The sequence below is a fragment of the Arthrobacter sp. PsM3 genome, assembly GCF_030433895.1.
In the GTDB taxonomy this organism is placed as follows: Bacteria; Actinomycetota; Actinomycetes; order Actinomycetales; family Micrococcaceae; genus Arthrobacter.
On record NZ_JARUXE010000033.1, the window covers coordinates 1 to 52,191 of the forward strand.

Consider the following 52,191-nt stretch of genomic DNA (forward strand, 5'->3'; position numbering starts at 1 on the left):
AGGTCAAGGCCGGCCGCAACCCGCTCTTCAACTCCCACATGTGGGACGGTTCCGCAGAGACCCTGACGGAGAACCTGCGGATCGCCCGGGAACTGCTGGAGCGCACCGCTGCCGCCCGGATGATCCTCGAGGTCGAGATCGGCACCGTCGGCGGCGAGGAGGACGGCGTCGAAAACGCCATCAACGAAAAGCTCTACACGACCGTCGAGGACGCCCTGGCCACCATCGAGGCGCTCGGCTCCGGCGAGAACGGCCGCTACATCACGGCGCTGACCTTCGGCAACGTGCACGGCGTCTACAAGCCCGGCGGCGTCAAGCTCCGCCCGGAGATCCTCAAGGACATCCAGGAGCAGGTCGGCGCCAAGATCGGCAAGGCCAACCCGTTCGACTTGGTCTTCCACGGCGGCTCCGGCTCCTCCGAGAAGGAGATTGCCGATGCGGTTTCCTACGGCGTGATCAAGATGAACATCGATACCGACACCCAGTACGCCTACACCCGCCCGGTGGTGGACCACATGTTCCGCAACTACGACGGCGTGCTGAAGGTCGACGGCGAAGTCGGCAACAAGAAGCTCTACGATCCCCGCGTCTGGGGCGCCTCCGCCGAGGCCGGCCTCGCAGCCCGCGTCGTCGAGGCTGCCCAGCAGCTCGGCTCCACCGGCAAGACGTTCTAGGGATGTCGGAGGAGTTCCGCAAGAACCTGATGGGCCCTGAGCCCACCCTCCTGCCTGCCGAGACCGAGGTCTACGCGGCGCTGGATGCGGGCCAGGAAGCCCTGGACCTGGTGGAAAAGCACCCGACCTCCTCGCTGCTCTGGGCCGTGCTGGCCGAGGAAGCCTGGAAAGAGGGCCGGACCATCGACTCCTACGCCTACTCCCGCGTCGGCTACCACCGCGGCCTGGACTCGCTGCGCCGCAACGGCTGGCGCGGCGTCGGGCCCATCCCGTGGGAGCACGAACCCAACCGCGGCTTCCTGCGCGCTCTGTATTCACTGGGCCGCGCCTCCGCGGCAATCGGCGAGGCCGAGGAGCCGGAGCGGATCGAGAAGTTCCTCAAGGACTCCGATCCCGCCGCCAAGGCAGCCATCCAAGCCGAGAACCGCTAACCAACCACAACGCGGGGTCACCTACGGCCCATTCCACACCCTGGGATGGACCGTAAGTGACCCCGCGTTGTTAGTTAAAGCACGACGGCGGGCGGCCACCAGAAGGTGGGCGCCCGCCGTCGTCGATGCGGGTGGCTGGGGACTAGCTGGTCTTGGCCAGACCGGTGCGGGCCATGGCGTCCGCGTAGACGGTGCCCATTTCTTCGAGGTACTGCTCCTGGCGGGCAGGAGTGCCGGCGAAGGCGCGGCCGCTGAGCGAGCGGACCTTGTAGGTCTTGAGGCCGCGGCGCCAGATCATCGGCACCTCGGTCTTGAGGAGCAGGTTCGCGAGGCGGTTGGCCTCGGTGCCGTGGGCCACGATCACTGAAGCGCGGGGTACGACGGCGAGGAACTTCAGCAGCGGCTTCAGACCGGCGGAAATCTGGTCCGGCGTGAACTTGCCGTTCGGCTCGCCCGGGACGTACCAGGGGTGCACGTTCCACGGCATCACGAACTCCGGGCGCAGACCCAGCTTCCACTGGACGCCGAGCAGGCGGGTGGCGGCTTCTTCGTCGCCGGCGGTGATGAAACCCGACTCGTCCTCGGTTCCGATGTTGGAGAAGAGGCTGATGATGCGGCACTCGTCAACGTCGTGCATCGGGTCCACATAGGGGACATTCATGCCAGCTTTGGTTGCCTGCAGCGTGTCGCACAGCTCGTTGACTGCCGCGACGCTAGGTTCGTAGCGGCGGCTCAGAAGCTGTTCGCGGGAATTTTCAGTGGCCAAGGCTGTCATATATTGCTGAGTCTCCTGCGGGTTTGGTGAAGCTGCCAGACCGTACGTGGGCACGCCGAGCACCGGGGCACGTTAAGTACGGTGTGGTTTGAAAATGTGGTGTGGACCGATTCCTGGTCGATCCTTACTAGTCTATCAAGCCCTGCGAAATGCCGTTCCCGCGGAGCGGCCGCTACCAGAGCCGCGCGGTGGCGCGGCGGGCGCCCTCTCCCAAGGATTCCAGCTTGGCAAAGGCAATTTGGGGGTGCACCCGGCCGCCCAGACCGCAATCTGTGGAGGCAATCACATTTTCCCGGCCCACGACTTCGGCGAAGCGTACGATCCGGTCAGCCACCAGGTCCGGGTGCTCGACGACGTTGGTGGCGTGGGAAACGACGCCGGGGATGATGACTTTTCCGTCCGGGAGCTTGGTGTCCTCCCAGACGCGCCATTCATGCTCGTGGCGGACGTTGGCGGCCTCGAAGGAGTAGCCGCCCGCATTGATCTGCAGGACGGAACTGACAATGTCCGCGAACGGGATGTCCGTGGTGTGCGGGCCGTGCCAGGAGCCCCAGCAAACGTGCAGCCGGATCTGGTCCTGCGGCAGGTCGCGGAGCGCCCAGTTGGTGGCCTCAACCCTGAGCTGGATGAATTTGAGATAGTCGGCCAGGCTCGGTTCCGGGTTGATCTGGTCCCAGCTTTCGGCCAGCGACGGGTCGTCCAGCTGGACCGTGAGCCCGGCGTCGATGATGGCCTTGTACTCCTCCCGCATGGCGTCGGCGCAGGCGTAGAGGAGTTCCTCATCCGTCTTGTAGTACTCGTTGGCGACGCGGGCGCAGGAGCCGGGGGACAGCGAGGCGACGAAGCCCTCGGACAGGCCGGCGGCGGCCAGTCCGGTCTTGAGGTTCGCGATGTCCGAGCCCACGAGGTCCTGCCCGGTGTAGCGCAGCGGGCCGGCGATCTTCGGCTGCGTGACACTCTTGCGGTGCGCCAGGATTCCGGAGGAGGGATCGTTGTAGGCCTCGTTGAACTTCTGCCGGTCGCGGCGGTCCGGGAAGGAGGTCAGCACGATGTTGCCGGGTGTGGAGCGGTGCACTGCAGCGTCAGCCCAGCGGTCCACATCCGTCGGCTCAAGGCCGCCGAGCCGGCTGAAGGAGTAGTTCCACCATGCGCCATAGTCCACCGAGCTGGACATCGTGTGCCCATATTCGCCGTCGTTGGGGATGTCGATGCCGAGATCTTTCTGGCGCCGGACAATTTCCACCACTGACGTTTCCAGCAGGTCCAGGAACTCGGGGGTGATGCCGTCCGTTTCCTTGGCCTCGTTCGCCGCGATGAGCTCGGGGGTGCGGGGCAACGAGCCTGCATGGGTGGCGCGGATATGGTCGGTGTTCTGCTGCACGGGGGCGCTTCCTTTCCATCGGTCCTGGCGGTAGCACCCTTGGCCGTCGCAATGCTGTGTCCGGGCAGGGTTGCTGCGGCGTCAATGGTCCAGGTCCCTCGGCCGCTCGGGATGGTCACCTTCCACCTAATTCGACCTGGCCCCCCCGCGCAAGCCCATCCGGCTAAGTTCCGCTTGCTGGACACCGTGTCGCGGCGCAGCCGCACTGGCGGGTCGCGGCGCAGCCGGCGGGAAGTCCATTGGATGGTCAAATGAGTCGTCGCCACCGCGATCGGCTAAACTTGGGTGGTAAGAGCCCCGGACTCTGGCGTTGATGGTAAGAGCACAGCGGTAGATCCGGGGCGTTCTCATGAACGGCGCTGAGCTCCGGTGACCACCCTGGTGAATCACACGGACTTTGGCCCGAACGAATGGGGGAGGATCCCATGCCAGCAATCGTGATCGTCGGAGCCCAATGGGGCGACGAAGGCAAAGGTAAGGCCACTGACCTGCTTGGTGGCCGAGTCGACTACGTCGTCAAGCCCAACGGCGGCAACAATGCCGGGCACACCGTCGTCGTAGGCGGTGAGAAGTATGAGCTAAAGCTCCTTCCGGCCGGCATCCTGAGCCCCAACGCGGTTCCGATTATCGGCAACGGCTGCGTGGTGAACCTTGAGGCGCTGTTCCAGGAGATCGACGGCCTGGAAGCCCGAGGCGCCGACACCTCCAAGCTGCGCGTCTCCGCCAACGCACACCTCGTGGCGCCCTACCACCAGGTCCTGGACAAGGTCACCGAGCGGTTCCTCGGCTCCCGCGCCATCGGCACCACCGGCCGCGGAATCGGCCCGGCCTACATGGACAAGGTGGCCCGCCTCGGCATCCGGGTCCAGGACGTCTTCGACGCCTCCATCCTGCGTCAGAAGGTCGAAGGCTCGCTGCGCCAGAAGAACGAACTGCTGGTGAAGGTCTACAACCGCCGCGACATCGAGGTGGACGAGATCGTGGAATACTTCCTGTCCTTCGCCGAGCGCCTCCGCCCGCTGGTCATCGACAGCACTTTTGTCCTGAACACCGCCCTGGACGAGGGCAAGGTCGTCCTAATGGAGGGTGGCCAGGCCACGTTCCTCGATGTTGACCACGGCACGTACCCCTTCGTGACCTCCTCGAATCCGACCGCCGGCGGCGCCTCCGTGGGCTCGGGCATCGGGCCCACCCGGATCTCGCGCTCCATCGGCATCATCAAGGCGTACACCACCCGCGTGGGCGCAGGACCGTTCCCCACGGAACTGTTCGATGAGATGGGCATGTACCTGCAGAAGACCGGCGGGGAGTTCGGCGTCAACACCGGCCGGCCGCGCCGCTGCGGCTGGTACGACGCCGTGCTGGCGCGCCACGCCTCCCGCGTCAACGGCTTCACCGACTACTTCGTCACCAAGCTGGACGTGCTCACGGGCATCGAGCAGATCCCGGTCTGTGTGGCCTACGACGTCGACGGCGTCCGGCACGATGAAATGCCGATGACGCAGACCGAGTTCCACCACGCCAAGCCGATCTTCGAGTACTTCGAAGGCTGGACCGAGGACATCACCGGCGCCCGCACCCTGGAAGACCTCCCGGAGAACGCCAAGAACTACGTGCTGGCCCTCGAGAAGCTCTCCGGGACGCGGTTCTCCGCGATCGGCGTCGGCCCGGACCGCGACCAGACGATCGTGATCAACGATCTGATCAATGACTGATACTGACTGACGCGTTCATCGCGGCGCCCGACGGCGGCGGGTCACCTGGAAGGGTGGCCCGCCGCCGTTGCTCGTCCTGAGGGAAACAAACTCCCGATCGGTGCGTAACCTTTCGGGGCACCCCAGCGATTACTCCTTTGTAAGCGCCGCCGGAGCTTGGACCCCCCACCAGGCTTCCGGCCGCCTTCCACTGTAAGTGCAGTCCGGCGCATGCCCCCAAGCTGCGCCGGCCGGCCTTCCACTGAACGCGCGGGCTGCTGCTGCCTCCATCGGGCCGCAGCCGGCTTTCACGCAAAAACAAAGGATGTACGTTTCTTATGAAGATTGTTAGCAAGACCACCAAGATTGCTGTCGGCGCCGCGATTCTCGCTGTCGGAGGGTTCTCCGGCGTCGGCCTGGCCAACGCGGCCCAGGTTTCGAACACCCAGCAGGCTGAAGTGAGCCCCGCGACGCCCGCCGTCCCGGCAACCCCTGCGGTCCCGGCGACTCCCGTCCTTCCCTCCCAGCCGGCCGTCCCCGCCGCACCGGCATCCCCGTCCGTTGACGACTCCGCCGAGGGCGACGTCAGCGTTGAGGGCACCGAAGGATCCGCCGAGGGCTCCCTCGAAGCTGGCAAGGATGGCGCCTCCGTCGACGGTGCCGCCAACGCCAAGGGCGCTGCCGAGGCCAAGGCGCACGCCGGCGTGACCGTCGCCGTCCCCGCTGTTCCCGCCGTCCCCGCTGTCCCGGCCCTGCCGTCGGGCGAGAAGCCTGTGCTCAACAAGTAGGCAGTGAACGCCTCCTCGGAGGCACCCGGGGTGCGGGCGCTACACTTGCCCAGGCCGCACCCCAGCAGTAACCGGAAGGACAGCCTCTTGGCAGAACAGCTAACCCATGACGAATTGTCAGCAGCTTTCGCTGGCGAGCCGTCAGGATTTAGCGCTGTCTACACGGTCATTTCACCCGCGGTGCTCGGCTACTTCCGGGCCCGCGGGGTGGAGGACGCCGAGGCGCTCACCCAGGACGTCTTCGTCGATGTCCTGCCGAAACTGGCGAAGGTCACCGGCGGCTACAGCGGTTTGCGGACCTTCATTTTCTCCGTCGCCCACGCGCGGCTGGTCGACCATCACCGCCGCGCCGAACGCACGCCCTACCTGGCCGAATACGACCCCCGGGATGACATCCGGCACGCCCCTTCCGCCGAGGACGAGGTCCTCGGTTCGCTGGGCGGCATGACAGATTCCCTTTTCCGGCTCAATGAGGAGCAACGGGAAGTACTGGTCCTGCGGATCGTCGCGGACCTATCCATCGAACAGGTGGCCCGCATCATGGACAAGTCGCCGGGCGCCATCAAGCAGCTTCAACGACGCGGGCTCAGTGCCCTGCGCGAACTCGTCACCGAAAAGGATCACGCAGCATCATGACCGGAACCCGCGAACCCCAGCAGGATGGCGGCATCCAGGCTATGCTCCGTGATTCCGGCCTCGAAGCAGCCGCCGAGCTCCGCCGTTCGCTCGAAGAGCTCCGCGCCCTGGTGCCTGACGAGGCTCCCGCGCCCCGCGCCGATCTCGCGGCGCTGCTGGCCTCCGGAAGCTGCGGTAGCGCCGTCGAATCCGCGCCGGATTTCGTCGACGAACCCCTTCCGGCCGGCGTCACGAGCCTGGCCGAGCGCCGCGGCCGGAAGCGCAGGCTCGCAATCGTCGGTGGCGCCGTGCTGGGTGCAATGACTCTTGGTGCGGGCGCCGTGGCCGCCTCCAGCGGGAACTTCCGCGAGAGTTTCAGCCAATCTGTGGGCACCATCTTCCAGCCCGGCGGCAAGATGCCCGATACGGCTCAGAGGCCCGCCCGCCCGTCACCGGCGGACGTCCCGGCAGCCCCCGCGCCGACGTCGAACGCAACGGGCGCCGCCACGCCGCCGCAGGCTGAAGCTCCGGGGGCTCCCGGAGCCGCTGCTGCGGTTCCTGCGAAGCCCGGCGCTCCTGCCACTCCGCCTGCTGTTGGCCATACCGGATTCCTTCCGACGCCGCCCCACCGCCCGGTCACACCGGGGACCCCCGCACTCCCCGTCCCGGGCGGGGACAAGGGCCTTCCCGCGGGGCCGGCTCTTCCCGGCGTGCTCCCGGCGCTCCCCGGCCAGCCCTAATCCGGCCAGCCCTAATCCGGCAAGCCCGCGGGCCGCCGCGGGCCGTCCGGGTCGTAGGCGGTCGACGCCGGGGCCGTGCGGGCGGGCGTAGTCCGTTCGGCCTGCGCCCGCCCACCCCATTGGAGTCGAAGTCGCGGGAAACGCCCGAATTCGACGCCCGGACCCCGCGGGAGACGCGGGCGCCCGGACCTCGAGCCCGCACGTTACCGGCGATCTCTGCGTTCGGACCCGGCAGAGGCGCTAGGCCAGGACCTGCCGCTTGGAGGAGATAACCCCCGTGTCGAAGCCGGCCAGGTGCAGGCCGCCGTGGAATCGGGCATGCTCAATCTTCACGCAGCGATCCATCACGACGTCGAGTCCGGCAGCTTCCGCTTCTTTCGCGACATCCTCGTGCCAGGAGCCCAACTGCAGCCACAGCGTCTTGGCGCCGGCCGCGATGGCTTCTTCCAGGACGCCCGGCAGGTCGTCGTGCTTGCGGAACACGTCCACGATGTCCGGGCTTTCCGGCAGCTCCGCCAGTGAGGCGTAGGTCGGCTGGCCCAGGATCTCCTTCACCGCGGGGTTCACGAAATACACCTCGTAGCGGGTGGAGGACTGCAGGTACGTCGCCACAAAGTAGCTCGCCCGGGACGGCTTGTCAGAGGCGCCAACAATCGCGATCGACTTCGCCTGCCGCAGCAGGTTCAGCCGCTCCGGCGCGGATGGTCCGGCCCAGGTGCGATCTTCAACAGTCATCAGTTTGCTCCGATCGTGCAGGTGTCGGCCTCTGATGTGTCCGCGGAAGCGGCGCATCGCGCCGCCGAGGAACGAGGCGGCGTGTCTAGGCCGCGGGCGGACGCATCCGAGGCACCGTCCTCCGACGCCATGTCCAGCGCCTGGTCCAGGTCCCAGAGGATATCCTCGATGTCTTCCAGCCCGATCGAGATCCGGATCAGGTCCTCGGGGATACCGGCGGACTCGAGCTGTTCGGGGCTGAGCTGCTGGTGGGTCGTGGAGCCGGGGTGGATCACGAGGGTCCGTGAGTCGCCGACATTAGCCAGGTGCGAGGCCAGCTGCAGGGACTCGATGAACTTCTGCCCGGCGGCGCGGCCTCCCTTCACACCGAAGGAGAACACCGAGCCCGGCCCCAGCGGCAGGTACTTCTTTGCCCGTTCGAAGTGCGGGTGAGAGGGCAGCCCGGAGAAGTTCACGTACGCCACGCGCTCGTCCGCCTCGAGCCATTCCGCCACGGCCTGGGCGTTCTTGAGGTGTTCGTCCAGGCGCTGCGGCAGGGTCTCGACGCCCTGCAGCAGCTGGAAAGCGGACATCGGCGAGAGTGCAGGGCCGATGTCGCGCAGCTGCTCGCAGCGGAGCTTGGTCAGGAAACCGTATTCACCGAAGTTCCCCCACCAGGAGACGTTGCCGTAGGAGGCCACGGGGTCGGTCATGGTGGGGAACTTGCCGTTGCCCCAATTGAAGCGGCCGCTTTCGACAATGACGCCGCCGAGGGTGGTGCCGTGCCCGCCGAGGAACTTTGTGGCGGAGTGGATCACGATGTCGGCCCCGTGCTCGATCGGCCGCACGAGGTACGGGGTGCTCAAGGTGGCGTCGACGACGAGGGGGATGCCGGCGTCGTGCGCTACCTTGGCCAGGCCCTCGAGGTCCTGGACTTCCGAGGACGGGTTGGCCACCACCTCGACGAAAATCGCTTTGGTGTTCTCCCGGACCGCCGCGGCGTAGTCAGCCGGGTCGGTGCCGGGAACGAAGGTGGTGTCCACCCCGAAGCGGCGCAGCGTGACGTCCAGCTGCGTGACGGTCCCGCCGTAAAGCTGGGAGGCCGCGACGATGTGGTCGCCTGACTGGGTGAGCGCAGCGAAGGTGATGAACTCCGCGGCCATGCCCGAGGAGGTGGCCACCGCGCCGATGCCGCCCTCGAGGGAGGCAATACGTTCCTCGAACGCGGCGACCGTGGGGTTGCCGATCCGGGAGTAGATGTTGCCGTACTTCTGCAGTGCGAAGAGGTTGGCGGCGTCCTGGGTGTCCTTGAACACGAAGGACGTGGTCTGGTAGATCGGCACGGCGCGGGCGCCGTGCTCGGCGTCGGGGGTGCCGCCGGCGTGCAGGGCGCGGGTGCGGAATCCGAACTTGCGGTCAGCCATTACGCGTTCACCAGCCCGGTGGTTGAGCTGGCCGAAGCCGCCGGGGTGCCGGACAGGTCCAGTTCCGTGCCGCTCCTGCGCGCGAGGTCCGCTTCGAGTTCGCGGACGATCGGCAGGATGTCCGCACCGAACGCCGCGACTTCCTCCTGGAAGTGCAGGTAGCCGGTAAGGAACAGGTTCACCCCGATCTTCTTGTATGCCACGATCCTCTCGGCGATCTGCTCCGGCGTGCCGATCAGCTGGGTCTTGAAGCCGTCGTTGTACTGGACCAGGTCCTCGAAGCTGGAGTCGGCCCACATGCCCTTGCCGTCCTTCGTGGACGGCCCGGCTTCCTGGACGGCTGCGCGGAAACCATCGACGGCGGGCTTGTGCGCCTTCGCCACGATCTCGCGGAGGGTGTCGCGGGCTTCCTTCTCGGAATCGCGGGCGATCACGAAGCCATTCAGGCCAAACCTCGGAGAGGATAAAGCGGAGGGGAGCGAAGCCTCGGTGCCGCGGCCGGTTGCGTCGGCAGCGGCGACGACGCCGGCGATGTTCTCCTTGAAGCCTTCGAGGTCCTTGCCGTTGGAGAAGTACCAGTCCGCGACCCGGCCAGCGGTGGCCTGCGCCGCCGTGGAGTTGCCGCCGAAGAAGATCTCCGGGTGTGCCCGGCCCGGGACGTCCACCGGGGCAGGGTTCAGGGTGAAGTTGTTGATGTTGTAGTACTTGCCGGACTGGCTGTAGTCCTGCCCGGTCCACAGCCCGCGGAGGACCTTGATGAATTCCTCGGTGCGGACGTAGCGCTCGTCGTGTTCGAGCCATTCGAGGCCGAAGTTGGTGAACTCGTCCTTGAGCCAGCCGGAGACGATGTTGACGGCGGCGCGGCCGTTGGAAATGTGGTCGGCGGTGATGATGAACTTCGCCAGCACGCCGGGGTGCCACATGCCCGGGTGCACGGCGGAGATCACTTTGAGCCGCTCAGTGGCGGCCAGCAGCGCCAGGCTGAAGGAGGTGGCCTCGTGCTGTTTGTCCGCGCCGTAGGATGCGGCGTAGCGGGTCTGGGTCAGGGCGTATTCGAATCCGGAGTTCTCCGCGATCCGGGCCAGTTTCTTGTTGTAGTCAAAGTCCCAGCCGGTGCGCTGTTCGATGGTGGAGACCACCAGGCCGCCGGAGACGTTGGGAACCCAGTAGGCGAACTTGAGCGGTTCGGAAAGACGGGCGACGTTGCTGATGTCAGTCATGGGAGTTCCTTACTTCTGGGTATTTCGGTTGTCACTGCGTTCCCGCAGGACGGACTGGATGCCGGCGATGGACGGCTCGTTCTGGAGCGAGCTCGTGTCGCCGAGGGTGGTTCCTTCGAACAGCTGGGTCAGCAGCCGGCGCATGATCTTGCCGCTGCGGGTCTTCGGCACATCAGGAACGACGACGACGTCGCGCGGCTTGGCGATCGGCCCGATCTCGCGCGCGACGTGTGCCTTCAATTCGGACGCGATGTCCTCAGCGGCCGCCGACGCCTTCAGCACGACGAACGCGACAACGGCGTGGCCGGTCTTGGGGTCTGCGACCGGGCAGACGCCGGCTTCCACGACGTCCGGGTGCGAGACGAGGGCCGACTCGATCTCGATCGTGGAGAGCAGGTGTCCGGAGACATTCAGGGTGTCATCCACGCGCCCGAGAATCCAGACGTCGCCGTCGGCGTCGTACTTGGCGCCGTCACCGGCGAGGAACCAGCCCTGGCGGGCGTACTTGCGCCAGTACGAATCGAAGTAGCGCTGCGGGTTGCCCCACACGGTCCGGGCGATGGCCGGGCCGGGGGCGTCGACCACGATGAAGCCCTGGACACCGGGCGGCACGGTATTGCCGGCGTCGTCCACGATCCGGGTGCTGACCCCGGGCAGCGGCCGGGCCGCGCAGCCGGGCTTGAACTCCGTGTCGGTGGGGGCGGGGGAGAGGATGGTGGCGCCGGTTTCGGACTGCCACCAGGTGTCCACCACGGGGGCCGTGCCGGCGCCGACGTTCTCGCGGAGCCAGCGCCAGGCCTCGGGGTTGACGGCCTCGCCGACGGTGCCCAGCAGCCGGATGGAGGAGAGGTCGTAGCTTGCCGGGACGCCGTCCGGGAACCAGCCCATCAGCGAGCGGACCAGGGTGGGTGCCGTGTAGTACTGGGTGACGCCGTAGCGTTCGATGATTTCGAAGTGGCGCCCCGGGTGCGGGGTGTTGGGGGTGCCCTCGAAGATCACCTGGGTGGCTCCGTTGGAGAGCGGGCCGTACAGCTCGTAGGTGTGGGCGGTGACCCAGGCGAGGTCGGCCGTGCACCAGTGCACATCCTGATCCCGGAGGGCCGGTTCCGGGTTGCTGAAGAGGTGCTCGAAGCTCCAGGACGCCTGCGTGAGGTAGCCGCCTGAGGTGTGGACCAGGCCCTTGGGCTTCCCGGTGGTGCCGGAGGTGTACATGATAAACAACGGGGTTTCGGCGTCGAAGGCTTCCGGCGTGTGCTGCGCGGAGGCCTGCCCGACAGTGTCATGCCACCAGACGTCGCGGCCCTCGGTCATCGGGACGGTGTCCAGCAGTTCCGGTGCGGTGGTGCGGTTGACCACCAGGACATGCTCAATCGCGTTGTCCCCGGCGACGGCGGCGTCCGCGTTGTCCTTGACCGGCACGGCGACGCCGCGGCGGAACTGGCCGTCGGTGGTGACGAGCAGTTTGGCGCGGGTGTCCTCCACCCGGAACTTGAGTGCCTCGGCGGAGAAACCGCCGAACACGAGCGAGTGGATCGCGCCGATCCGGGCCACGGCCAGGGTGATGATCACGGTTTCCGGGATGACCGGGAGGTAGATGACCACCCGGTCGCCCTGAGTGATGCCGAGGCCCAGCAGTGCGTTGGCGGCCTGGGAGACCTCGCGCTGCAGGTCCTCGTAGGTGAGGGTGCGGCGGTCGCCCGGTTCGCCCTCGAAGTGCAGGGCCACCCTGTCCCCGCGGCCCGCCGCCACATGGCGGTCCACGCAGTTGTAGGCGACGTTGAGCCTGCCGCCCTCGAACCAGGTGATGTCCGGGCCGAGCCCGGCGTCGGCGTCGGCCGGGACGCGGCGGTGGGTGGTGTGCCACGGTTTGTCCTGCCCGGGCACGTCCTCCCAGTCGAGCCGGAGCGCCGCTTCCTCCCAGAAGGAGAGGCGCTCCTCTTCGGTGGCCGGGGGATTGGCCGGGGCTGTCTGTGTTGTTATGCCCATCGTTTCACCGCCCATTTCTCTGCGAGGCCCAGCAGGGCGTCTGTGATTTTTCCGATGACCGCGAGCAGCACGATCGCCAGCAGGAGCCGGTCCGTGCGGCCGTTGTTCTGCGAGTCCGTGAGCAGGAAGCCGAGCCCCATCGAGGAAGCGATGAGTTCCGCGGCCACGAGGAAGAGCCAGGCCTGGGCCAGCGCCAGACGGAGCCCGGAGAAGACCGCCGGCACCACCGCCGGGAGCTGCACTGTGGTCAGCAGTTTCACGCCCTTGAGCCCAAACGCGCGCGCCGCCTCCACCAGGTTCCGGTCCACATGGCGCAGCGCCAGGGAGACGGTGGTGAACACGGGGAAGAAGGCGCCGATCAGGATCAGGGTGATCTTGGAATCCTCGCCGATCTTCATCCAGAGAATGAGCAGCGGCACCCAGGCCAGCGACGGGACGGCGCGGAGGGCGCCGATGGTCGGCGCGAGCAGGGCGTCCGCGAATTTGGACAGGCCCACCAGGGACCCGAACACCAGGCCCAGGGCGGCGCCGGCGGCGAAGCCGATCAGCACACGCTGGGTGGAGATCGCGACGTGCTGGCCAAGCTGGCCGCGCTGGAGCAGGTCGACGGCTGCGTCCAGCACCATGGCCGGCGGCGGAAGCTGGACAACGCTGAACACCCCGGCTGCCGTGGACAGCTGCCAGGCGGCAAGAACCGCAGCGGGAATGATCAATCCAAGGAGCAGACGCGCCCAGCCGTTGGCCAGGATCCCGGCGGGGGACCATCCGTTCGCCGGGGGGCCGCCCGCACCCGTGAGGGTCGGGCCCGGCTGGGCGGCGTCTGCTGGAGTTGCGGGGACGGCTGCAGCGCGCCCGTCCGCAACATTAGTGCCGGTGACGGCGGGATTGCTGAGCTGTGTCATCAGGAATCCTTGATGGCGGACGCGTCCGCCTTCTTCACCAGCGAGTCATCAAGAATGGAGGCGACGGCGTCGTCGATCTGCTTCTGGCTGGCAACGTCGCCGGTCTCCACGAACGTGGGGCCGATCTTCGCCAGAACCTTGCGCTGGGCCTCGCCCGGCGCCGGATCCACGTTCAGGTTGCTGCGCTCCAGCACTACGGTCTTCGCGACGGCGAGGTCCAGGCCGGCGGCGTCGGCGAGAATCTGTGCCGTCTCGTCCGGGTTCGCCGCGGCCCAGGCGCGGGCCTTCTCATAGGCGTTGACGACTGCCTGCGCCTGCTTCGGCTTGTTCTTCAGGAAGGATTCCGTGGCGTTCAGGAAGCCGTAGGTGTTGAAGGAAAGGTTCCGGTAGAAGAGCTTGGCGCCCTTCTGTTCTGCGCCCGCCATGATCGGGTCCAGCCCGGACCACGCATCCACCGAACCGTTTTCCAGTGCGGCCCGGCCGTCCGCGTGCTGCAGGTTCTGCACCGTGACGTCCTTGGCGGAGATCCCGGCTTCGGAGAGGGACTGCAACAGGAAGAAGTAGGGGTCGGTGCCTTTGGTTGCGGCCACGGACCTTCCCTTGAGGTCGGCCACGGTGGTGATGCCCGAGGAGGCTTTGGCGACGAGGGCGGCCCACTCCGGCTGTGAGTAGATGTCGATCGTTTTGATCGGCGAGCCGTTGGCGCGGGCGAGCAGCGCGGCTGATCCGGCCGTGGAGCCGACGTCGACCGCGCCGGAGCGCAGCGCCTCGTTGGCCTTGTTGGAGCCGGCGGACTGCACCCAGTTCACGGTGACGCCCTGGTCCTTGAGCGAGGCCTCGAGCCAGCCCTTCTTCTTGATGACCAGGCTCAGCGGGTTGTAGGTGGCGAAGTCGATGTTCAGCGTGCCGCTCTCGACGACGGTGTTCGCTGCGGGGGACCCGCCGGAACCTTCTCCTGCGACGCAGCCCGTGAGGACCAGGGCGGCGGAGACGGCGGCGGCGCCGATAACGGACCGGCGGGTGGCTTTGCGGGCGAATGACATGAGGATCCTCTGGGACTTCGGGAGAAAGGCGAACGGGCGTGGAAAGGGTGAATCAGGCCGGCGCGCGCAACAGCGGCTACGCGTTCACGGCCGGGAAAATCCGGGGGAAACCGGGTGGCGGCTAGTGGCCGTCGACGCCGAGGGTCTCCAGGAGCGAGGCCCGCATTCGGGCGAGTTCCACGGACCCGCGGTCCCGGGGGCGGCCGCCGGGCACGTCGACGGTGCGGACGATCGTCGCGCCGGGCGCTGGTTCGTCACCGGCGTTGGGTTCCTTGCCGAGAATGATGATGCGGTCGGCAAGCTGAAGGGCCTCGTCGACGTCGTGCGTCACCAGCAGCACCGTGGTGGGCTCGGCGCGGTGGATGTCCAGCAGCAGGTCCTGCATCTTGATGCGGGTCAGCGCGTCGAGCGCGCCGAACGGCTCATCCAGGAGCAGGACGCCGGGGTTGCGGGCGAGGGCCCGGGCCAGCGAGGCCCGCTGGGCCATGCCTCCGGAAATTTCTCGGGGGCGGTGCTTGGCGAAGTTCGTGAGGCCCACAAGGTCAAGCAGCCGGGCCACCTTCGCTTTGCCGTCCCTGGCGCTGATGCCGGTGGGCAGGCCGATCGCAATGTTGGCCTGCAGGGTGTGCCACGGCAGGAGGCGCGGTTCCTGGAAGGCGAAGGCACAGCGGGAGTCAATCCCCTGGACCGGCATACCGTCGATGTCGACGCTGCCCCCGGTGGGGGAGTCGAGTCCGGCGGTGGCGCGGAGCAGCGTGGACTTGCCGCAGCCGGAGGTGCCGAGGATGGCCAGGACCTCCCCTGCGCGGATCTCGAAGTCAACGTCGCGCAGGACGGTGTGGGCCGCTGGGCCGGTGCCGAAGGTGCGACGTAGGGAGCGGAAGGCAACCGGCAGCGCCGGAGTGCGGGTGGTGGCTCCGGCGTTGGCGTCCAGGGACGTCTTAGGCGCGGAGGAGGACAGGACAGCAGTCATAGGGCACTCCATCGGTCCTGGCAGTAGCACCCTACGGAATGAGCCTTTGAACCGGGTGGTCAGTCCGGTGGTTCCCTTGGCTCAATACCTTGCTATCGCCGGCATCCAGGGGCGGACGACGGCGACCAGGGTTGCTGCGGCTTCATCGATCCAGGTCTCTCGGCCGCTCGGGATGGTCGCTTCCCACTAAATCCGAATCGGTGCTTTTTCCCAAATTCAGGGGATTTGCTGCGTAATATTCGGCCCGGAGCCGTCGGCGGACCGGGCGCCGGTCAATTGTTCGAAATCGGGAGCCGGGTAGCCGCGGTCCGCGGGCGGCCGCAGCCGGTCCGCGGGCCGCAGCGGGTGCGCGTGGCCGTCGTCTCCAAACCGGCCCGGACGGTTAGGCTGTGCACATGGCCCACGTCAACGATCCGGCAGTCCTCGAACGGCTCATGCGCACCAAGGGGCGGTGGGCCATTGTCGGCTTGTCTACGAACCAATGGCGTGCCGCCTACGACACGTCACTGTTCATCCGGGACCGTCTCGGGATGGAGATCATCCCGGTGAATCTGCCCGGCGACCCCGTTCACGGTGAGACTGGCTACGCCACGTTGGACGCCATCCCGGCCGGGAAGCAGCCGATCGACGTCGTCGACTGCTTTGTGAACTCCCAGAAGGTGGGGGCCGTGGTGGACCAGGCAATCGCGGTTGGCGCGAAGGCCGTCTGGATGCAGTTGGGCGTGATCGATGAGGCCGCGGCTGCCCGGGCGAAAGCGGCCGGCCTCGACGTCATCATGAACGCCTGCCCGGCGCAGGACGCCAGGCGCTTCGGCCTCTGACCGCGGGTGGGGGGTCAGCGGCAGGAGGCGGACATCTTGCCCTGCTAGTCTTTTGCCGACAAACCTCCTTCGAGCCCAGGATCACCCATGTGTGAAGAGCACCATCCCGCGTTGCCTGCCGCTCCGGGGCGCCGGGCGGCATTGGGACTCCTCGGTGTCTCCCTTGCGGCAGCCTTGGGCGCCTGTTCAGCCCCGGAATCCACAACGGCGTCTGCAGTGGCCCCGCTTGCCTCGCTTTCCGGGGGGCCGCTGCCCGCGGTGCTGAGCGCCGGGCGGTCAAACGTCCCGGGTCCGGCGGTTCCCGCGGCACTGCGGCGTCCGGGCAGCAAAAGCATCCGGCATGGCTTCATTCCCGATTTCAAGCTGCCACCGGTCCAGAACGGACTCGCTCCCGTCCTCACCAGGATTAACACGAAACATCCTGTCGTGTTCCTGACCATTGACGACGGCGTCACGAGGACCCCGGAGATGGTGGGGCTCATGGCCGACTATGACTATCCCGCGTCCATCTTCCTCACTCGGAACTTCGTACAGGCGGATCCGGGCTTCTTCAAGCAGTTCGCCGCCCAGGGGAGCCTGGTGGAGAACCACACGGTCAGCCACAACGTCAACATGGTCAGTCAAATGGGATACCAGCAGCAGCTCGCGGAAATCAACGGCATGCAGGATTATGCCCGGCAGCAGTTCGGACGCAGCCCCACGCTGTTTCGTCCGCCCGGCGGCGCCTACTCCACCGCCATGCGGCAGGCAGTCGCGGCGGCGGGGTTGAAGGCGATCATCACGTGGGAAGCCAAGTCGAACGCCGGCAAGATGGACTACCAGTACGGCAAGGCGTTGCGCCCGGGGGACATCGTGCTGATGCACTTCCGGCCCGAGTTCGCCGCCGACCTGGCCGCCTTCCGCGCCGCCCAGCTGGCCGCCGGCCTTGAAGTCGTGCTGCTCGAGGATTTCCTCGGCGTCGCCTGAGCCATCCCCGGCGCAGGCCCTGCCAATGTCGGCGGATGAAAGTAGGCTCGGACCATGGATGTAGCCGCACTCCGGGATATCTGCCTCGGCTTTCCCGGCGCCTTCGAAGACTTCCCGTTCGGGCCGGAGACGTCCGTCTTCAAGGTGCGGGCCGCGGTGTCCGGCGGAACCCGCCAAGTAGCCAGGATGTTCGCCCTGTCCTCCATGGAGGAGGCCGACTTCTCGGTCAGCCTGAAATGCGAGCCCGCACTGGCCGAGCAACTGCGCGCCGCCCACCCCGAGATCACTGGAGCGTGGCATTTGAACAAGAAGCACTGGAACGGCGTGCGCCTGGACGGGTCGCTGCCCGATTCGATGGTCCGCGACATGGTGGAGGACTCCTACGACCTCGTGGTGGCGTCGCTGAACCGCCGCCAGCGGGAGCAGCTGGGCTGGGCGCGGCTGGCCGACGGCGGCCGGGCGTGACCGCCCGGATCGCGGCCGGCGAGCTGAACTACAACGGGATCGGTTCCACAGAGCACGGCCCGCCGCCGGGGGGCGCCGACTGCCAGGTCACCCACGCCCACGTGGGCGAGGGAGTGGCCGCGTACCGGCGGGTGGCGCAAGGGATGCTGGCCTGGCAGCTGCAGCGGCGGGCCGGGCTGACGGTCCGTGCGGAATCCGAGGTCGTGGTCCCCGGCGCGCGCGTGGTGAGCGGCTTCGGCGTCGGGCCGTTCCGGGTCCATGCACCCTGCGAGGTAGTCTGGGTCCGCCGGCCGGTGCCGGGCGGGGCTCCGCAATCCGCGGGTTTCGGTTACGGGACCCTCCCCGGGCATCCGGTCCGCGGCGAGGAGGCCTTCGAGGTTTTCATCGACGCGGGCGGCCGGGTCACCATCCGCATCACTGCCTTCGGCGTGCCGTCCAACTGGTTTTACGCCGCGGGCGGCGTCCTGACGCGGCGGGCGCGGCGGCACATCACTTCCCGCTACATTAAGAGTGCACAGGAACTGGCCGCAGCGGTGAACTGAGAGCAGGCAGAAATGCTGGATCAACAGACCCTTGACCGACTGTGGGATTTCGATGACCCCGCGCTTTCGGAGGCCCGGTTCCGGGAAGCCTCCAACGATCCGTCCTACGACGCCGACGAGCGGGCGGAGCTCGCCACCCAGCTGGGCCGGGCCATCGGCCTGCAGGGCCGGTATGAGGAAGCCGATGTGCTGCTGGACGCGGTCGACGGCGACGAGCCCACCGTGGCGGTCCGGGTGCTGCTGGAACGCGGTCGGGTGCTGAATTCCGGTGGCCACGCGGAAATGGCCGTGCCGCTCTTTGAACAGGCCGCCGAGCTCGCGGACCATCTGGGCGAGGAATTCCTGGCCGTGGACGCGCTGCACATGCTCGCCCTGGCCGACTCCGCCCACGCCGAAACCTGGACCCGCAGCGCCCTGGAGTACGCCTCCACGGTGCACGATGAACGGACCAAACGATGGCTGGTGGCACTGCACAACAACCTGGGCTGGACGTTGCATGATGCCGGCCGCTGCACGGAGGCGATGGTGGAGTTCCAGCTCGCGGAGCAGTGGGCCGAACGCGTCGGCACCCCGCGGCAGCAGGAACTGGCCCGGGAAGCGATCCAGGCCTGCTGACCCCGCCCCACAACTCCAATGCGGGGTCACTTACGGCCCGTAACGGCCCCCGCAATGGGCCGGATGTGACCCCGCGTTGTCCTGTTGCAAGAATGGAAGACCATCCCGCCACACCGAAAGGCACACTCCCGTGATCTTCATTGTCGTTAAATTCAAGGTCAAGCCCGACTGGTCGGAGCGTTGGCTAGGCCTCGTGGAGGACTTCACCCAGGCCACCCGGAAGGAACCGGGCAACCTCTGGTTCGACTGGTCCCGCAGCGTGGAGGATCCCAACGAGTTCGTCCTCGTCGAGGCGTTCCAGGACGACGCGGCCGGGGACCATGTCAACAGTGCACACTTCAAGCAGGCCATGGCGGACATGCCGCAGGCTCTGCTGGAAACCCCTCGGATCATCAGCCGCCAGCTCGACGGCGGCGGCTGGGACCGGATGGGCGAACTCACCATCGCGTAGGAGGGATGAGCGCCATGTGGATCGGCTGGATTGAGTTCGATGTCCTCCTCGGCGACGTTCACAGCCTGAAGGAGAAACGCTCCGTACTGCGTCCGGTGCTCGCAGAGCTCAAACGCCGCTTCGACGTCTCCGTGACTGAGGCCGGACTGCACGACCAGTACCGCCGCACCGAGATCGGCGTCGGGCTGGTCGCGGCGGACCGGGCGCATCTGATCGAGGTGCTGGCCGCCGTCGACCGCTTCATGGCCGCACGCCCCGAACTGGAACTGCTCAGCGCCCGCCAGCGAGAACTCCGCAGCGACGACTGAAAAGACAACGCGGGGTCACATTGCGCCCATCCCTGAGGGATTTATGGGCGCGATGTGACCCCGCGTTGCTTGGTGGGGGTGGGCTAGCCGAAGTACTTCGGCAGGGTGGCCTCGTGGGCTTCGCGGAGCGCGTCGAGGTTCATGGTCTCGACGCCGGTGATCTCCAGCGTGCCGCCCTCCGCGTCCACGACGCCGATCCGCAGGTGCGGGAAGCCGCGGGCGGTGCACATGTCCGTGAAGCGGATCTCCTCGGAGCGGGGCACGGCCACGATGGCCCGGCCCTGGGTCTCGGAGAACAGCGCCGTGAACAGGTCCACGCCGTCGCGGTCCAGGACATCCTGCAGCGCGATCCGGGCGCCCGCGCCGTAGCGCAGCGAGGACTCCACGAGGGCCGCCGCGAGGCCGCCTTCGGAGAGGTCGTGCGCGGAGTCCACCATGCCGTCGCGGGAGGCGTTGATCAGGATCTCGCCGAGGGCGCGTTCGGCGTCGAGGTCAACCTTGGGCGGCAGACCGCCGAGGTGGCCGCGCATGTTGGACCATTCCGAACCGTCCAGTTCGGCCGCCGTCGTGCCGAGCAGATAGATGGCCTGGCCGTCCTCGCGCCAGCCCGACGGCGTGCGGCGGGCGACGTCGTCGAACTTGCCGAGCACTGCCACCACGGGGGAGGGGTGGATGGGGGTGCTGCCGGTCTGGTTGTACAGCGAGACGTTGCCGCCGGTGACCGGGATGCCCAGCACCATGCAGGCGTCGGACAGGCCCCGGATGGCCTCGGCGAGCTGCCACATCACGTCGGGATCCTCGGGGGAGCCGAAGTTCAGGCAGTCACTGACCGCCATCGGCACGGCCCCGGAGGTGGCGACGTTGCGGTACGCCTCGGCGAGGGCCAGCTGTGCGCCGTGGTACGGGTCCAGGTAGGTGTAGCGGCCGTTGGCGTCGGTGGCCAGGGCCACTCCCAGCCCGGTCTCCTCGTCCACCCGGACCACGCCGGCGTCGTCCGGGAAGGCCATGGCGGTGTTGCCGCCGACGTAGCGGTCGTACTGGTTGGTGATCCAGGACTTGTCGCACATGTTCGGTGAGGCGACGAGTTCGGTGATGGCGGCGGCCAGGTCCGCGGGGGCGGACGGACGGCCGGCATCCTGTACGGACCCGGTGAAGGCATCGGCCTGGACGGCGTCCTGCCACTCGGGGCGGGCGTACGGGCGGTCGTAGACCGGACCGTCGTGGGCCACGGTGCGCGGGTCGACGTCGACGATGACCTCGCCTTCCCACGTGATGATCAGGCGGCCGGTGTCGGTCACCTCGCCCAGCCAGGAGTACTCCACGGCCCACTTGTCCATGACCGCTTCAAACGCGGCGACGTTCTCCGGGGTGACCACGGCCATCATGCGTTCCTGCGACTCGGACATCAGGATTTCGCCCGGGGTCAGGGTGGGGTCGCGGAGCAGGACGGAGGTCAGCTCCACTTCCATGCCGCCATCGCCGTTGGATGCGAGCTCGGACGTGGCGCAGGAGATGCCCGCGGCGCCGAGGTCCTGGATGCCCTCAACCAGGGAGCCCTTGAACAGCTCGAGGCAGCACTCGATCAGGACCTTCTCGGCGAAGGGGTCGCCGACCTGGACGGCGGGGCGCTTGGACGGTTTGGTGTCGTCGAAGGACTCCGAGGCCAGCACGGAGGCGCCGCCGATGCCGTCGCCGCCGGTGCGGGCGCCGAAGAGCACCACCTTGTTGCCCTTCCCGGAGGCGTTGGCGAGGCGGATGTCCTCGTGCCGCATGACGCCGACGGCGAGGGCGTTGACCAGCGGGTTGCCCTGGTACACGGAATCGAAGACCATTTCGCCGCCGATGTTCGGCAGGCCCAGGGAGTTCCCGTAGCCGCCGATGCCGGCCACCGCGCCGTGCATGACGCGGGCGGTGTCCGGGTGGTCGATGGCGCCGAAACGCAGCGGATCCATCACGGCCACCGGGCGGGCGCCCATCGAAATGATGTCCCGGACGATGCCGCCAATGCCGGTTGCGGCACCCTGGTACGGCTCCACGAACGACGGCGAGTTGTGGGACTCGATCTTGAACGTCACGGCCCAGCCGTCGCCCAGGTTCGTGACACCGGCGTTTTCGCCGATGCCCACGAGCATGTCCTTCTTCATCTCGTCGGTCACCTTTTCGCCGAACTGGCGCAGGTGGTTCTTCGAGGACTTGTAGGAGCAGTGCTCGCTCCACATCACGGAATACATGGCGAGTTCCGCGCCGGTCGGGCGGCGGCCCAGGACCTTGACGACCTCATCGAACTCGTTCTGCTTCAGGCCCAGCTCGGCCCAGGGGAGTTCGACGTCCGGGGTCTTGGCCGCGTTCTCGACGGTGTCGATGTTGAACTTCTTGGGCTCGGTGGCGGTGCCGGCCGTCCGGCCAGTCGACGTCTCCGTCATTTGTTGTCTCCCACGATCTTGTTCAGTACAGAGGTGAAGAAGCCCAGGCCCTCGGTCCCGGAGCCGATTTCGGGGCCGAACCCGGCTTCCACCGCGTGCTCCGGATGCGGCATGAGGCCAACGACGTTGCCCGCGGGGTTGGAGATACCGGCGATGTCGCGGCGGGAGCCGTTCGGGTTGAAACCGACATAGCGGAACACCACGCGGCCCTCCGCCTCCAGGGCATCGAGGGTCTTCTCGTCCGCGATGTACTGGCCGTCCTGGTTCTTCAGTGGCACCGTGATTTCCTGGCCGCCGGCGTAGTCGCGGGTCCAGGCGGTGGTGTTGTTCTCCACGCGCAGGATCTGGTCGCGGCACATGAACTTCAGGTGGTCATTCTTGATCATCGAGCCGGGCAGCAGGTGCGATTCGGTGAGGATCTGGAAGCCGTTGCAGATGCCCAGGACGGGCAGCCTGGCGTCCGAATTGGCGGCATCGATGATCTTGGACATCAGCGGCGCGAACCGGGCGATCGCGCCGGCACGGAGGTAATCCCCATAGGAGAAACCGCCGGGAATCACGACGGCGTCAACGTCGCCGAGGGTGGTGTCGGCGTGCCACAGTTCAACCGGTGTGGCGCCGGCCAGCCGGACCGCGCGGGCCGCGTCGCGGTCGTCCAGGGTTCCGGGGAACGTGATGACGCCGATCTTTGCACCGGCGAGCCTGCGAGCACCAGCAGCGTCTGCGGTGACGGCTTCGCCGATCAGGGGGAGTTCAGTCATCTCAGGCCCCGACGACCTCGACGTTGACGACGTCCTCGATGACCGGGTTGGACAGCAGGGTCTCTGCGGCGTTCCGGGCCTGGGCCAGGATCTCCTCGGTCACCTCGCCGTCTACGGTGAGTTCAAAGCGCTTGCCCTGGCGGACAGCGCTAAAAGCGGTGAAGCCCAGCCGGGGGAGTGCACCCACGATGGCCTTCCCCTGCGGGTCGAGAATCTCGGGCTTGGGCATGACGTCGACAACGATCCGGGGCATCCGGCAACTCCTGTGCGTGAGCATTGGGTAAGGGCGCAGCGGAGTGATGCCGTCTCACGCCGGTCCGCTGTGTGGTGAGGACAACGTGAAGGGGCGCTCCGCGAGCTTGCACGCCCATTCTACCGGCCACGGTGCGTCCGGCCGCATTCGGGCTGGGAGTGTGAACGTTGACCGCCCGGGCGCCGGGGCGGGGCGCCGGGACAGGGCCCTCGGTGACAGGTCCTGTCACCCGTGTGACCGGCGACGACGCTATGGTCACTGCGGTGCCCCGTCAGTAGCATGTGCATATGGCTGAGAAAACGAAATCCGTGCTTTTGCCCGTTGTTGCTGCAGCCGTTTTCGCCGGCCTCGGGCGTATGGTCCTGCAGAAGGTCAGGGCGGACCGGAGGGCCAGGGAAAGCAATGTGGCCGGGCCCCTCGATGCGAAGACCCGGGCCTGGATCAGCGAAGTTGTCAGGACTCCGCGCCAGTAGCGGGCAGGGGCCGCCCGGCTCCCCCAGCTCGGTTGGGCCGACAGGGCCCCCAGCTCGAGCAGGGGCCGCCCGGCTCCCCCAGCTCGGTTGGGCCGACAGGGCCCCCAGCTCGGCTGCCCCGACAGGGCCGTCCGCGCCCCTCCGGCGCAGCCGGTCAATAGAGTGTTGTCGAATTGATTGACAAATTTTGATTTCCTCTTTGTGTTCTATGTCATATTCGGCTCTCAGTCTGTACTGTATGAATCGGCTGGTATCCGTCGGGGCCGTGAGAGTCTCAGCTTTTTATGTCCTGCCAGCCGTTGACCCGGCAGTAAGGTCGGGACCGTTCCTTATGAAAGGTTCAACACACGTGAATTCACCAGGAAAGAGCTTCCTTCGAAGCGGGGGACTCCGGAGGGCCGTGGCACTGACCCTGGGCTTGCCGCTGCTCCTGTCAACAGTCGCGATCCAGCCGGCCACCGCTGCGCCAGCTGCGGGTCCCCCCGTCGCGGGAGCGGCACAGAAGAGTCTGGACCCGAACAACTTCAAGGATGGCCGCTACATCGTTGTCCTGGCCGAGAAACCGGCAGCCACCTACGATGGCGGCACGCCCGGACTGGCGGCCACCAAGCCGGAGACGGGTAAGAAACTCGACACCAAGAAGGCCGAAGTGCAGCGGTACGAGACGCACCTCGAGCAGAAGCAGGCCAAGGTTGCAGGTCAGCAGAACGTCCAGATGAAGCGGCAGTTCACGGCGGCCGTCAACGGCTTCAGCGCAAACCTGTCCGCGGACCAGGCCATCAAGCTGGCCAAGGACCCCGGCGTGCTGGTGGTTGCTCCTGACACGGAAAACGCCCCCGATTACTCCAGTACCGATTTCCTGAAACTCAGCGGCCCCAACGGCACCTGGAACACAAAGTTCGGTGGCCAGGACGCGGCAGGCAAGGGCGTAGTGGTCGGCGTTATCGACACCGGCTACACCCCCTCCAGCCTCTTCTTCGCTGGCGAACAGGTCAAGCCGCTCGTTGGTAATCCTGTCGTCGGCGTGCCATACCGCACGGACGACGGCAAAATTGCCATGCTCAAGTCCGACGGCGACACCTTCATCGGTGAATGCCAGAAAGGCACCGGAACCGGCGCGGACTTCGACGGTTCAGCCTGCAACTCCAAGGTCCTCGCCGCACACTACTTTGCCGATGACTTCCTGAAGAACGTTCCGGAGGGCAGCCGATCTCCGATCGAGAAAATCTCCCCGGTCGACGTCGCCAGCCACGGCACCCACACGGGCAGCACAGCCGTTGGCAACGCCAATGTTGAGACCTTCGTTGACGGTCGCAGCTTCGGCCTTACAAGCGGAATCGCCCCGGCGGCCAAGCTCTCGGTCTACAAGGTCTGCTGGGAGGACACCGACCCGAATACCGGCGGCTGCTACAGCTCCTCGTCTGTTGCCGCAGTGGACCAGGCCATCTACGACGGTGTCGACGTCCTGAACTACTCGATCTCCGGTTCCACCACCACCACCACGGACCCGGTGTCCATGGCGTTCCTGTCCGCGGCCTCCGCCGGAATCTTCGTTGCGGCCTCGGCCGGCAACTCCGGTCCCACGGCCAGCACCGTCAACCACGGCGCGCCGTGGGTCACCACCGTTGCCGCCAGCAGCTTCTCCCAGGAGCTCCAGGGCACGGTTGAGTTCTCCGACGGCAGCAAGTTCCGCGGGGCCAGCATTATGAGCCGCGAAGTCAAGGGCGCCGGCGTCGTGCTTGCCGCCAACGCTGCCATTACAGCCGGCAACACTAGCGCTGCCCTCTGCGGTCCTGGCACCCTTGATCCCGCCAAGGTCGGCGGCAAGGTTGTGGTCTGTGACCGCGGCGTCTTCGACCGCGTCGCCAAGAGCGCCGAAGTCAAGCGGGGCGGAGGCGTCGGCATGATTCTTGTCAACCTCAGCAACTCCTCGCTTGACACGGACAAGCACTCTGTCCCGACCGTCCACGTCAACCCGCCGGCCACCGAGACCATCAAGGCCAAGGTCACTGCCAACCCGGCAATCACCGTTTCCCTGGTCAACAAGGACACCACCGGGCTGGCGCTTGAGGCCCAGCCGCAGATCGCAGGCTTCTCGTCCCGGGGCCCGCTGCTGGCCACCGGGTCCGACCTGTTGAAGCCCGACGTCACGGCGCCCGGCGTCGCAGTCCTGGCCGGTGTTTCGCCGATCGGTACGGGCGGGGACAACTTCGGGTTCATGTCCGGAACGTCCATGGCCGCCCCGCACGTGGCCGGCTTTGGCGCCCTGGTCCTCGGCAAGAATCCGCAGTGGTCCCCTGCAGCAATCAAGTCCGCCATGATGACCACTGCCGGCGACGTCAAGAACGCCGACGGCAGCAAGAACACCGATGTCCTGGCCACTGGCGCGGGCCAGGTGGATCCGGCCCGAATGCTGGATCCGGGCCTGGTCTACGACGCCAACAACGAGGACTACCTGAAGTTCATCCAGGGTACCGGGGTCGACCTCGGCATCCCGGGGCTGGGGACCACCAAGGCCCGCGACGTGAACGTTCCGTCGTTCTCCCTGGGTAATCTGGCCGGCAAGATCGAGGTCACCCGCACCCTGACGGCGCTCACGCCCGGAACCTACCGGGTCAAGGCTGACGTCCCGGGCGTCAAGGTCACGGTGACCCCGTCCATCCTGACCTTCGGCGCCGCCGGTGAGAAGAAGACCTTCAAGGTGTCCTTCGAAAACCAGAATGCAGCCCTGGGCAAGTTCGCGATGGGCTCACTGACCTGGCAGGGGGCCAACAAGAACGTTACGTCCCCGGTCGCGGTCCGCCCGCAGTCGGTGGTGACGTCCAAGGACGTGGCCTTCACGTCGCAGGGCGGCACGGGTTCCGGTGACATCAAGGTGGTCTCCGGCACCAACAACCCGATCAGCATGACCCTGGACGGCCTTTCCAAGGCGGACTCCTCCGCCATTGAACTGGTTCCCGGCGCATTCACCGGCGTGACGGATGCCTCGAACTTCGTCAAGGACGTGGTGGTACCGGCGGGAAGCCCGCTGGCTAAGTTCTCGGTGCTGTCCTCGGACGAAAACGCCGACTTCGACATGTATGTCATGACGCCCGAAGGGCCGCTTACCGTGGCCACCTCATCGGCAAGCGAGTCGGTATCCATTCCCAATCCGTCCGCCGGAACCTACACGATCTACGCGAACTTCTACGCCGGCCCCACCGGACAGCCCACCAAGGCCAGCGTGGATGCATCGGTGCTTGTTCCGAATGTGGGCAACGCGAGCCTGACGCCGAACCCGCTGCGCCTCGGCAATGGCACGTCCGGCGTCGTCACGATGAACTGGAAGAACCTGGCAGCGGGTTCCTACATCGGGCGTGTGACATTTGCCGGAGCAAGTGATCCGACATTTGTCAGTGTGCTCGTGACTTCGTCCGGAGCCGTCGTGGTTCCGCCGACTTCCGAGGACCAGGACAGCAATGACGGTCCCGGAAACAGCGATCAGGGCAATGACAAGAAGGACAAGAAGGAAAAGGGCAAGAAGGTGAAGATGGAGACGGGCAAGATCCAGAACGAGGAACTGGCCGCGCCCAACAACGCCATCTAGGCGCAGTTCCCACCCTGAAAGGCAATGGCCGGCGGTTTCCACCGCCGGCCATTGCCTTTAAAGTTGCCCCTTCAGGAAGCTGCGGAATGAGGAACCGGTTTCTGCGGTGCCGGGTCAGATGGCGCCCGTGGAACCCGCAACGCCGCCGAGCAGAGGTGCCATGGCGCGCCAGCGGGCGATCTCGCAGCCGTCGGTGCGGCTGAACCGGCTGTTGACTTCCCGGCCCAGAAACCAGCCCGTCACCACGGCGACCTGCGGGCCGCCGTACTGCTGGGTGCACATTTTCGGCGGACCGGGCTGGGGGAAGAAAATGGCCTCCCCATACTGCGTGACGGCCGCGAGGGCCGCGGCGGAATCCGGGAGCGTGCACCCCCCGGCCAGGGTGCCGCCGCTTGCCGCCAGCTGAAACACGTACTCGGGTGCACCGGGGGCCTCGGTCAGGCGGACGGTGAGATCGATTTCGTGCCGGCTGTGACGGTGGTCAGTGGCTGTCATCGCGGTCCTTCCGTGCGTTCGGCGGCAGGGCCAGGGCCGGAACCCGTCGACTCGAGCAGGGGCGTGAGCTCCCGCAGCAGCCGCTGCCGCAGTTCCTGCGATTCGGCGGCAAAAGACCGCTGGTATTCAACGTACTCGGCCTTGCCCTCTGGCGTTTCGATCAGGATGGCGGGATACCCCCACTCGCTCAAGTCATAGGGGGACGCCTGCATGTCCATGGCCCTGATCCGCCACGAGAGTTCGAAGCAATCCATCACCAGCCCGCTGGGCAGCAGCGGGGCAAGCTTGTAGGCCCACTTGTACAGGTCCATGTTGGCGTGCAGGCAGCCGGGCTGTTCCATCGTCCGCTGGTTCTCCCGGCTGGGCTGCAGGCTGTTGAGCGTCACGGCGTCAGGAGTGTAGAAACGGAACGCATCGAAGTGCGAGCAGCGGATCCGGTTCTCCTGGACCACCTCGTCGGTCCGTTCGGAGCCGAGCCGCAGCTGGAGGTACTCATGCCGGAGATCGAATTTGTCCTGCCGGTAGACCATGGCCCATTCGTGCAGTCCGAAGCAGCCGAACTGGGCCGGCCGCGCCGCCGTTCCAGCCAGGATGATCCCGGCGAACTGCAGTGCGTCCCGGCGGTCCCGGACGAAGGCCACGGTGTCGACCGTGACGGCCGGCGTGCCCGGCGGGAGGCCCGCCACGGCGAGGTCGCCGTCGTCGGGCGTGCGGTAGTACTTCCAGCCGGCACGGTCTGCTGCGGCGGGACCGGAGAGCACGACGCCGGCGCCCGGGTGCCAGCGCAGCAGCTGGCCCGGTTTTTGGGTGTAGTAGGTGAAGAGGAAGTCCTCGACCGGGTGCTTCTGGCCGGCGGACCGGCGGGCGAGGTACGGATCCGCGTAGCGCCGGACCCTCGCCTGGTGCACGGCCTGGCGCGGCAGCCAGTCTTCCTGGGGCAGGTGCTGCAGCTTAGACAGCTCCGCCGGTGGAGCCAAGGACGTCCTTGGCGGCGTTCCAGGCGGCGATCTCGCAGCCGTCGCGCAGGCTGAAAGCCGCGTCGACAGCGTGGCCGTCCACGACGCCGGTGACCGTGGCCTGCTGGGGGCCGCCATACTGCTGGGTGCAGGCCTGGTCCTTGGGACGCGGGCCGGGGCTGAGGAGCGCCGCATTGTTCTTCAGGGCGGTGCAGCCGGCCGCGGCGTCGGGGTGCTGGCTCTCGGCGGCCGGGACGCCGTCCACGCACACGAGAGTGAAGTTCGCCGGGGTTCCGGTCTCGGACGGTTTGACCATGATGGCCAGTTCGGCGTTGCCCTGTCCGGGACCGGAGGTCACCGGTGCGGCAGATGGGGAGGGGGCCGGAGTAGTCGTTTCGGTGTCCGGTGAGACGGTGCCCGTCGGGCTGGCCGCGCTCGACGGGGCGGACGCCGTGGGCGTCGGGGCAGATCCCGGCGAGCAGGCCGCCAATCCGGCCACCGCCATCAGAACCAGCGCCGCGTGAGTCAGTTGCTTGCGCATCAGCTGTCCTCCTGTGTTTTGCCCAGTCTACCGCCGGGGCGCGTCCTTGGAAGCGGTCTTCGTTGCCGCGATCAGGGCCATCATGGATGCGTGCAGGTGGCCGACCTCCTCGCGGCTCAGCCCCAGCAGGTCCATCATCGTTCCCGGCACAGCGGTGGCCTGCTGCCGCAGCGCGGCGCCCAGCGGCGTCAGGCCCACGGCAAGGGTCCGTTCGTCCCCCGGCACGCGCTGGCGGGTGATGAACCCGGCGCCCTCCAACCGGCGCAGCAGCGGAGAGATCGTTGCCGGCTCCTGGGCCAGGGCCTCGCTGATGTCGCGCAGGGAGCGGGGGCTGGACTCCCAGAGGCAGAGCATCACCAGGTACTGGGGGTGGGTCAGCCCGAGCTTGTCCAGAACCGGTTTGTACGCGCCGACGACACTCCGGGAGGCCACCGTCAGGGCGAAGCAGAGCTGGTGTTCCAGCAGGAGGTCACTCTGGATGTCTTCGGTTACATCTGTCACGGGGGCCTCCGTTGATAGTTAGTGCGCTAATTATTAGCGTACACTGGAGTCATCGTTTCGTTCATTAGGAGTGGATAGTGATGGCCAAGGAAAGCACCGACAACGCCTCCCAGAAGTTCATGCGCGCAACGGGCAGGCTCAGGATGATTTTCGGGCCGGCCAACCGCAGCTCCCTTGGACACGAGATGACGGAGCAGAACCGGCAGCTCCTGGCCCAGCGCGAAGCTGAAACCCAGCAGTGGGAGACCCTCCACCGCCCAGACGGCAGCACCTATGTTGTGCCGCGCAACCCAGAGGACAAATCGCTGCGGTAGACCGGCGCCGGTTCCGGCCGGGCTGCCGGCACACATCCGGGCGGGCTCCCGGGCAGGATTCCGGGAAGTGTGCGGCAAGTGTGCGGCCGGATTCCGGCAAGTTCCCGGGACGGCGGCCCCCATGCCTTTTCCCGCCGTCGGGCGTAAAATGGGCTCACTGGCACCAGCACTTCGCCACGGCTGTTCCCCGTGGCCCGGACGCTGGAGAGGGGGTGGGAATTGTGGCAATTGCACTGCGGAAGATGGCACTCAGGCAGCACCTGCATCCGACGTCATGGGCACGCTTCCTTTTCGGCCCAGCCTCGCGGGGGGATTACACCGCACCGGTCGTGCACAAAAATGACGACTTCGAGCAGGCCTCTGCAATCGAAATCGCCGGTTTCGAAGTGGAGACCGATGCGCAGGGACATCACTACGCTGTCCGAAAGGAAGACCTCCCGAAAGAGGAAGTCTGAACAACGCCCTGAGGGCGCACGGGAAAGGGAGCGGCAGATGCCGCTCCCTTTCCCGGTTGATCCCGGCCGCTAATCCCCGGCGCGGCTCAGCGGCCGGTGCCGCCGTACACCGTTGCCTCGTCCTCGCTGTCCAGGCCGAAAGCTTTGTGGATGGCGCGTACGGCGTCGTCGAGCAGGTCCGCGTGGGTCACGACGGAAATCCGGATCTCGGAGGTGGAGATCATGTTGATGTTGATCCCGGCCTCGGAGAGGGCGGCGAAGAACCGCGCCGAGACGCCCGGGTGGGAACGCATGCCGGCGCCAATTAGCGACAGCTTGCCGATCTTCTCGTTGTACTCGATGGTTTCGAAACCGATCCGGTCCTGCGCGGCGTGCAGGGCGGCGAGGGCGTCGGCGCCCTCGACGATCGGCAGCGTGAAGGAGATGTCGGTCCGCCCGGTCCCGTGGGTGGAAACGTTCTGGACGATCATGTCGATGTTCGAGTGGGAATCGGCGATGACCTGGAAGATCGCCGCTGCTTTGCCGGGGATATCCGGAACCCCGACAACCGTGACCTTGGCCTCGGAACGGTCGTGTGCAACACCGGAGATGATTGGCTGCTCCAAGGCGACTCCCTCTTGGGTTGTGATCTTGTCGTCGGCACTGGGGAGGACCCAGGTGCCTTCGTTCTGGCTGAATGAGGAACGGACGTGCAGCGGCACGCCAAACCGGCGCGCATATTCGACGCAGCGCAGGTGCAGGATCTTGGCGCCGGACGCGGCGAGTTCGAGCATTTCCTCGCTCGAGATCCGGTCGATTTTTCGGGCGGTCGGGACCACCCGCGGATCGGCGGTGTAGATCCCGTCGACGTCCGTGAAAATCTCGCACACGTCGGCGTCGAGGGCGGCGGCCAGGGCCACAGCCGTCGTGTCCGAGCCGCCGCGGCCCAGCGTGGTGATTTCGTTGGTGGTGCGGCTCATGCCCTGGAAGCCCGCGACGATCGCGATGTGTCCCTTGTCCAGGGCGGTGCGGATCCGGTGCGGGTCGACGTCGATGATCCGAGCCTTGCCGTGGATGCCGTCGGTGATCATGCCGGCCTGGGAGCCGGTGAAGGACTGGGCGGAGGCGCCGAACTTGTTGATGGCCATGGCCAGCAGGGCCATTGAGATGCGTTCGCCGGCGGAAAGGAGCATGTCCATCTCACGGGCCGGGGCTGAGTCGGTCACCTGGGCCGCGAGATCGAGCAGTTCGTCGGTGGTGTCGCCCATGGCGGAGACGACCACAACCACTTCATCGCCGGCGTTCTGGGCATCCACGATCCGCCGGGCCACGCGTTTGATGCCCTCGGCGTCAGCCACGGAGGAGCCGCCGAACTTCTTCACCACAAGGTGCTTCGTGGCAACGGCAGAGACGGGCCGCTCCTGTGGCTGCGGTCCGGGATGGACTTCGGTAGTGGGCAAACTCATGCGCGCACCCTCACTGCATCATCGGGGTTCTGGGCCAGGCAACCAAACGGCGCGACGGCGTAACTTCTCACCCCAGTTTATCGCCGCGGGACCCGGCTTGCTGAATTGTGACCGAATGCCAGACAACCCGGCTCCCGTTCCGCTGGACATGCCCTCCGCTGCGGCTCAGCGATGAGCACATTGGCACTATGTCCAAGTCTGGCGACAGGCGCCGGGCATGTGCTGCGCTGGCTGCGGGGATTGAATCAGGACCGCGGAGCGCCCGGCTTGGAGGCGGTCCGGAATCCGGCCGGATTTTGGGCCCGGTCCAGTCTGTAGCGCCAGGACGGAAGGTTCTTGCCCGTAGTGTCCTGCGAGGAAGTGAAAGGTGGTCCTGCCCGAAGCCCAGGCCTGCCAAGAGCCGCCTGGAGGGGAGATTGGGTTCAAACACGCCGGCGAACACTGTTTGTGTTCCGCGTTGTTCGAAAAGCCAACCGACCAGGGCTCCCGCGGCCTCCCTGCCCAGGCCACGACCATGGTGTGTGGGATGGAGAACATACCCGAGGCTCCCGCTGTCGGAGGGTATTTTGCCCGGCGCCGGTGGTTCTGCCGAGTTCCACGTCCGGCCGTCACCAATCACCTCGCCCGTTTCGCGGAGTTCAACGGCCCAGCCGAAATTGAACCAATTCGCTCCGGACGATTCAGCAGCATCGACCAGCTGAAGGAGTCTGGCGAAGTTCTCCTCGGGACTCAGTGGTCCGTGGGACAGGTACTGCGTGGCAATGGGATCGCCGCGGAACCGAAGGACCGCCGCCGCATCTTCGATTTCCAGCGGACGCAGGACCAGGCGTTCCGTGCAGATTGGAGCCGGAAGGGACATAGCGGGCCAGGCTCCGTTCAGCTCAAGGCGTTGCGGCGGCCCTCGAAGGCCCGGCCGAGGGTGACCTCGTCGGCGTACTCGAGATCGCCTCCCACGGGCAGTCCTGATGCAAGCCGCGTCACGGCGATGCCAATCGACTTGAGCATGCGCGCCAGGTAGGTCGCCGTGGCCTCGCCCTCCAGATTGGGGTCCGTGGCGAGGATGATTTCCTGGATGGCGCCGTCGTTGAGCCGGGTGAGGAGCTCGCGGATCCGGAGCTGCTCGGGGCCGATGCCGGCAATGGGGTTGATCGCCCCGCCCAGCACGTGATACCGGCCACGGAATGAGCGGGTGCGTTCGACGGCGAGGACATCCTTGGATTCCTCGACGACGCAGATGATCGACGGGTCCCGGCGGGGATCGCGGCAGATGTTGCATAGCTCCTGCTCGGTGACATTGCCGCAGACCGTGCAGAACTTGACCCGTTCCTTGACGGTGGTGATGGCGTCCACGAGTCGTTTCATGTCCTGCGGGTCGGCCTCAAGGATGTGGAAGGCCAGCCGTTGGGCGGACTTGGGCCCTACTCCGGGAAGGCGTCCGAGCTCGTCAATCAGCTCTTGAACTGCACCTTCGTACACAATGTCCTCGTTCGTTTGGGGTGGTGCCTGGCGGAGAGCCCGGCGGGACGGCTAGAAGCGCGGGGGCAACGGACTTCCGTCCAGGGACCGCTCTTCGACCAGCTTTCCGCCCAGGATGCGTTCGACGGCGGCCCGTCCGAAGACGCCGGATTCCTCGATCGTTTCGTCATCTGCGCTGGGGATGTCCTGGACATAGGTGGTGGTGGCGCCCGCTGCCCGGGCCGGAGCCTTGGCCCGTCCGGCTTCAGCCTCCGGGCTGTTGGACAGCCGCTGGTAGAGGCTTTGCCGGCCCGCCGGGTTAGGCGCAGCAGACGGTGCTGGGTCCGCCGCCGGCGGGGCCTGTACAGGTGCAGACGGGGCCGCCGGCATGGCGTTTGCCAGTGGGGCGGGCACGGCCATCGCCGCGGCATCGGCTGAGGCTGGCGTGGATCGGGCGCCTACCGCCACCAATTCCGCGGTATCTCCCCAGCTATTCGTCGAGGGGGTGACAGGCTCATAGGCGGCGGAAGGCGACACGGCTGCGGCGTACTGCGGGACCTGGGCCGCCGCAGGTTCGTAGTGCGGAGGTTCAGGCTCAGGCGCGGGATCGGGGCTTGCCGACTCGTTCGGAGGGTAGGTTCCGACGTTGGAATCCGCGCCGACCGCCCAGATCCCGGGGGACTGCTCGACGGCCCGGGCCCAGGGGTCGTCGGCGGTATCCGGCGCCTCGGGGGCGGGAGCGTGGGCCGGTGACGTGCGGGATGCAGCGCCGGACCGCACCGAAGCGGAAGCTTTCTTGCGCGTTGGCGCGGGCGCGGCGGCTGGCTGGGCTGCCTGTGCCACGGCGGGTTCAGAGGGGTCCCAGTCCATGGGCGGTTCCTCGTCCAGCGATGGAGCATCCTCGTCGCGCGGGGGACCCCAGTCGTCGTCGGGGTAGGCGTAAGACCCGGCAGGCTCCGGGGACGAGTTTTGCTGTTCGCTTGCGGCTGCCGGCGCGGGGGCATGCGGGGCCTCGGGGGCAGCGGCTGCCTGCACCGGTGAGGGGGCGGCGGGAACTGGAACTGATGGCTGGGCCGCAGGGGCCGGCGTTTCGGAGGCGTGGGCCGCAGGGGCCGGCGTGACGGGGGCGTGGGCCGCAGGGGCCAGAGTGACGGGGGAGGTTGCCCGGGCCGGAGCGGCCGGGGCGGGTTCGGTGTGAGTTGGTTCCGTTGGCGCCGGCCCGGCCTGGGGTGCGGCGGCCGGGGGCAGGCCCCAGTCAGCGTCGGTGGACGTGGCCGGGACGTCCCGGCTAACGGGTGCTTTTGGGTTTGGCTCAGAGCTCGCTGCGCTGTTGCTTCCGCTGGCCACGGCGTTGATCTGGCATTCGATGCCGATGGTCTTGTGGATCGCCTGGCGCAGGTTTTCGGAGTGATCCGCCCGGCCGAAAGCTCCTGCCAGCCCGGAAGTGGTGAACGCGAGTGTCAGGACATGGTCTTCGAAGTGGCCCACCTGGGCATTCGGTTCGACCAAGGCCCAGGTGCTGCGCTTGATTTTGCTCAGCGTCTGCAGGATCTCCGGCCAGGCCCGGCGGAGGACCTCGACATCCGGGCCTGATCCGGCGGCCCGCGCCGCCGCGGGCGCAGCAAGAGGTGCCGGGGCCGGCTGGTTCTGGACCGGAGCGGACGCGGCCGGCTGGTTCTGAACCGGCGCGGACGGCGCCGGTCCGGAAGGAACCGGGGCAGGCGGCGCAGTGACTTCCGGTGCCGGCCGTGCCGGCACGGATACGCGGGATTCCGGGGTTTTCCCGGAAGCACTGCTGGCCGTGGCGGGTTCGCCAACCGGCCAGTCGCCGGTGCTGACACGTGGCGCGGTGAGTGTTTCCCTGGCCGGTTCGGTGTCGCGCCCGGCCGCCACGGCGGCCGCGGGGGATGCCGTCGCGAGTGCGACAACGGGAGCTGCCACTACAGGAACCGGAGTCATCGGCGCGGGGGCAGCCGGTTCGGGAGCGGCCGTGACCGCAGGTGTCGGAACAGCCGGCGGCGCGGGCGCCGCGGCGGGAGTCCCGACGTCGTTCCCGGCGTAGTTCAGGCGGCGTTCCACCCGGTCGATCCGGGCGGCGATACCGCGCTCGGTCTGTTCGGAGGAAGGCAGCAGGATCCGGGCGCACAGCAGTTCCAGGTGCAGCCGCGGCGAGGTGGCGCCGGTCATCTCGGTCAGCGCGGTGTTGGTAACGTCCGCCGCCCGGGACAGCTCGGCCGCGCCCAGGTTGTGGGCCTGGTTCTGCAGTCGCGCGATCTGGTCCGAGGGCATGCCGCGGAGGATTGACTGAGCGCTCTCCGGCATGGCCTGGACGATGATGAGGTCGCGGAAGCGCTCCAGCAGGTCCTCCACGAAGCGGCGCGGGTCATGCCCGGTCTGGATGACGCGGTCCACGGCGCGGAACACCGTGGCGGCGTCGGACGCAGCCACGGCCTCCACGACGTCGTCGAGCAGGGAAGCGTGGGTGTAGCCCAGCAGTGCGACGGCCAGTTCGTAATCCAGGCCCGCCGGGCCGGCGCCGGCCATGAGCTGGTCCAGCACGGACAGCGAGTCCCGCACAGACCCACCTCCGGCGCGGATGACGAGCGAGAGCACACCGGGCGCCACAGGGACGTTTTCCTGGGTGCAGAGCAGTTCGAGATACGCCATGAGCGGCTCCGGCGGGACAAGCCGGAACGGGTAGTGGTGCGTACGGGAGCGGATGGTGCCGATGACCTTGTCCGGCTCCGTGGTGGCGAAGATGAACTTGATGTGTTCCGGCGGCTCTTCGACAATCTTGAGCAGCGCATTGAAGCCGGCGGACGTGACCATGTGGGCTTCGTCGATGATGAAGATCTTATAGCGGTCCCGCACGGGGGCGTAGGTGGCCCGTTCGCGCAGGTCGCGGGCGTCGTCCACGCCGCCGTGGCTGGCGGCGTCAATCTCGATCACGTCGAGTGAACCGGAACCGCCGCGGGCGAGTTCGACGCAGCTGGGGCACGTGCCGCAGGGGGTGTCCGTGGGGCCCGCGGCGCAGTTCAGGCAGCGGGCCAGGATGCGGGCGGAAGTGGTTTTTCCGCAGCCGCGGGGGCCGGAGAAAAGGTATGCGTGGTTGACGCGGTTCTTGCGCAACGCCGTCATCAGCGGCTCGGTGACGTGTTCCTGCCCGATAACGTCGGCGAACGAATCAGGGCGGTATCGACGGTATAGAGCGGTAGTAACAGTCACAGATAAACCCTACCAATCGGCACAGACATAAAAGACCCCTCATGCACCCGCCAGAGCCCATTTACCCTTGCTACCTTCCGGTCCTGGGGGAGTTCAACAGGATGACGCCACATGAGGGGCCGTCAGCAAGTTTACCCGACGTTTGAGTGTGCCCCGAATCGTGCACCGGGGGCCCGGGAAATCCCGGAGGACATGCCCAATTTTCGGGCGACGGAGTGGGCACAATGGGCCTCTGTCCACTCGCCGCGGCCGGGGTAGGGCATGTCCGGGAGGTCGGGGGCGAAGGGGTCAATTGGGCGATGCCGGGAAGTTCAGGTATTCTAGTATCTGCTTTTGATTCAGAAGCTACTGGAGAATTCGCCTAGCGGCCTATGGCGCACGCCTGGAACGCGTGTTGGGTTAACGCCCTCGGGGGTTCAAATCCCCCATTCTCCGCGTTTGGCCCCGGTCCTCGGACCGGGGCCTTTTTGCATCCCGGGCAATCCCTGCGCGGTCCGAACCCGGGTTGGCCGCCGCGCCCGTCCAATCCTCAGCCCTCAGGCCTCATAACCCAGCCTGCGGAGCCGGTCCCGTGCGGCCTGCTCGCTGGGGCCCACCCGGCCCAGGGCAAGGTGGATGACGCCGAGTGTCACCTTCGTGGCCAGCCGCACCGGCAGCGGGACTGGGCCAAGCCGGGCGGTGCGGAGGCCCAGCAGCTCACGGTATTTGGGTTCGAGACTCGCCACCGCCGCCGCGAACAGCACCCGGTACCCCGGCCTCAGAGCTGGGTGGAGCGGCGCATTGCGGATGAACGCCACCGTCTCGGCGACCCTTTCGTCGGACCGCAGCTCCCCGGCGTCGTACCAGTGGTCCAGCTGCCGGCGCATGGCCTCCTCGCTGAGCGGCGGGGACTCCACCCCCATCAGCTCCCCGGCCTGCGCCCACTCACGCACGTAGGCATCGGGTCCGCCCGGGATCGGCCTCCCCCAGATCTTGTGCGCCGAAAGGAAGGCATCGGTGAAGGCGATATGCACCCAGCGGAGCAGTTCCGGATCATTGGCCGTATAGCTCCGGGCGACGCCGTGCCCGTCCACGTAGTCCCCCCGCACTGGTTCGTGGAGCCGCAGCACCCAGTCGGAGGCTGAGCGGGCCGCGGCGGTTGAACCGTAGGAAACCGTGAAGATCCAGCGGATCGTATTGGCTAGTCGTGCGAGCGGATCATCCCGGTAATTTGAATGATCCTGCACTCCTGCCAATGCGGCTGGGTGGAGAGCCTGCATCAGCAGCGCTCGAATACCTGCAACGATGGTTGGCATTCCCCCGTGAACAGCCCAGACTGCTGAATTGGCGGGGAAAAAGCCTGCGTCGTCCCCTTCGGCAAGATCGAGCTGCCACTGCGGCGTCCGCTTCGCTCCGTTGCTGAAGGTTCCAACTAGAAGTGACTTCATAGGTCCGAAAACTTTGATCACCGCGTTTGTTCTCCTGTGGACAAAATAGGTGCCTGAGCTAATCCCGAGCTACGCATCACCCGATTCATGCTGACCTTCGAGGTAACGGTAGACGCTCTGGCGCGAAACACCCATTAGTTTTTGCGATACTCGGGACGGTCGTCTTGGCGTCGTAGAGGGCATTATGCTGCTCAGCCTGTCCGGCGGTTAGGGACGGCTTCATGACGCCAACGCGAGCCCTTGTACGAGCTGCTGCGAGACCCTTCTGAGTCCTCCCCAGCACGATCGTCGGCATGTCCCCAAGGACGGCCCGGACGCCTGAACCTGGCAGGTGGTAGGCAGGATAGTCGCCGTCCGCCAACCGCGGCACCCAGTCCGGCACGGCCTCATGGGTCCCAGTGACCCTCTGTTTGGGTTCGGCCTGCCGTTCCGTGAGGAGGTTGCGCATACCCCATTCTCGCCCACCGCTGCTGCGCCCCGATACTTGGCCCAATACTTAGGACTACTGGGCCACCACTTGAGTTCGAAAGGGGGTAGTTTTCACCGTTCCCACGGCCATCCGATTGTGGTCCCATAAGAACGTGAGTCCGCGATATTGGGGACTGGCTAACAGAATTCGGGAGTCACATCGTGGGAAAACACTGGGGAAACTCATCGAGTGAGAAGGCCATCAGGGCGCGAGTCATCGCGGTGCGCTGTTTGTCGGGCGGCTTTTGCCTCTCACTGGCGGTCCTGACGTTTGGGGTTCAGGGCCTGTCGGGCAACGGCGCCGCAGTTTTGCCTTCCCCGCCACCGGCCTCCGGCGTTGTCGGGCCCGGCATCTTGAATCCGGGCACCGCGGACTCCCGCCCCGTCCCAGGCGCCGATGCATCCTCAACGGCGGCGTTCACTGCGGACGCCCTGGCCCTGGTCGCCTACAGCCGGTCACCGGTCGAGACGACCTCAAAGGACGGCGTCCCCGGGGAGCTCAATGTGGCATCAGCCGGGCTGAAGCGGCCGGCAGAAGGCTTCCTCATGGCACCCCTGGAATCCATTCAGGAGACTTCGCCCTTCGGACTGCGGACCAGCCCCATCTCCGGGTCCGCTGGCGAATTCCACTGGGGCCAGGACTATGCCGCAGCCTGCGGCACCCGGGTCTATGCTGCCGATGCCGGAGTCGTGCGGGCCGTCGGCTGGCACCCGTGGGGTGGCGGAAACCGTGTGGAAATCGACCACGGCAACGGGCTCATCACTACCTACAACCACCTTGAGGGGATCGCCGTCAAGAAGGGCGACTCCGTGCGCGTCGGTGAGGTTATTGCTCGGGTGGGGACGACAGGATCCTCCACCGGCTGCCACCTGCACTTTGAGACCATCCTGAACGGCATCCACAAGAACCCGCACGACTGGATCCTTCTTCCGATCAGCCAGACGGACCAGCTCGGCGCCCTCGAAATGACCAGTTATGCGCCCGACGCCGGCAGTCCATCTAACGCCACCCTTGGCTGGGCCATCCCGGTGTCCGATAACGGGAAGCACGTAGTCACTGGCGGCGTGCAGGAAACGCTCATCCCAACCCTGCCGGGAACTGCCAACTCCTCCGCCGCCGCGCCGGCCTCGCCGACTCCGTCCATCTGGGACGCGCTGTCGCCCACCAAGACGATGTCCGATACCCCAACGCTGGAACCCAGCCCGTCGCCGAGCGGGACAGGCGGTGCCACTACAGCGGGGGGCTCACAGACTCCGGGCGGCACACCCGCCCCCAGCGACCCCCCGCCTCCGTCGGACCCCGGCACCCCGGCAACGCCGCCTGCAGCTTCGCCGACGCCTGAGCCCACCACGCCGCCTGCAGCTTCGCCGACGCCGGAACCCACCACGCCGCCTGCAGCTTCGCCGACGCCGGAGCCCACCACGCCGGCCCCGCCGGCGGTTGTGGCGCCTGTGCCGTCCGCCCCTGCGCCCCCGGTCGTCGCGCCGGCCCCGCCGGCGGTTGTGGCGCCTGTGCCGTCCGCCCCTGCGCCCCCGGTCGTCGCGCCGGCCCCGCCGCCGCAGCCCACTTCAGCACCTGCCGCGCCCGCGCCCCCGGCGTCCATTGAGCCGCCGGCGACCACGGACCCGTCGCTGGCTCCCACCCCGTAGACGGCACTAACCAATACCCGCACGCGTTGGTATCGAATGACGGTCGTGACCAATTCCGGGACACCGCTCCGGACACGATCTTCATTACCGACTTGCGAGGAACTCTCCGATGACCGCTCTGCACAGTATTCCGCTTACCCTCATCGACGGCACGGACACCGACTTTGGCCGCTTCAAGGGGGAGGTTGTGCTGGTGGTCAATGTGGCTTCGCAGTGCGGATTTACGCCGCAGTACGCGGGACTCGAAGCACTGCACAACAAATTCCGCGAGCAGGGCTTCGAGGTGCTCGGTGTTCCCTGCAACCAGTTTGCAGGCCAGGAACCCGCCGCCGACGCCGAAATTGCTGAATTCTGCGAACGGAACTTCGGCGTGACCTTCCCGCTCACCGCCAAAGCCGACGTCCGCGGCAGGAACCAGCACCCGCTCTACGCCGAGCTCACCAAATTCAAGAACGGCATTCTGCCGGGACTGGTGAAGTGGAATTTCGAGAAGTTCCTGGTGAACCGCGACGGCGACGTGGTGGCCCGTTTCGCCCCCACCGTGGAGCCGGATTCACCGGAGATTATTGAAGCTGTCCAGTCCGCCCTTAGCTGAGAGTCGGCTCCCAGGGCACAAGGGGACAACGGCCCCTATCCCTAAGCATGCTCGCCGCTTAGACTGGCGAAACCTTCCGATCAAACCGGGCGCAACCACGCCGCAGTCGCGCGCGTGTGTCGGCAGTGCAGCCTGCACAGGCCCGATGGACGGTGCATCAGCACGCTTCGTGAATCACAACTGGACACTCATATTGGGGGTCCGTGAAACCAGGAGGAAAGTGATGACAGGAAACAAAGCCGTTGCCTACAAGGGGCCGGGCAAAGTCGAACTGATCGACATTGACTACCCCAGCTTCGAACTCAAGGACGGCCCGGGGGTCAACCCTGCAAACGTGGGCCGTTCGGTGCGCCACGGCGTGATCCTCAAAACCGTTGCCACGAACATTTGCGGCTCGGATCAGCACATGGTCCGCGGCCGCACCACAGCCCCCTCGGATCTGGTGCTCGGCCACGAAATCACCGGCGAGGTCGTGGAGGTCGGCCCGGACGTCGAGTTCATCAAAGTGGGCGACATCTGTTCCGTCCCCTTCAACATCGCCTGTGGACGCTGCCGGAACTGCAAGGAGCGCAAGACCGGTATCTGCCTGAACGTCAACCCCGCCCGTCCGGGCGCCGCCTACGGGTACGTGGACATGGGCGGCTGGGTCGGCGGACAGGCCAACTACGTCCTCGTCCCGTACGCGGACTGGAACCTGCTGAAGTTCCCGGACAAGGATCAGGCACTCGAAAAGATCCTGGATCTGGCCATGCTCTCGGACATTTTCCCGACAGGCTTCCACGGAGCTGTAAGTGCAGGCGTCGGTGTCGGTTCAACGGTCTACATCGCCGGTGCCGGGCCGGTCGGCCTCGCGGCGGCCACGAGTGCCCAGTTGCTGGGCGCCGCGGTGGTGATTGTCGGGGACATGAACGCGGACCGGTTGAAGCAGGCACGCAGCTTCGGTTGCGAAACCGTTGACCTGTCCCAGGGCGGGCCCGCGGAGCAGATCGAGCAACTCCTCGGCGTGCCCGAAGTCGACTGCGGCGTCGACGCCGTCGGCTTCGAAGCGAAGGGCCACGGCCACGATGCCAAGGAAGCTCCGGCGACTGTGCTGAACTCGTTGATGGAACTGACAGCGGCCGGCGGCGCGCTCGGCATCCCCGGGCTCTATGTCACCGGCGACCCGGGCGGCATCGACGAGGCGGCCAAGAAGGGTGCTCTCTCGCTCAGCCTAGGAACCGGCTGGGCCAAGTCCCTGAGCTTCACCACCGGGCAGTGCCCCGTGATGAAGTACAACCGCGGGCTTATGATGGCGATCCTGCACGACAAGGTCCACATCGCGAAGAACGTCAACGCGAAGGCCATCACGCTGGAGGAGGCGCCCAAGGGTTACGCGGAATTCGATGCGGGCGCCGCCACGAAGTACGTGCTGAACCCGAACGGCTACTTGAGCTAGACCTCAGGTACCTGAGTAAGGCCGATCCGGCGGACACATACCAGTGCAGGTATGTGTCCGCCGGATTACGCGTTGTTCCCATTTTTCGAACATGCCTACTGGAGTTTGCACATTGTTGGCCGGATGTCTGGTTGGATAGACCTTACTGAGAGGGACGTTGGAGGCAATCGCCTCCACCCAACCAGGAAGGTAGCAATGGAGCTCATCGAGGCCGAGCACCCCCGGCCACGTCATTTTCTACTCCATCTGAGTGACCCCCACCTGTTGGGAGGTTCCGCTCCGTTGCTTGGTGTAGTCGATAGCGACGCTTTGCTCCAGCAACTCTTTGACGAAGTACGCGCTTCCGGCGCGCGCCCCGAAGCCGTGATCTTCACCGGCGACCTCGCTGACCGGGGCGAACCCGAGGCCTACGCCAAGTTGCGGGCCATCGTCGAACCCGCGTGCAAAGCCATGGGAGCGAAAGTCATCTGGGCGATGGGCAACCACGACAACCGCGCCAACTTCCGCACCGGCCTGCTGGACCAGCCGGCTGACGACGCCCCGGTGGACCACAGCTATTTCATCAACGGGCTGCGGATCATCACCCTTGACACCTCCGTGCCCGGCTTCCACCACGGTGAGCTGAGCCCTGACCAGCTGGAGTGGCTCGCGGCCGAACTTTCCACCCCGGCACCGGACGGAACCATCCTGGCCCTGCACCACCCTCCGGTGCCCTCCGTCCTGGATCTCGCCGTCCTGGTGGAGCTCCGGGACCAGACGGCATTGGCCGCGGTCCTGCGGAACTCGGACGTCCGGTCCATACTGGGCGGCCACCTGCACTATTCGACGACGGCGACCTTCGCCGGAATTCCCGTCTCTGTAGCCTCAGCCACCTGCTACACCCAGGACCTCAACGTCCCGGTGGGTGGAACCCGCGGACGCGACGGCGGACAGGCGTTCAACCTCGTCCACGTCTATGAGCACACCATCGTGCACTCCGTGGTCCTGCTCGGAGACACCCCGCCGGTGGGCGAGCTCGTCTCGGCTGCAGAAGCCCATCGGCGGATTGCAGCGGCCGGGATTCGGATCCCGGGCAAGGCGAGGCCCGAGGAGCCCGCCAGGACTCCCGGAAGCCGAAGGCTGACCGCCAGCAACTAGCGCCACCCCGGTGACGGGACAGCGGGCACAGCCAGCTGGTGGTTGTGCCCGGACCTCGGGGACCTACTTCTCCCAGGGGGCCTTGATCGGGTAGTACTTCTCCAGGAAGTCTGTCACGAGTTCGGCCCGCTCCTCGGCGGGGACCTCAGGGAAACTTCCGTCATTGAGGCAGAAGAAGTCCATGTTCCGCTTGGCGAGCAGCTTGGGCAGATAGTTCAGCCCGGCCCTGGCCGTGGTGTCCACGTAGCGCACCTTTGCCGCGGTCTGGGTGACGGCCCGGCCGGTGAGCAGCGCGTAGTAGTGGTAGAACGAGTTGGTCACCGAGATGTTGTCGGCCGCGCGGAACGTGCTGGCCGCCGTCTTGGCGAATTCCGCGGGGAACTCCTGCTCCATCTTGGCCACGACGCTGCGCCGCAGCGGAGCAGCCGTGTGTTCCAGGTGACGGGTGGTGATCCGGCCAAAGCGGTCCCAGAGCAGTTTCCGGTTCACACGGGCTGCGTTCTCGAACCCGCTGCGCTCGGCGTCGTTGTCCCCAAGGCCGATCCGGGTTTCCGCCTCGATGAACTTCGTGATGCCGCCAGGGGTGAAGAACATGTCCGGCCCGACCGCGCGGCCAAAGAACATGTCGTCATTCGAGTACAGGAAGTGCTCGGACAAACCTTCAATGTGGTGGAGCTGGCACTCCACTGCTTGCGAGTTGTGGGTGGGCAGCACGGAGGGGTCCGCGAAGAACTCCTCGCTGCGGACGATCGTCACGCCCGGATGATCCGCCAGCCAGGAGGGCGTGGGGGAGTCCGTGGCGATGAAGATGCGGCGGATCCAGGGCGCGAACATGTAGACCGAGCGGAGCGCGTACTTGAGCTCGTCGATCTGGCGGAATCGGGCTTCGTGGTCGTCGCCCTCGCCGACCACGACGCCGGCCATCCGGGCACGCCGCGCGGCGATGTACTCGGGGGAGCTGCCGTCCACCCAGGAGAACACCAGGTCGATGTCGAAGCTGATGTCACTGGCGTGGTCGGCGAACATGTTCTCGATCGTGGGCCAGGTGTGGCCGTACCGCTCCACCGTGCCGCGGACGGCGTCCTGGGCCAGCAGGGTCCGGCGGGTGAGTGAGTTCTCGATCGGGAGGATCAGCTGGTCACCTTCGAAACTCCACAGTTCCAGCTGCACGCCGGCCGAGGCGCCGAACTCGAAGCCGCCCTCAGGTTCGACCCGGGGACGGTACAGCCGGAAGATCCGGGACTGCCGGTTGGGAGAGAGCTCCCCGTCGGCGACCAGCACCGAGGACTTCTTCTTGGCGTCGACGCTCATCGAGTAGAACGGCTCATCGTGGCAGGCCTTCACGAGGGCGTCGCGGAGATCCTTGCGGTCCTTCCAGTCCACGGCGATGACCGGCCGGTGGTTGTTGCCGCGGACCAGGAGGTAGTCGAGGCCGGCGCCGTCAAGGACCGAGCGGATGAACATCAAATCCTCGACCATGGCCTGGTACGGCGTACGGTTCTCATTGATGAGCCCGTACCGGCCGCGCCGGCGCACAACGTCCTGCCGGGTCCGGAATCTCGCCACGGCAGCCGCGGAGGTGACCTCATCATGGGCATCTACCGATGCCTGGCTGCCGTAGTAGATCTCGTCCTGGACCAATGCGTCTGTAATTTCGATTCTCCGTGATTGTTTGCGTGAATGTGTCCCTAGTTGCATGATAACGTCCGCCCCAAAATCGACCCCAATGTCCGCGGCTGAAATGCCGCCAGTGTGGGCCGCAAGAGCCCTACCTCCACCCCCGGAACCCTGGGGTCCGGGGGTGGTTCGGTGCGCTGGTTCAGTCCAGGAGGGCCGCGCGCCAGCTGTGCAGGAAAGCCGCCCCGGCATCGTCGTGGATGACGTCCGCGCCCAGCCCCAGATCCGCCGCGGTGAGTACCTCGTACGGTTTCACCGGGACGCCGTCGGCCGGCCGGACGTCGACGTGCTTGACCGGGTGGTCGTTGTGGTGCAGCCAGTCGGCCATGGCGTAGTCCGTGCGGGAGTCGCCCACCGTCCGCCAGGCCTGCGGGGTGATGCCCTGGGCCGCGAGCAGCTCCACGGCGCGGCTCGCACCAAGGTCCTTGCCGAGCCGGACCGATTCGATATCGGTGGAGATGATGGTCGGGTCCACCCGGTAATCGACGCGGTCATCGGAGTCGGGGGCGTGGTGGTCCAGGCGCACCACCCCAAGACCGTGCCGGGCCATCAGGCCCATGGCGTCGGCGTCGAAGAGTTCCTGCTCAGCCCGGTAGTCGGAGTTCTCCACGGCGATGTGCTGCTCCACGGAGACCATCGCCAGTTTGGTTTCGTCAAAGAACATGTGGCTGGAATAGTCCTCGGCCACGAGCCGCCGGACGTCGTCGCCGAAGGCCCGCGGGATGGCCAGTTCGTGGTCGACGTGGACTGCACCGGGACCCGTGGAGGTGTAGCTGAACCAGACGGCGCCCTTCTCGCAGACGGCGTGGATGAGGAGGCCGGCCGGCATCCCGGCGGCAATCATCGGCTCCATGACCTGTTCACGGATGAAGGCCGCCGAACGGCCCGTGTTGAAAATGACCGGGATCCCCGCCGCAGCCAGCGCCAGCAGGTCCGCGATGATCGCAGGCTGCACCGTGCGGGTGACGGGACTCGCCACGGGACCGTCGACGTCGAGCAGCAGTGCCAGCGGAGGCGCCAACGGCGAGAGGGAGGCTGGGGTCTCGGGAGTTGTCATGCACCTATTCTCCCAGCCGGCAGGCGGCTTTGCATGTGTTGTGGACCGGGGTTGGCGGCATGGCGTGAAATGTGACAGGCGGCGGCGCGCGGCATGACAAATGGTTACCGTTTGGCTACAACCTCCCGGCTTCGGGCGTCGTGGATTCCTTTGGCCGTCCAAGTTCCTTACGCTTGCATGGTGATATTCAAAGCCGTGGGCGAGGGACGCCCGTACCCCGACCATGGTTACAGCACGCCCAAGGACTGGGCGACGCTGCCGCCGCGCCCGGTCCGGCTGGACGATCTGGTGACCACCAAGCGCACGCTCGACCTTGAAGCGCTGCTGGCAGAGGACTCGACGTTCTTCGGCGATCTGTTTCCGCACGTCGTGGAGTACCGCGGCGTCCTGTACCTGGAGGACGGCCTGCACCGCGCCGTCCGGACTGCCCTGCACCAGCGCACGGCGATCCATGCGCGCGTCCTGGTGATCAATGGCTAGAGCGCCGAAGGACGTCACCGTCCTGCATGGGCACCACGTCATCACCGGCTCTGATTTGCGCGCCACGTTCGTGGAGGATGACGAACTGCACGACAACCCCGTCAGGCTGCGGCGCCGCATCCTGCACGGGGTCGTGCTGGTGCTGCTCGTGGGGCTGATTGCCGCGGCGATCGTGGTGGCGCTGGCGATCATGAACGGCCAGATCAAGATCCCGACGGCGGAGCGCAGCCAGGCTGCCGCGTCCGTCTGCCCGGAGGCGCGTTACGACTACGCGCCGCCGGAAACGATCAACCTCAACGTTTTCAATTCCACGTCCCGGCCGGGCCTGGCCCGATCCGTGGCCGAGGAGTTCGCGGCCCGCAAGTTCATCGTCGGGGCCGTTGCCAACACGACGTCGAGCTACCGCGGGGTGGCGTTGGTCGTCTCCGGCGCGGCAGGCCAGTCCGCGGCGTTCAGTGTGCAGCGCAACGTGCCCGGCTCGGACTATTTCCAGGACGGCCGGACGGACCCGAGCGTGGATGTCATCCTCACCGGAGACTTCAAGGACCTGGCAAAACCGGAACTGGTCGACCAGACGCCGGGCCAGCTCAGCTGCCCGCGCGAGGACCGGCGGATTGTGGACGAAACGCAGTGGCCCGTGGCGCCGACGGTGTCCCCCACTCCGGGCAACTGACCCCGTTCGTCCGGGGCCGCCGGTTCACGGGTGTTCAGGGGTTAAGGCGAAGCGGGAGCCCATTGTCGTCGAACCGCGCTCCCGCGCCGAGCTGGACAAACCGCACGGTGCGGGCCAGCCGGGCCTCTGCCTCGGGGTCCTGGCCGGCGCCGTTACCGCGGGCGGCACTTGAGGACAGGGTGCCGTGGATGAGCTGCGCCAGCTGGCTGATGTCGGTGTCCGGCAGGTAGCCCTGGGCGATGCCGTCCCGCAGGATGCCCTGCAGCAGGACGCTCAGCTCCCCGACATGGTCCGCCAGCTTCGCGAACGACGCCGGGGAAAGCACGGCGCCCATCGCCGGACCGGGCGGCAGGTGCCGCCGGCTGAGGTCCTCGACCTGGGCGCGGACGTACAGCGCCAGTCGGTCCACCGGATTCTCCAGCGAGTCCAGGGATTCCCTCAGGTCAACCAGGAAACGCTCGGTTTCATCCAGTGCGTAGGCGATCAGAAGTTCTTCGATGTCCGCATAGTAGTTGTAGACAGCGGTCCGGCCGATCAGGGCGTGCCGTGCAACGTCAGTCATCGTCAGCCCGGGCAGCCCGTGGGTGAACAGGAGCTCGCCGAACGCAGTCAGGATGCGGTGCTGGGTCTCGGCTCGTTGGGCGGCGTTGCTCGCGGCCGAAATCCTGGGCATACGGACACTTTAGCGCGATCTGTCAGCAAAACCCGGTTTTGCCACTGGCCAGCGGTAATCCCGCCCCGCGCGGGCCGCCGGTGAAGGCGGACGCTCAGGCGGAGCAGCCAGCCGGGCCGCAAGCCTCTGCGGTTCCGTTGGCCTCTCCGCCGGGGGCCGCGCTGACCATCTCAAGCGGCCGGCTGTCCTGCCAGGCCCGCTCGAGGGCCGCGGAGAACGTCTCGGCGGGCTGGGCGCCGGAGAGCCCGAATTTCCGGTCAATGACGAAAAACGGGACGCCGGTGATGCCCAGGGCGCGGCCTTCCTCGAAGTCCTGCCGGACGTCGTCGGCGTATTTGTCCGTCGTGAACAGTTCGTCCAGTTCGGCGGCACCGACCCCGAGGCCCAATCCCAGCGAGGTCAGGTACTCCCGGCTGCCGATGTCCAAGCCCCGCTCGAAGTGGTCGCTGAGCAGGCGCTCCTTCGCAGCGTCCTGCTGCCCGTGCGCGGCGGCAAGGTGGATCAGCCGGTGGGCAGTGAAGCTGTTGGCGACCACGACGTCGTCGAACCGGTAGTTGAGCCCCTCGCCGCTGGCCTCCTCGGCCACGTGCGCGAACATTCCGGCGACCTGCGCCGGGGCCATGCCCTTGCGGGTGCTCAAATAGTCCAGTTCGGTGCCGTCATAGTGGTCCGGCAGTGTCGGATCCAGCTGGTAGCTGCGCCACTGGACCTCCACGGAATCCCGGTGCGGGAAGGCCGCGAGGGCCATTTCAAAGCGGCGTTTGCCAATGTAGCACCAGGGGCAGGCCACGTCCGACCAGATCTCAATCTTCATGATCGCCACAACCCTTCAGGCGCCGGCTCCATTCCCCGGCGGCCTGTCGGCTTGGTCACGGCGTGACCGGGCGCTCCATGACGAAGTCGTGTTCCACGGTGCTGCCGAGCCGGAAGGACTTGGTGCCGACCTTGCGGAAGCCGGATTTTTCGTAAAAGCGGATGGCGCGGGCGTTCTGGTCGTTCACCCCGAGCCAGATCCCCCGGGCGCCGGCCGCTGCGGCCGCGCCGATGCAGGCGTGCATCAGTTCGGCGGCGGCGCCCAGGCCGTGGTGGTCCGGGTGGACGTAACATTTGCTGAGCTCGGTGGAGGGCAGGAGGGTCAGGACCGCTGCCACGTCCGGGTCCCGGGCGGGCCGGGCGGCCAGGAGGCTGTAGCCGCGAAGCTCGCCGCCGGCGTCGATCACGAGAACGGTGACGGCCGGGTCGGCGAGGTAGCTGCGGAAGTTGGCCTCGCTGAGCGTGTTCGCGAGGTGCGCGGCGATGTCCGCCGGCCGTGACCCCGGCGGACACGCGAGCGGGAAGGTGACGGCCGCCAGCGCGGCCAGCCGGCCGGCGTCGTCCGCGGTTGCTCTCCGGATCTGGTGCGTCATAGCTAGAACTCTAGTCCGCGGCCGGGCCGCCACCCTCTGCTGGGCTGCGGGCGCCGCGCAAGAACGCCTACGCCGAGACCGACGTGACGTAGGTTCTGGTGCTGGTGCCTTCGACCCCCAGCTGATGGTCCTCGTCCGAGGCCAGCCCGGACACCGTTAGTGCGGCGACGACACCCGACCCACTCGTCCTGGTCAGCGGTGGCGCCGGGCAGGACGCAGCGGAAGAGAACCACGTTATGCCAGTTCCTCCTCGTGCTGCCGCAGTTCGGTGATCCGGGGTGAGACGGTGTCAGTCATTCGGGGCCCCTTCCGGCGTGGCGTCTGCCGCGTACCTGAGGCCGATCTGACGGCGGATCTCGTCCATGGCGGCCATGACGGCCACGCTCTCCCTCGGCGGTAGCACCGTGCCGGCGGTGAATCCTGCTGTGATGAGGCGTTCCATCTCGGCTGCCTGGAATTGCATCCCTCTGCCCTTCACCGGCTCGTCGAACCTCTCCAGGACGTTTCCGTGAGTGTCGAAGCGGGTGAAGGGCGTGGGGTTGTACCAAGTGGGTTCGATGTCGACCCAGCCTTCCGTCCCGGTGACGACTGCCCGGTTGGCTCCGGCGGCATCCAGCTCACAGTCCACAATGGCCTGCTGTCCTTGCGGGTATTCGAAGATCGCTGCCGTCTGGCGGTCCACCCCTGTTGCGGTCATGGTTGCGCTGGCCCGGATGTTCCCCGGAGCGCCAAAGACATCAAAAGCGAAGGAGACCGGGTAGATGCCGAGGTCCAGGAGGGCTCCACCGCCCAAGGCAGGGTCGTTCAACCGGTGGGCGGGGTCCTTGGGAAGGTTTTGGTTGTGGCTGGCGGTGATCTTCCGCATCTCGCCGAGCGTGCCGTCATGGATGATCTCGCGGAGTCGTAGCATGTGGGGCAGGAACCGGCTCCACATGGCCTCGAGTGCCACAAGTCCTTTGGCTTCGGCCAGTTCGACGATTTCCCGGGCCTGGCGGGCGTTGATGGTGAACGGCTTCTCGACCAGCACGTGCTTCCCGGCATTCAAGGCGAGCAGTGCGTGGGCATGGTGGTAGGTGTGCGGCGTTGCGACGTAAACGACGTCGACGCCCGGATCCGTGACCAGCGCCTCGTAGCTGTCATGGGCGGTGGGAATGCTGAACTTTTCGCTGAAGACTCTGCTCGATTCCGGCGCGCGGGAACCGACGGCCTGCACGGTGAATCCGTTTTCGATCAGGTCCTGCGTTTGCAGCCCTGCGATGAAACCGGTGCCGAGGATTCCCCAGCGGATTTGTCCGTCGGAGGTTCCCTTACTGAGGTTGGTCACGTCATGAGTCCTTTATCGTGGGGAGAAACAATCGAGCGGGTAGGCGACGTACGCGAACCGGGTGGAATCAGGGGACCAGCTGTTGACGTTGAGTGTGCCCTGGCCACCGAAGAGCGGCCAGGTGTGCCGGGGTGTGGCCCAGTCGCCGGTGGAGACAAGCACGACGTCGACCGGCAAGTCAGCGGGGTGGCCCACGGTCCCGCTGGGGAACCGGATGAAGCTGGCCCAGCGGCCGTCAGGGGACAGATGCGGGAACCATTCGACAGTTCCGCTCTCCAGCAGCCGCTCCGCTTGTGCGTCCGGGGCGCTGCCGTTGGATGTGTTCAGCCGTGCGAGTTGCGCATGGCCGGGTTGGGCGGTGAAGGCTTCCGTGTTGAAGTAGAGCCATTCGCCGTCCGGGGAGTATTCGGGTCCGTCGCAGTGACCGGCCACGTTCAACCGGGTGGTGTCGCCACCGCCGGCCGGGATGGTCATGAGCCGGCCGGGCTGGGTGAAATCGCCGGCCTCGATCCCGACGCAGGCCAGCCGCTGCCCGTCCGGGCTCACTCCGTGGAGGAAATGGAAGTACCCGTCGTCATGAGTGATGCGGGTGGCCGCACCGCCGTCAAGCGCCGCGCGGTAAATGTGGCCATCCTTGGCCGAAAGGTAGATGCCGGTGCCGTCCGGCGCAAGGACATGGTCGTTGTTCAGTTCCGGGATCCCGGTGAGGGGCACCTGACCGATAGTCCGGCGCCCGACGTCGAAGCGCCACAACGTCCCGGCGCCGTTCAGGATGAGTGCCGCGCCGTCGAGAGTCCAGTTCGGCGCCTCAAGGAGCACATCCTCGGTAGTGGACGCCAGGTTGCGCTCACCCGTAATGGACGCGATCCACACCTCGCAGCGCTGGCCAGGCTGAAGTGTCCGAATCACGGGGCGACCTCCAGGGACCCCGTCGGGAGGTCCTTGATCCGGACCGCTTCGGCGTCGTGGTCCGGTGATTGCAGGACGGCGGTGTCCAGTTCGGCGATTTTGAGGCCGTTGACCCATGTGGTGATGACCGGCAACGCCCCGACGCAGCGGATGCGGAGTTCGTTCCAATCATCCCAGCGCCAAATGCACAGGAAATCGTCGACGTCGGCCGCGTAGCTGAGACGCTGGCGCTTCTCGTTCGTGACGGGTTCGACGGACGTGGCCGGTTCGTCGGCAACCAGCCCGGCCGGCCGGCCGTCGGCGTCGCGGGCGGCATCCACGGCGAAGGGCACGGCGGAGAAGCTCGCCAGGCCGTTGCCGAAGAAGCCGCCGATACCGCCGGAGGGGCGGTGGTCCACCAGGACCTGGAAGCCGTGCCAGCTGTCCCGTTGCCGGCGGATCATGACCCCGGTTGTTCCGGTGATGTCGGCCACGGCTGATCCTTACTGCTTGAACGCCGCGTCGAAGGAGGTGTTCGACGCCGGGAAGTCGTACTTCTTCAGTGCGGCGAGGGCTTCGGGGGCGCCGTGGAGCCGGTCCATGCCGGCGTCCTCCCATTCGATGGAAATGGGCCCGGTGTAGCCGATCGCGGTGAGGGCGCGGAAGGACGATTCCCAGGGGACGTCGCCGCGGCCGGCGGAGACGAAGTCCCAGCCCCGGCGCGGGTCGCCCCAGGGCAGGTGCGAGCCCATGACGGTGTTCCGTCCGGTGGGGCGCAGCTTGGTGTCCTTGCAGTCCACGTGGTAGATCCGGTCCTTGAAGTCCCAGATGAAGGAGACCGGGTCGATGCCCTGCCACATGAAGTGGGAGGGGTCCCAGTTCAGCCCGAA

The 52,191-nt window shown here is 66.8% G+C and carries 53 protein-coding genes, 1 tRNA gene, 1 other RNA gene and 1 riboswitch; of the genes, 24 read left to right on the forward strand and 31 right to left on the reverse strand.

From position 1 onward, the window contains the following. Together fbaA and QCD75_RS16525 are read left to right on the forward strand one after the other, a co-directional pair. The coding region (fbaA, locus tag QCD75_RS16520; protein ID WP_301230381.1) for a class II fructose-bisphosphate aldolase at positions 1-674 on the forward strand (674 nt) is incomplete at its 5' end. Positions 675-676: 2 nt separating this feature from the next. Then, positions 677-1,105: a DUF3151 domain-containing protein gene (locus QCD75_RS16525; RefSeq protein WP_301230382.1), complete on the forward strand. Its 429-nt coding sequence runs from the start codon at positions 677-679 to the stop codon at positions 1,103-1,105. Between the two features lie 142 nt (positions 1,106-1,247). On the opposite strand, the gene QCD75_RS16530 is transcribed toward QCD75_RS16525, so the two are convergent. Further along, complete coding sequence (locus QCD75_RS16530) at positions 1,248-1,880, reverse strand: uracil-DNA glycosylase (protein ID WP_301230383.1); 633 nt, start codon at positions 1,878-1,880, stop codon at positions 1,248-1,250. 172 nt (positions 1,881-2,052) lie between these two features. After that, complete coding sequence (locus tag QCD75_RS16535) at positions 2,053-3,261, reverse strand: cobalamin-independent methionine synthase II family protein (protein ID WP_301230384.1); 1,209 nt, start codon at positions 3,259-3,261, stop codon at positions 2,053-2,055. 12 nt (positions 3,262-3,273) lie between these two features. Beyond that, a riboswitch (SAM riboswitch) is annotated at positions 3,274-3,379 on the reverse strand. Between the two features lie 307 nt (positions 3,380-3,686). On the opposite strand from QCD75_RS16535, the gene QCD75_RS16540 reads away from it, so the two are divergent. The 4 genes from QCD75_RS16540 (at position 3,687) to QCD75_RS16555 (ending at position 7,098) form a co-directional block, all read left to right on the forward strand. Then, positions 3,687-4,976, forward strand: a complete 1,290-nt coding sequence (locus QCD75_RS16540; RefSeq protein ID WP_301230385.1) for an adenylosuccinate synthase — start codon at positions 3,687-3,689, stop codon at positions 4,974-4,976. Positions 4,977-5,293: 317 nt separating this feature from the next. Next, positions 5,294-5,743 carry a hypothetical protein gene (locus tag QCD75_RS16545; RefSeq protein WP_301230386.1) on the forward strand — a complete coding sequence of 150 codons (450 nt, stop codon included), beginning with the start codon at positions 5,294-5,296 and terminating at the stop codon, positions 5,741-5,743. An 87-nt stretch (positions 5,744-5,830) separates the two neighbouring features. Next, entirely contained in the window at positions 5,831-6,379 is a 549-nt protein-coding gene (locus QCD75_RS16550) for an RNA polymerase sigma factor (RefSeq protein ID WP_301230387.1), read from the forward strand. Beyond that, the gene (locus tag QCD75_RS16555) at positions 6,376-7,098 is read left to right on the forward strand and encodes a hypothetical protein (protein ID WP_301230388.1); all 723 of its coding nucleotides are present in this window, start codon (positions 6,376-6,378) and stop codon (positions 7,096-7,098) included. The genes QCD75_RS16550 and QCD75_RS16555 overlap by 4 nt, the downstream gene beginning before the upstream one ends. A 240-nt stretch (positions 7,099-7,338) precedes the next feature. Here QCD75_RS16555 and QCD75_RS16560 read toward each other — a convergent pair whose 3' ends face one another. From QCD75_RS16560 to QCD75_RS16590, 7 genes are all read right to left on the reverse strand, one after another. After that, positions 7,339-7,833 (reverse strand): CoA-binding protein, encoded by a 495-nt coding sequence (locus tag QCD75_RS16560; RefSeq protein WP_301230389.1) that lies wholly within the window; start codon positions 7,831-7,833, stop codon positions 7,339-7,341. Then, positions 7,833-9,236 (reverse strand): O-acetylhomoserine aminocarboxypropyltransferase/cysteine synthase family protein, encoded by a 1,404-nt coding sequence (locus QCD75_RS16565; RefSeq protein WP_301230391.1) that lies wholly within the window; start codon positions 9,234-9,236, stop codon positions 7,833-7,835. The genes QCD75_RS16560 and QCD75_RS16565 overlap by 1 nt, the downstream gene beginning before the upstream one ends. Next, a complete protein-coding gene (gene sfnG, locus QCD75_RS16570) occupies positions 9,236-10,456 on the reverse strand; it encodes a dimethylsulfone monooxygenase SfnG (protein WP_301230393.1) in 1,221 nt (406 codons plus the stop codon). The genes QCD75_RS16565 and sfnG overlap by 1 nt, the downstream gene beginning before the upstream one ends. Before the next feature lie 9 nt (positions 10,457-10,465). Continuing rightward, positions 10,466-12,442 (reverse strand): acetate--CoA ligase, encoded by a 1,977-nt coding sequence (gene acs / locus QCD75_RS16575; protein ID WP_301230394.1) that lies wholly within the window; start codon positions 12,440-12,442, stop codon positions 10,466-10,468. After that, a complete protein-coding gene (locus QCD75_RS16580; protein WP_301230396.1) occupies positions 12,433-13,344 on the reverse strand; it encodes an ABC transporter permease in 912 nt (303 codons plus the stop codon). Before QCD75_RS16580 ends, acs begins: the two co-directional genes overlap by 10 nt. Next, on the reverse strand, positions 13,344-14,387 hold the full coding sequence (locus tag QCD75_RS16585) for an aliphatic sulfonate ABC transporter substrate-binding protein (protein ID WP_301230398.1): 1,044 nt from the start codon (positions 14,385-14,387) through the stop codon (positions 13,344-13,346). The genes QCD75_RS16580 and QCD75_RS16585 overlap by 1 nt, the downstream gene beginning before the upstream one ends. A gap of 121 nt (positions 14,388-14,508) precedes the next feature. Then, on the reverse strand, positions 14,509-15,360 hold the full coding sequence (locus tag QCD75_RS16590) for an ABC transporter ATP-binding protein (RefSeq protein ID WP_301230400.1): 852 nt from the start codon (positions 15,358-15,360) through the stop codon (positions 14,509-14,511). Positions 15,361-15,755: 395 nt separating this feature from the next. Here QCD75_RS16590 and QCD75_RS16595 point away from each other — a divergent pair, with 395 nt between their 5' ends. The 7 genes from QCD75_RS16595 to QCD75_RS16625 all read left to right on the forward strand — a co-directional run bounded on the left by QCD75_RS16595 (position 15,756) and on the right by QCD75_RS16625 (position 19,528). After that, a complete protein-coding gene (locus QCD75_RS16595; protein ID WP_301230402.1) occupies positions 15,756-16,181 on the forward strand; it encodes a CoA-binding protein in 426 nt (141 codons plus the stop codon). 405 nt (positions 16,182-16,586) lie between these two features. Beyond that, positions 16,587-17,147 carry a polysaccharide deacetylase family protein gene (locus tag QCD75_RS16600; RefSeq protein ID WP_301230449.1) on the forward strand — a complete coding sequence of 187 codons (561 nt, stop codon included), beginning with the start codon at positions 16,587-16,589 and terminating at the stop codon, positions 17,145-17,147. A 54-nt stretch (positions 17,148-17,201) separates the two neighbouring features. Beyond that, the gene (locus QCD75_RS16605; protein WP_301230403.1) at positions 17,202-17,612 is read left to right on the forward strand and encodes an MmcQ/YjbR family DNA-binding protein; all 411 of its coding nucleotides are present in this window, start codon (positions 17,202-17,204) and stop codon (positions 17,610-17,612) included. Further along, complete coding sequence (locus QCD75_RS16610; protein WP_301230404.1) at positions 17,609-18,154, forward strand: DUF1990 family protein; 546 nt, start codon at positions 17,609-17,611, stop codon at positions 18,152-18,154. The genes QCD75_RS16605 and QCD75_RS16610 overlap by 4 nt, the downstream gene beginning before the upstream one ends. Positions 18,155-18,166: 12 nt before the next feature. After that, on the forward strand, positions 18,167-18,769 hold the full coding sequence (locus QCD75_RS16615) for a hypothetical protein (protein WP_301230405.1): 603 nt from the start codon (positions 18,167-18,169) through the stop codon (positions 18,767-18,769). A 130-nt stretch (positions 18,770-18,899) separates the two neighbouring features. Next, the gene (locus QCD75_RS16620) at positions 18,900-19,220 is read left to right on the forward strand and encodes a putative quinol monooxygenase (protein WP_301230407.1); all 321 of its coding nucleotides are present in this window, start codon (positions 18,900-18,902) and stop codon (positions 19,218-19,220) included. Positions 19,221-19,234: 14 nt separating this feature from the next. Then, positions 19,235-19,528, forward strand: a complete 294-nt coding sequence (locus QCD75_RS16625) for a DUF503 domain-containing protein (RefSeq protein WP_301230451.1) — start codon at positions 19,235-19,237, stop codon at positions 19,526-19,528. Positions 19,529-19,611: 83 nt separating this feature from the next. On the opposite strand, the gene purL is transcribed toward QCD75_RS16625, so the two are convergent. The 3 genes from purL to purS are packed head-to-tail and all read right to left on the reverse strand — an operon-like array spanning position 19,612 to position 22,965. Further along, complete coding sequence (gene purL, locus QCD75_RS16630) at positions 19,612-21,951, reverse strand: phosphoribosylformylglycinamidine synthase subunit PurL (protein ID WP_301230409.1); 2,340 nt, start codon at positions 21,949-21,951, stop codon at positions 19,612-19,614. Then, complete coding sequence (purQ, locus tag QCD75_RS16635; protein WP_301230411.1) at positions 21,948-22,712, reverse strand: phosphoribosylformylglycinamidine synthase subunit PurQ; 765 nt, start codon at positions 22,710-22,712, stop codon at positions 21,948-21,950. The genes purL and purQ overlap by 4 nt, the downstream gene beginning before the upstream one ends. Before the next feature lies 1 nt (position 22,713). Further along, complete coding sequence (gene purS / locus QCD75_RS16640; protein ID WP_301230412.1) at positions 22,714-22,965, reverse strand: phosphoribosylformylglycinamidine synthase subunit PurS; 252 nt, start codon at positions 22,963-22,965, stop codon at positions 22,714-22,716. Between the two features lie 287 nt (positions 22,966-23,252). On the opposite strand from purS, the gene QCD75_RS16645 reads away from it, so the two are divergent. Together QCD75_RS16645 and QCD75_RS16650 are read left to right on the forward strand one after the other, a co-directional pair. Then, complete coding sequence (locus QCD75_RS16645) at positions 23,253-23,438, forward strand: hypothetical protein (RefSeq protein WP_301230414.1); 186 nt, start codon at positions 23,253-23,255, stop codon at positions 23,436-23,438. 331 nt (positions 23,439-23,769) lie between these two features. Continuing rightward, positions 23,770-27,024 carry a S8 family serine peptidase gene (locus QCD75_RS16650; protein ID WP_441005506.1) on the forward strand — a complete coding sequence of 1,085 codons (3,255 nt, stop codon included), beginning with the start codon at positions 23,770-23,772 and terminating at the stop codon, positions 27,022-27,024. A 114-nt stretch (positions 27,025-27,138) separates the two neighbouring features. Here the strand turns inward: QCD75_RS16650 and QCD75_RS16655 are convergent, their stop codons facing one another. From QCD75_RS16655 to QCD75_RS16670, 4 genes are read right to left on the reverse strand one after another with little or no spacing between them, the layout of a single operon-like run. Beyond that, positions 27,139-27,519, reverse strand: coding sequence for a serine protease inhibitor (locus QCD75_RS16655; protein WP_301230415.1), 381 nt, complete (start codon positions 27,517-27,519; stop codon positions 27,139-27,141). Then, positions 27,516-28,478, reverse strand: a complete 963-nt coding sequence (locus QCD75_RS16660) for a 3-methyladenine DNA glycosylase (RefSeq protein WP_301230455.1) — start codon at positions 28,476-28,478, stop codon at positions 27,516-27,518. Before QCD75_RS16660 ends, QCD75_RS16655 begins: the two co-directional genes overlap by 4 nt. Then, a complete protein-coding gene (locus tag QCD75_RS16665) occupies positions 28,471-29,016 on the reverse strand; it encodes a serine protease inhibitor (RefSeq protein WP_301230417.1) in 546 nt (181 codons plus the stop codon). Before QCD75_RS16665 ends, QCD75_RS16660 begins: the two co-directional genes overlap by 8 nt. Positions 29,017-29,043: 27 nt before the next feature. Continuing rightward, the gene (locus QCD75_RS16670) at positions 29,044-29,517 is read right to left on the reverse strand and encodes a MarR family winged helix-turn-helix transcriptional regulator (RefSeq protein WP_301230418.1); all 474 of its coding nucleotides are present in this window, start codon (positions 29,515-29,517) and stop codon (positions 29,044-29,046) included. Between the two features lie 80 nt (positions 29,518-29,597). On the opposite strand from QCD75_RS16670, the gene QCD75_RS16675 reads away from it, so the two are divergent. Further along, positions 29,598-29,831, forward strand: coding sequence for a hypothetical protein (locus tag QCD75_RS16675; protein ID WP_226758926.1), 234 nt, complete (start codon positions 29,598-29,600; stop codon positions 29,829-29,831). 242 nt (positions 29,832-30,073) lie between these two features. Next, positions 30,074-30,286, forward strand: a complete 213-nt coding sequence (locus tag QCD75_RS16680) for a hypothetical protein (protein ID WP_301230457.1) — start codon at positions 30,074-30,076, stop codon at positions 30,284-30,286. A gap of 86 nt (positions 30,287-30,372) precedes the next feature. On the opposite strand, the gene QCD75_RS16685 is transcribed toward QCD75_RS16680, so the two are convergent. The 5 genes from QCD75_RS16685 to ffs all read right to left on the reverse strand — a co-directional run bounded on the left by QCD75_RS16685 (position 30,373) and on the right by ffs (position 36,535). After that, positions 30,373-31,731: an aspartate kinase gene (locus tag QCD75_RS16685; RefSeq protein WP_301230419.1), complete on the reverse strand. Its 1,359-nt coding sequence runs from the start codon at positions 31,729-31,731 to the stop codon at positions 30,373-30,375. A gap of 67 nt (positions 31,732-31,798) precedes the next feature. Further along, positions 31,799-32,590 (reverse strand): GNAT family N-acetyltransferase, encoded by a 792-nt coding sequence (locus QCD75_RS22245; protein ID WP_367400666.1) that lies wholly within the window; start codon positions 32,588-32,590, stop codon positions 31,799-31,801. Positions 32,591-32,607: 17 nt separating this feature from the next. Continuing rightward, positions 32,608-33,207: a recombination mediator RecR gene (gene recR / locus QCD75_RS16690; RefSeq protein ID WP_226758922.1), complete on the reverse strand. Its 600-nt coding sequence runs from the start codon at positions 33,205-33,207 to the stop codon at positions 32,608-32,610. Positions 33,208-33,258: 51 nt separating this feature from the next. Then, a complete protein-coding gene (locus QCD75_RS16695; protein WP_301230420.1) occupies positions 33,259-36,411 on the reverse strand; it encodes a DNA polymerase III subunit gamma and tau in 3,153 nt (1,050 codons plus the stop codon). Positions 36,412-36,438: 27 nt separating this feature from the next. Then, positions 36,439-36,535, reverse strand: an RNA gene (ffs, locus tag QCD75_RS16700) — signal recognition particle sRNA small type. Between the two features lie 226 nt (positions 36,536-36,761). On the opposite strand from ffs, the gene QCD75_RS16705 reads away from it, so the two are divergent. Beyond that, a tRNA-Ser gene (locus tag QCD75_RS16705) sits at positions 36,762-36,846 on the forward strand. Between the two features lie 101 nt (positions 36,847-36,947). On the opposite strand, the gene QCD75_RS16710 is transcribed toward QCD75_RS16705, so the two are convergent. Continuing rightward, complete coding sequence (locus QCD75_RS16710; protein ID WP_301230422.1) at positions 36,948-37,838, reverse strand: oxygenase MpaB family protein; 891 nt, start codon at positions 37,836-37,838, stop codon at positions 36,948-36,950. A 777-nt stretch (positions 37,839-38,615) separates the two neighbouring features. On the opposite strand from QCD75_RS16710, the gene QCD75_RS16715 reads away from it, so the two are divergent. The 4 genes from QCD75_RS16715 (at position 38,616) to QCD75_RS16730 (ending at position 43,123) form a co-directional block, all read left to right on the forward strand. Next, a complete protein-coding gene (locus QCD75_RS16715) occupies positions 38,616-39,956 on the forward strand; it encodes a M23 family metallopeptidase (protein ID WP_301230424.1) in 1,341 nt (446 codons plus the stop codon). Positions 39,957-40,065: 109 nt separating this feature from the next. Next, positions 40,066-40,551 carry a glutathione peroxidase gene (locus tag QCD75_RS16720; protein WP_301230426.1) on the forward strand — a complete coding sequence of 162 codons (486 nt, stop codon included), beginning with the start codon at positions 40,066-40,068 and terminating at the stop codon, positions 40,549-40,551. A gap of 223 nt (positions 40,552-40,774) precedes the next feature. After that, on the forward strand, positions 40,775-41,986 hold the full coding sequence (fdhA, locus tag QCD75_RS16725) for a formaldehyde dehydrogenase, glutathione-independent (RefSeq protein WP_226759360.1): 1,212 nt from the start codon (positions 40,775-40,777) through the stop codon (positions 41,984-41,986). A 195-nt stretch (positions 41,987-42,181) separates the two neighbouring features. Continuing rightward, the gene (locus QCD75_RS16730; RefSeq protein WP_301230429.1) at positions 42,182-43,123 is read left to right on the forward strand and encodes a phosphodiesterase; all 942 of its coding nucleotides are present in this window, start codon (positions 42,182-42,184) and stop codon (positions 43,121-43,123) included. A gap of 63 nt (positions 43,124-43,186) precedes the next feature. On the opposite strand, the gene QCD75_RS16735 is transcribed toward QCD75_RS16730, so the two are convergent. Both QCD75_RS16735 and QCD75_RS16740 read right to left on the reverse strand, forming a co-directional pair. Further along, positions 43,187-44,821: a stealth family protein gene (locus QCD75_RS16735; protein ID WP_301230431.1), complete on the reverse strand. Its 1,635-nt coding sequence runs from the start codon at positions 44,819-44,821 to the stop codon at positions 43,187-43,189. A 121-nt stretch (positions 44,822-44,942) separates the two neighbouring features. Next, positions 44,943-45,857, reverse strand: a complete 915-nt coding sequence (locus QCD75_RS16740) for a hypothetical protein (protein ID WP_301230432.1) — start codon at positions 45,855-45,857, stop codon at positions 44,943-44,945. Positions 45,858-46,037: 180 nt separating this feature from the next. Here QCD75_RS16740 and QCD75_RS16745 point away from each other — a divergent pair, with 180 nt between their 5' ends. After that, on the forward strand, positions 46,038-46,337 hold the full coding sequence (locus QCD75_RS16745) for a type II toxin-antitoxin system VapB family antitoxin (RefSeq protein ID WP_226759363.1): 300 nt from the start codon (positions 46,038-46,040) through the stop codon (positions 46,335-46,337). Next, positions 46,330-47,010: a LytR C-terminal domain-containing protein gene (locus tag QCD75_RS16750; RefSeq protein WP_301230433.1), complete on the forward strand. Its 681-nt coding sequence runs from the start codon at positions 46,330-46,332 to the stop codon at positions 47,008-47,010. Before QCD75_RS16745 ends, QCD75_RS16750 begins: the two co-directional genes overlap by 8 nt. Positions 47,011-47,044: 34 nt before the next feature. Here QCD75_RS16750 and QCD75_RS16755 read toward each other — a convergent pair whose 3' ends face one another. The 7 genes from QCD75_RS16755 to QCD75_RS16790 all read right to left on the reverse strand — a co-directional run. Continuing rightward, complete coding sequence (locus QCD75_RS16755; RefSeq protein ID WP_301230435.1) at positions 47,045-47,683, reverse strand: TetR/AcrR family transcriptional regulator; 639 nt, start codon at positions 47,681-47,683, stop codon at positions 47,045-47,047. 94 nt (positions 47,684-47,777) lie between these two features. Further along, complete coding sequence (locus QCD75_RS16760; RefSeq protein WP_301230437.1) at positions 47,778-48,497, reverse strand: DsbA family oxidoreductase; 720 nt, start codon at positions 48,495-48,497, stop codon at positions 47,778-47,780. 55 nt (positions 48,498-48,552) lie between these two features. Beyond that, positions 48,553-49,089, reverse strand: a complete 537-nt coding sequence (locus QCD75_RS16765; RefSeq protein ID WP_301230439.1) for a GNAT family N-acetyltransferase — start codon at positions 49,087-49,089, stop codon at positions 48,553-48,555. A gap of 289 nt (positions 49,090-49,378) precedes the next feature. After that, positions 49,379-50,413, reverse strand: coding sequence for a Gfo/Idh/MocA family protein (locus QCD75_RS16775; protein WP_301230441.1), 1,035 nt, complete (start codon positions 50,411-50,413; stop codon positions 49,379-49,381). Positions 50,414-50,425: 12 nt separating this feature from the next. Next, positions 50,426-51,322 carry a TolB family protein gene (locus QCD75_RS16780; RefSeq protein ID WP_301230443.1) on the reverse strand — a complete coding sequence of 299 codons (897 nt, stop codon included), beginning with the start codon at positions 51,320-51,322 and terminating at the stop codon, positions 50,426-50,428. Beyond that, complete coding sequence (locus tag QCD75_RS16785) at positions 51,319-51,795, reverse strand: hypothetical protein (protein WP_301230445.1); 477 nt, start codon at positions 51,793-51,795, stop codon at positions 51,319-51,321. Before QCD75_RS16785 ends, QCD75_RS16780 begins: the two co-directional genes overlap by 4 nt. Before the next feature lie 9 nt (positions 51,796-51,804). Next, a partial coding sequence (locus tag QCD75_RS16790) for a sugar phosphate isomerase/epimerase family protein (RefSeq protein WP_301230447.1) occupies positions 51,805-52,191 on the reverse strand: 387 nt, incomplete at its 5' end.

What these genes read in the sequence shown, in the direction of transcription:
- QCD75_RS16740 (WP_301230432.1), bottom strand. Translation starts at nt 45,857, where the DNA reads ATGACAACTCCCGAGACCCCAGCCTCCCTCTCGCCGTTGGCGCCTCCG.
- QCD75_RS16665 (WP_301230417.1), bottom strand. Translation starts at nt 29,016, where the DNA reads ATGCGCAAGCAACTGACTCACGCGGCGCTGGTTCTGATGGCGGTGGCC.
- QCD75_RS16580 (WP_301230396.1), bottom strand. Translation starts at nt 13,344, where the DNA reads ATGACACAGCTCAGCAATCCCGCCGTCACCGGCACTAATGTTGCGGAC.
- QCD75_RS16615 (WP_301230405.1), top strand. Translation starts at nt 18,167, where the DNA reads ATGCTGGATCAACAGACCCTTGACCGACTGTGGGATTTCGATGACCCC.
- QCD75_RS16650 (WP_441005506.1), top strand. Translation starts at nt 23,770, where the DNA reads ATGAAAGGTTCAACACACGTGAATTCACCAGGAAAGAGCTTCCTTCGA.
- fdhA (WP_226759360.1), top strand. Translation starts at nt 40,775, where the DNA reads ATGACAGGAAACAAAGCCGTTGCCTACAAGGGGCCGGGCAAAGTCGAA.
- QCD75_RS16645 (WP_301230414.1), top strand. Translation starts at nt 23,253, where the DNA reads ATGGCTGAGAAAACGAAATCCGTGCTTTTGCCCGTTGTTGCTGCAGCC.
- QCD75_RS22245 (WP_367400666.1), bottom strand. Translation starts at nt 32,590, where the DNA reads ATGTCCCTTCCGGCTCCAATCTGCACGGAACGCCTGGTCCTGCGTCCG.
- QCD75_RS16760 (WP_301230437.1), bottom strand. Translation starts at nt 48,497, where the DNA reads ATGAAGATTGAGATCTGGTCGGACGTGGCCTGCCCCTGGTGCTACATT.
- QCD75_RS16525 (WP_301230382.1), top strand. Translation starts at nt 677, where the DNA reads ATGTCGGAGGAGTTCCGCAAGAACCTGATGGGCCCTGAGCCCACCCTC.
- QCD75_RS16675 (WP_226758926.1), top strand. Translation starts at nt 29,598, where the DNA reads ATGGCCAAGGAAAGCACCGACAACGCCTCCCAGAAGTTCATGCGCGCA.
- QCD75_RS16605 (WP_301230403.1), top strand. Translation starts at nt 17,202, where the DNA reads ATGGATGTAGCCGCACTCCGGGATATCTGCCTCGGCTTTCCCGGCGCC.
- QCD75_RS16540 (WP_301230385.1), top strand. Translation starts at nt 3,687, where the DNA reads ATGCCAGCAATCGTGATCGTCGGAGCCCAATGGGGCGACGAAGGCAAA.
- QCD75_RS16585 (WP_301230398.1), bottom strand. Translation starts at nt 14,387, where the DNA reads ATGTCATTCGCCCGCAAAGCCACCCGCCGGTCCGTTATCGGCGCCGCC.
- QCD75_RS16730 (WP_301230429.1), top strand. Translation starts at nt 42,182, where the DNA reads ATGGAGCTCATCGAGGCCGAGCACCCCCGGCCACGTCATTTTCTACTC.
- purS (WP_301230412.1), bottom strand. Translation starts at nt 22,965, where the DNA reads ATGCCCCGGATCGTTGTCGACGTCATGCCCAAGCCCGAGATTCTCGAC.
- QCD75_RS16750 (WP_301230433.1), top strand. Translation starts at nt 46,330, where the DNA reads ATGGCTAGAGCGCCGAAGGACGTCACCGTCCTGCATGGGCACCACGTC.
- QCD75_RS16530 (WP_301230383.1), bottom strand. Translation starts at nt 1,880, where the DNA reads ATGACAGCCTTGGCCACTGAAAATTCCCGCGAACAGCTTCTGAGCCGC.
- QCD75_RS16565 (WP_301230391.1), bottom strand. Translation starts at nt 9,236, where the DNA reads ATGGCTGACCGCAAGTTCGGATTCCGCACCCGCGCCCTGCACGCCGGC.
- QCD75_RS16560 (WP_301230389.1), bottom strand. Translation starts at nt 7,833, where the DNA reads ATGACTGTTGAAGATCGCACCTGGGCCGGACCATCCGCGCCGGAGCGG.
- QCD75_RS16625 (WP_301230451.1), top strand. Translation starts at nt 19,235, where the DNA reads ATGTGGATCGGCTGGATTGAGTTCGATGTCCTCCTCGGCGACGTTCAC.
- QCD75_RS16735 (WP_301230431.1), bottom strand. Translation starts at nt 44,821, where the DNA reads ATGCAACTAGGGACACATTCACGCAAACAATCACGGAGAATCGAAATT.
- QCD75_RS16555 (WP_301230388.1), top strand. Translation starts at nt 6,376, where the DNA reads ATGACCGGAACCCGCGAACCCCAGCAGGATGGCGGCATCCAGGCTATG.
- purQ (WP_301230411.1), bottom strand. Translation starts at nt 22,712, where the DNA reads ATGACTGAACTCCCCCTGATCGGCGAAGCCGTCACCGCAGACGCTGCT.
- acs (WP_301230394.1), bottom strand. Translation starts at nt 12,442, where the DNA reads ATGGGCATAACAACACAGACAGCCCCGGCCAATCCCCCGGCCACCGAA.
- QCD75_RS16765 (WP_301230439.1), bottom strand. Translation starts at nt 49,089, where the DNA reads ATGACGCACCAGATCCGGAGAGCAACCGCGGACGACGCCGGCCGGCTG.
- QCD75_RS16755 (WP_301230435.1), bottom strand. Translation starts at nt 47,683, where the DNA reads ATGCCCAGGATTTCGGCCGCGAGCAACGCCGCCCAACGAGCCGAGACC.
- purL (WP_301230409.1), bottom strand. Translation starts at nt 21,951, where the DNA reads ATGACGGAGACGTCGACTGGCCGGACGGCCGGCACCGCCACCGAGCCC.
- QCD75_RS16655 (WP_301230415.1), bottom strand. Translation starts at nt 27,519, where the DNA reads ATGACAGCCACTGACCACCGTCACAGCCGGCACGAAATCGATCTCACC.
- QCD75_RS16685 (WP_301230419.1), bottom strand. Translation starts at nt 31,731, where the DNA reads ATGAGTTTGCCCACTACCGAAGTCCATCCCGGACCGCAGCCACAGGAG.
- QCD75_RS16545 (WP_301230386.1), top strand. Translation starts at nt 5,294, where the DNA reads ATGAAGATTGTTAGCAAGACCACCAAGATTGCTGTCGGCGCCGCGATT.
- QCD75_RS16680 (WP_301230457.1), top strand. Translation starts at nt 30,074, where the DNA reads ATGGCACTCAGGCAGCACCTGCATCCGACGTCATGGGCACGCTTCCTT.
- sfnG (WP_301230393.1), bottom strand. Translation starts at nt 10,456, where the DNA reads ATGACTGACATCAGCAACGTCGCCCGTCTTTCCGAACCGCTCAAGTTC.
- QCD75_RS16595 (WP_301230402.1), top strand. Translation starts at nt 15,756, where the DNA reads ATGGCCCACGTCAACGATCCGGCAGTCCTCGAACGGCTCATGCGCACC.
- QCD75_RS16710 (WP_301230422.1), bottom strand. Translation starts at nt 37,838, where the DNA reads ATGAAGTCACTTCTAGTTGGAACCTTCAGCAACGGAGCGAAGCGGACG.
- QCD75_RS16720 (WP_301230426.1), top strand. Translation starts at nt 40,066, where the DNA reads ATGACCGCTCTGCACAGTATTCCGCTTACCCTCATCGACGGCACGGAC.
- QCD75_RS16590 (WP_301230400.1), bottom strand. Translation starts at nt 15,360, where the DNA reads ATGACTGCTGTCCTGTCCTCCTCCGCGCCTAAGACGTCCCTGGACGCC.